Raw genomic sequence first — 57,671 nt, forward strand, 5'->3', positions numbered from 1 at the left:
TCCTCGCCGCCCATCGGAATGGGCACCAACATCGCAGGTGCTGCACCCGTGACAACGGCTCCGGTAGTGGCCGCGCCGACAGCCTCAGTGGCTCCTTGCGCGGCAAGCATCGGTGCATCGACCAAAAACATGTGAACTCACCTTCCCCATCGGTGCTTAATCTGAGCAGAGCGTAATCCGCCAGCAAAATATGGGGCAACAAGCCAGTCCAAGATTGATCTTAATTCAACCGTTTTCAACATGCCCTGTTGAACCCCCGACAGTTCGCCTTTCAGCAACCACTCCCCAACGCCATATGCGCTCGGTCGCACTCTCATTGTGCGCCCTGCTGGCTAGTCCCGCAGACAGGAATTGCACCGCCACCGCGCAACGCCAGCTCGGCGGCCGCGCGTGCACTGTCACCGATCTCGCGCCATCGTTTCGCCAGTCGGTCAGAATCTGCCGCCGCAGCGTCTGCCTCAGCCGCGATCTCACGTAACCGTTCAGCCAGCAGCAGCGACGCCCGGGCCGTCGCGCGCAACGTAGGTTCTCCTCCGGCGAGCACCGCATCGCAACTGCCTGGCTCCCAACCCAACGCCGCACCGAGAGCATCGCGGACACTGCGATTTGCAGGCACCTCTGCGTGATTGATCAGCCGGGACACCACCGGCCTCGACACCCCGGCCAGCCGACTTAGATCCAGCTTGCTCAGACCAATCCCGTTGCGCGCATCATCGATCGTAGAAGCCAGACGTTTGGCTGCCGCGATGTCGACATCGGCGATGGGGGACCCGCCGGCGTGAGTGTCTTCACCTCCTGCGCGGGCAGCAACGGTCACCTGAGCACCGGCCAAGACCGCATCAAATGTTCCGGGCTCCCATCCCAGCGCCGCGGCGATCGCATCACGCTTCACCCGTCGGCCCGGAATCTCGGCATGGTTAATCAGCCGCGACACCATCGCGCGTGACACACCTGCCTTCTCGGCGACGTCCTGCACCAGCAGTAGTTGATCGACCCGTTCCTGATCGACGAGTTTGGCCAGCCTCTTGGCTGCGTGCGCGTTAAAGGTCACCGGGGCTCGCCTCCGAGATAGCGATCTGCATCGGTGCGGTAAAGCGATCCCCGACGTAGATACCGCGACCGGCCGGCATCTTGCTGGCCTTCACCCCCCCGAGGATCTCCCCCTCACCCTTGCTGCCGCTCATGACCACACCAGGTGCCTTCATCCTCAGCAGTTCACTGATGACCGGTGATCCGGTGGCCCGCATCCAATCGGTGATCCGGCGGCCAACGATCACGTGCAGGCCTACCTCGCGCGCAATCGGCAAGTAGGGAACCAGCGGCTGCAAGGGGTGCCCAGCCATCGAGAGGTTTCCGCCGCCCCAGCCGTGAACCAGTTCTTCACGATCGATAATCACGAACGTCTGGCGGCCCTTCCATTCGATACCCGCGGCGATCTGAGCCTGCGTCATCTTTTCGGAGGGTTTGCGCTTCTCGAGTTCTGCGGCCAAATGAGCTGCCATACTGCGGACCTGGTCTTGGCGATGGACATAACCTTCGTGCCGTTCCCCCGGAACCTCGAGTGCAGCTTCGACGGGCGGAGCCGTGGCCGCCCCAAAGTTGGTGGGAATGCTCAAATAATCCGGCTGGCTCGCAGCGGGCAGATCTTCATACGAACCCAAGTGCGGCCCATCGACCACCCCCGCCAGCTTGGTCTGCGGATCGACAACGAAAATCTCGACCTCGGCGGGATCGAACAGCCGCATCAATGCCCGAGCCAACGTGCGCAACGCCGTCGTGGTGCCGCTCTCCGGGTCTCCCGCGATCAGCAGGTGCGACGCACGCAGGAAATCGATCACAGCCGGGCGCAGCCCGACCTCGGAAATGCCGAACGGAACAAGCTGACCAGAAAGCTGCCCATTCTTTTCAGCCTGAGCGAACACCGCATCGAGTGTGACCCGGCTGGGCAGCAGCCGCAGCTTCGCCTCCGAACCGGCCGCGCCCATATAGCCCGACACCGCCTCGATCGCCTCGTCGATCTCCACTACACGACCATCAATCGTGACCTGCGGCAGTGCTGTCTGAAAGTGGTAGCCCGCCATGGACGTACCGCGGCCGACAATCATCACCTTCTCCGACTCGGCGGCCTCACCGAGTTCGCCGGCACCCCCCAGCGAGGCGACCCCGGATTCGTCCTCGACCTCATCGGGATCCCGCTTGCGCTCAACCTCCCCCTTGGGGACCTGCTTGGCCACCTCCAACTTGTTGTGGGTGAGCTGATCGGATTCTTGGTCCAACTTCAGCTCCACGTTCGAACTGAACAAATTCGACATACCCGACAGCAGCTTTCCGTTGATCCACCCTCCGGCCGACAGGATCACGTGAACGCCGTACGAGCGGCCCTTGGTCATAATCGACACAACCCGGGTCAAGGGCGTTACGACACCGTTGTCTTCAAACTGCTCCCGGAACGTCGCCCAGCCGTCGAGCACCAGGAATACATCGCCGTACGGATCGTCGGGCACCTCGCCCTGCTTGCCGCCGAACTTGCGGTCCCGCCATTCACGAAGCCCAATCCCCAGCTCCCCGAAGGCGCGTTCCCGGTCATCGATCAACGCTTCCAATTCACCGAGCGTGCGCAGCACACGCTCGCGTTCATTGGCCCGCGCGAACGAGGCCACATGCGGAAGCCGCTCAACAACATTGATGTCCGAACCGCTGAACGCCAGCACGAAGAACTGGACCCGCTGTGGCGTATACATCATCGCCGCCCCAGCGAGCATGGTGGCGATCGCCACCGTCTTTCCAGCCCCGCCCACCCCGAGCACACCACAGTTGTCGTTGAGCAGGTTCAGCGCATAGACCCGCTGTGCATGCTGAAAGGGCCTGTCCTCGATGCCAACCGGGAACAGCAGATCGGGATTCTGACCGTAGTCGACATGCCAGGGCTTGCCCCGCAACCGGTTGACCAACTCCTCCACCGGCAGCGGCGCTAGCGGAGGAAGCCAGCGGCGCCGCTGCGGCGGCATGCCGGCGGTCTGCTCCTGCAGCGCCTTCGTGGCCACTTGAACGTCGCGCAGCTCACGGCCATCCGACCCGACGATCACATCCGGCTCGTCGTCGCGCACCTTGCTTGCGACATTGGCTGGTACGGGCGCTGCAATCGGCTCCATCCCGGTCAGCAGGAATTCACGGGGCGGCGCGTAGCCGGACTTCGTGCGGACTTCCTCGGTGGCCACCACGCGCCGCGGCCGGTGGTAGGTGCCGGAAACATAGGCTGTCTGATACTTGATCAGGTCCTTGCCGGGCACGAGCAGGTATCCCGCCCCGCCCGGCTTCTTCGGCAGGTACTTGGCCTCCTCGACGCCGATGACCTTGCGGGAATCAGCGGCATCCAATGTGCGCAGCGCCGAACGGATCGGGACGTTGACCATGATGCCGCGATCCATCTCGTGACCCAGGCGCTGCGAACCCATCAGCAGGCGCACCCCGAGCGCGCGGCCCTGCCGGCCGATCTCGTCACAAACCTCCAGTGCCGGAGGGCATTCCAAGAACATCTGGGTGAACTCGTCGATGATGAGTAGCAGCGTCGGCATCGGCGGCAGCGGTTCGCCTTTGTGGATACGGCGGTACTCGTACTCGGCGGCGTTACCGACCCGGGCACGACTGAGCAAGCTCTTGCGGATCTCCAACTCGCCGTAGAGCACATCGCACATACGATCCATCCACAGCGAATCGTCACGCAGATTGTTCTGCGCAGCGACCACATGCGGCAGATGCTCAATGGCCTGCGCTGTGGTGGCGCCCTTGAAGTCGAAAAACATAATGTTGAGCATTTCGGGCGAATGCGTCAGGCAGGCCGACAAGATCAACGTCGTCCAGAACTCCGACTTGCCCGACCCGGTGGTGCCCACCAACACCATCGCGGTTCCGTCACCACCGTCGCTGTCTTCCTTCATGTCGATCGCGACGACGTTGCCGAAATCATCACGGCCGATCGGGAAGCGAAGCCACTGATCGCCCCACGGACTGTCCTCAAAGCGCGGACCAGATCGGGTTGGGCTCCACAGTCGTTGCGTATCCAGCCGAGCGAAGTCCTCAATGCCCAACAGGTCGTCCAGCCCCAGCGTTTTGGCTGTGCTCTCAACCGTCGTGCGAACGGTCGCATCCGGACGCCACCGAGCCATCCGACGGGCGATCGTGCGTGCCGCACTCTCACTCATCTGGTCGGGCACCGCGAACCGGGAGTCTCCGTAACGAATCAGTTCAGGACTGACCACATACGTTGCGCGGAACTCCAACCCCTCTCCGCGCTCAGCAGCCAGGCGCATAAACGTCACTCCCGCAACGCCGTCGGCACGCGTAACCGTCTGCCATTCCCCCTGGTCGATGCTCTTTTGGTCGTTGATGACCAACCAGTGCGGCATCGCCGTCGAATCCTTGGCGAACTTCTCACGCTGATTGTGTAACTCTTCACCCATCGCCGCGTTGAACGCAGCGACCGAAGTCCACACCAAGCGCTGCGACCCACCGGTGTCCAACAACGTCGAATGCTGGCAGTGCGGCAACCATTTCAACCACGACTCCCAACGCGAGACATCGTCGGTGATGACCATCACCTTCAAATCGCTGGGGGCATGAAACATCGTGGCCTGCAGAACAATCGACCGGACCAACGCATATACCGCGTCCATGTGACCGTTCTCGCCGACCAGCGCCAGGCCAGGCGTAGAACGCAACGCCACCGGCTTGGCGATTCCGCGCACTTTGCGTTGAGTCCCCAAAAATCCGCTGATCGCCTGATAGGTGGTCGGCTCGTAGTCCGACGACCGACCCAAGGTCGGCAGCCCTTCAAACTTGCGCGACAGATCGCTGTTGCCGACTCCGAACCGCACAACACCGAACGTCGGATCCAACGAGGAGGGACGCCTCTGCTCCATTTGAGTTGCCACTTCTCAGCTCTTCCTGCTTCGTTCCCACATCCGGTCTGAACCCACCAAACCCAACAGCTGGTTGGGCTCTGGATGCAGATACTTGAACTGGTTGAACTGGGCCTCGGCCGCCGCATGTACTTCGTCACGCAACTCGTCGAGCTCGTGAAAATACTCGCGCCGTCGGTCCTCCATCTGGGCCGGCGTCAGCTGCTGGTTTTCTCCCACCCCACCAAACCGGTTACCCGCGAACATGTACACCATCGAGCCGATCATCATGATCGGAAACAGCAGCGAGAACACCGCCATCGGACCCTGTCTCAGTCCTGGCTGCGACATCATCAAAGCGATCATCCCGATCACCGCCAGCCCCACAACCGCCGGAAGAATGATCTGAATCTTCGTCCGCGGTATCGGCCGGGGAGCCACCAACGGCTCCAACGACGTCGGTACATGGATGGCTGCGCTACTGACCCCACGAGGCAGCTTAGGCTTCGGCCCAGGATTAAACCGCAACGTAGACACCGATCTACCCTCCCTGATTCGCTTGAGCCGACTGCGGCTTGAGTGGCGCCATCGCCCCGTCGAGCGAATCGTGTGCTGTAGTGGCCGCCCGCTGCGACAGCTCCGGACCTGAAGGCCATACCTGAAGCATCGCCCACGGCGCCGAACGCACGCCCAGAAGTTCGGTACCACTACCCGGGCCCCCACCGCGAGCAAGGCCCAGTGCCTTGAGGCTGTCGCCGTCGAACGGCACGCCGAACCGCGTACCCGAATCCGATATGAGCCAAATCGTCTGCCTACGCGTCGAATCCAGCGCCGACCCCGTCGCAGTGACAAAGGTCGCTGGATCATCGCTCAACAGAACCTGGTTGGCCTGAACACCATCACTGCCACCACCGGCCAACGGCACCAACTGACCTTGTTGATCGCTACGGATCGGCAACCTGCGACCCCTGATCACATGCGACTGAGCCTGCCGATCTCCCACCTTGAACTCCCATGCCACACACGCAACCGGCAGTGCCGACCCATCAACGAGCTGTACCGGTCGGGACGGATAGAAGTCCACGTCGAGCACCTGGCGGACCGGTGCCTCCCCCAACTGATCCGGCGAGACCTTCGGAGGCGTAGCCGCACCATAGGAATCCTTCTGCCGCAACATCGCCGCGACCACCGGTGAGATCCGCTGGACGCCGTCACCCAACACCACAAAGAAGCTGTCCTCACCCCCGGTCACGTCCTGACTCGACACCACAGAACCGGTCACCAGACCAGGCGCCCACTGGAAGCGCGTCGGCGCGCCGGCGTTCGGAACTGGCGGCACCACCACCGGACCAGCCGCAGGCAGCGCATCAAACAATGCCCGCGACATGACCTGGACAGACGCGCCAGGTTCGATCCCAAGGGCCGAAGTCACCGCCCGATCGCCCAGATCGATCGGCATCCGCATGTCGTTATGAACCAGATACGTCACACCATCGAACGACAGCAGCAGCGCCTCATCCGCACCCAGCAGATCGGCGCCATCACCCAGCGTCAGTCGACCATTGATCCCAGTCACCACCGGTGCACCCGCCATCGTGTTCGATGCGGTATCGCACACAGCCCATCGCGAAGTCTCCGGCGATACTATCCTCGGCCGGTCGACGGGAGCGCCGACAATTCCGACCGTGGGACCCTTGGGCCACTTCGCCAGCTCCGCAGGATTGACGTACTTGGGTTGCGCTGGCTCACCGGCAATCAATTGCGCCGACACCAAATTCAGCGCGGGATGCAGTCGACCATTAATGAACACGTATAACGCCGTCGACTTGCGATCGGCCACGATCTTCGTCGAGTCGTCGATCTGACCGGCTGGCCGGAACCAACCGACCACCAATCCGCCGATCACCAACACGACACCGATAATCACCGACAACATCAGCAGGACGCGCTGCAACCGCATCTGATCAACTTCCATCTTGACCGAGCGCCGAAGAAACGCGAATGCGAGGCGCCGCCGCAAGAACCAATGCCCGCTTACCTGCGTCCGTGTCGCCAGGCCCATGCCGCGTCCGGCGCGGCTCGACTCTTGGGCCGGCGGAACCCACGGACCCCCGGACGGGCGCTGTTCAGATCCTTGATTCCCCACCACGGTCCGGACGCTACCGCTACGGCGGACGCGAGCGCTACAAGTGTGTCCAAACTTGACGCGCAGTTTTTTCGAACGCCGCCAATATCGGCTCCGAACACCGCTCGGCACTACTCACAGCGCTCATCAATCCATGTCTTCTTCAACAGCGCGCAGCGGCTCGCTCAGGATCTCGCGCACATCAAGGCCTCCAGCCGCCGCTGCGTAGACCATGTCCGCCAAGGGAAGCGGTGCCCTCGACCATCCATGCATCACTTCCATCGCCCTTGCTGCAGTCCACTCGACGCGGTACTGCTGGTGAGTCGACGCCGGAACGTCCTCAGGTCGGAAGTCATCGTCCATGCCGCCGGGGCATTTCGCGCCCACCAGCATGTAAAAGTTCCTGCACGCCGTCCCATACGACTCCCACATGGGGGAATCTTTCTCCCGGTTAGCCCGCACCACAGCCCACGCTTCACGCAGCTCCTGCGGGTACTCACCAACCTGTTGCATTACTGACATCACCGCTTGGGTGAACGGAAACATCACACGCTCCTGCAGTGTCGATGAACCGGTACCGCTCACCTTCTCAAGTCGGTCATAGAGGTCGGGATACTCCAAAGCAAGACGATGCACATGCATGTCATCGAGACCGGGCGGCGCCCAGCCCGTCGGCACACCCACCGGTCGATAGCCCTCATACGGATTGGCCGCGACATACTCAACCCCGTGACTACGGAACGCATCAACGCGTCCCGTCGTGGCTGCCGCCACCAAGGTCCAGTCATCCCCACGCCGCAGCGCCGCATACTCAACTAGAACCCGTGCCGGGTCAGACCATCCGAACCACAACGCTCGGAAGCTACTGTCCACCAAGGGATCAGCTACAAGCAACCGCACCGACCGAGGTAGATACACGCCCTCTGGAATGTAACCAGACCCCTCACTGCTGATCACAACGGTCTCCGAGCCAGTCGACGAGCGGAAAATACCGACCGCCCAGGCCAGCGGATACTGCCGAACACCACAGGCACTCGCCAACTCCCACGCCAGCGCGCCTGCCTCAAGCGCATCACGCGACAGCGAGGGCCCGCGTTTCGCCGCACCAGCCGCAGGAGTAGCCATAGTCGCAGGGACCAGAGTCGGCGCTGCCGCCGAACCAGAACCACCAGCGGCCGCCGGACCAGATCCACCCGCACCCGAGGCTGAAGCCGGAATCGTCGCTGGAGTCGAACCTCCAGGCGACACCACACCACCCGGCGCTGCCGGCGCACCCATCCCTGGCGCGGGCATCATCATGCCGCCACCAGGCGAGCCAGCACCCACGCCGCCTGGTGCGCCCCCCACCGGCGGCACCACCGGCGCCGGTGCGTGAGCCCCAGACCCTGCCAACCCAGCAGGAGACGCCGGCGGTGCAGGACTTGTCCCAGCAATCGCAGCGCCACCAGTCCCGGGACTGGCAGAGGGAGTGGCCGCTCCCATCATCGACGGCGGCGACGACATCGGCGACACAGCATTGGCAACACCCGACCCGGCCCCCATACCCCGAGCGAGAGCCGCCGACGGATCACCAATCCCCGACCCGGACAACCCTGCCGCCGACGGTCCGCCGCCAGGAACCCCAGTCAACCCAGAAGCCGGCGACGCCCCAGACAACCCGCCAGCTCCAGAGGACAACGACGACAACGGATTACCACTACCCAATCCAGACAGACCACCAGGGAGACCGCCCCCACCGCCTCCACCGCTCGGCAGGCTCCCGAGCCCACCCGGCATACCAGCGCCGCCCATCTTCGATGAAGACGAACCCGGTGTTCGACCCATGACACCGGCCGGACCGGGCGCCATCGGCACAGCCGGGGAACCCTGCGCGTCCGGTCCCCCATCTCCGAGCGCGTCCGGTGTCCGTGGGCCGTTTCCCGCGCCGCGATCCGGCGCGACACCACTGCCGCCGCGATCACTCGCGCTCGTCGAGCCCGTTCCTTTGTCTCCCGGTCCATTCTGCTGCGGCTCGTCCGCGCGGCCTCCTCGATCCCAAGTGTTCTGGGGTTTCGGGATGCCGGGCTGGTCCAGAGGTTTCGGTCCAGAACCAGGCGTTTCTGCAGGCAGATTTGCCAACCGTCCGGACAGTGCGGCGAAGTCCGATCCGTATTTGGTCTGATTGTATGTGCGGTGAGCCTCCACTGTGGCCAGCCCATTTGCGTACGAAGCACGTGCGTCGCCATGCCAGCGCGCAATGATGGTCTCTCGGTCCAATGTTGTTTTCGCAGAGGAAAGCTCGTTGTGTGCGCTGGTGTCGTAGTTCTCATAGGCACTCGCGACGTCACGCAGCACACGTGCCACGTTCTTGTGCAGTTCCTGCTGTCCGCGGACCCACGCCGCACCGCGTTGGTAGTCGGCGGCCAGCTCCTGATTTCGCTCGTGGCCCTCGTTGAAGCCCGGCGAATCCGCCGCGTCTTCTCGCTGGGCGTTGGCGACGGCAAGCTGTCGGCGCGCCGCGTCGAGCTGGTCAGCGATCTGGCCATACCGCGCGGCTGCGGCCTCAATGGGCTCGGCCGGCGGCGCCTGGATATCTGGCGTAATGATCCGATGGGAGAATGGACGTAGGTTGTTTGTGCTTGCCACGGACTGCTCCCCCCCTCAACTTGTGTGGATCCCGAGACTGATTTACCCGAGGCCGCAGAGTCTGTTCACGGATACAACTGCTGCGTTTATCCTGTCGGTCGCAGCATCAGCTTCGGAGCCCATCCGCCGCATGGTGGCTTCCTCGTAATCGTTGTGAGCCACAAGGAAATCATGAATCGAGGCCTTGATTTCGGCCGGTGTGGCAACGTCCACTTGGCTCATCAGATGTGCTTTTTGCACGAGCGCGCTACGTGCCTCAATGCCTATCGCGTCCCTGGTCTCTGGCTCGTCCCAACCGAGCGGAGCGTTTGCAACCGCATTTCCGTTCTTAGCCATAGCTTCTGAGGCCGATACCCAGGCCATGCATGCTGCATCCTTGGCTGCAGCGGTCTCCGCTGCGGTGTAGACAGAGGGTGGCGCGGGCACGATCACGGTGTGTTGAGCGGGTTTGTCAGCGACAACTAGCCCGACCGCGCTGACAACCGTGGCGAGAGCTGAAATGGCGAGCGCACTGCCAGCGAGGACTGTCGCTCCACCGAATCTCGCACGTCGAGGGCGGTTCGCGACTGCTGCCCCAGAATCGCCATCTGAGGGCACCGGAGCGAGGTTGGTCGGACGTTCAGGGGCATGGATACTCATGTGGCCACCGGGATTACTGTCAGGGACTGCCGATTCGACTCATCGGTCTCAACCGCGGCTGTGACCGCCTCGCAGTTCTTGCGGGAGATACGGGCGCCTCGACTGCTGAGGGCGAGAAAGACGGTCTGAAGACCGGCTTCGGCGGCGGCCGACGCCTCGGCGACTGGAGCCCATCCGGGGAACGCTGCAGTGGTGGCAGCGGTGGAGCCGGTCGTAGCAGCACCGGTTGCGCCTGCGGCTGCGGACATGGCGCCGGTCGCAACAACCACGCCTGTCGTTGTTGCGTTTGCGGCGGCTGCGGGTTCTGGCTGCAGTTCGAGATGGCGTTGAACGGAAGGCATTAGCGGCAGACCTCATCAAGTCGATCGCCCCAGCGGACAACTTCGCCCCGGAGCTTGTCGAGCTGGTCGTTGGGGAGCTCACGGGTGTAGGCGTCCCCCAACGCAATCCAGGCGTCGATGTAGTGAGACGTTGCCTCTTGGACATCGGCCGGGGTGGCTGGCGGGGCGTGATTACGCATGTACTCGATCTCGATCATCAACACCGTTGAAAAGGTCGAGAGCGCCCCGGCATGTTCGGGTGAAACCCGGTTGCCCAACGTCGCCATCAGTTCCCTGTGTACGCCGCCGAGAGGTTGATCCACACTTACGCTCGCGTCGCAGGCTTCCTTCTTCGCCGCGGCGATCTGTTCTGGGGTGTAGGTCGGTGGCGGCGCGACCATCGTGGTTGTGGTCGCCGGCGGCGCAGGCCTCGTCAAGTTGATTGCGGTCATGATGATCGCCGCGATGCCGAGAAGGCACGCCGCCGCGCTCATGGCGAACACCCAGCGACCCCCGCCTCGTCCGCTGCTCTTGCCTGGTTCAGGCAGGGGTGTTGGAACGGTCTGGGGCGAACCGGTTGGAGGTGGCGGCGGTTGCGGTGCCGCTGAGGCCGGCTGGGTGAGGGTTGCGCCGGGCCTCGCCCATGCCGCATCGGGACCGGGCGCAAATGCCTGTCCGTGCTGCTGCGGGTGCGGCTCACTCACCTTCTCAGCCTAAACCGCAGCGCAGACATGCGGCTACAAGTAAGTCCGCATCCGAGTAGACATGCCTTCCGCAAATGCCCTACAAACCCATCGCCAGCTAATCGGGCAGATCACCGTGCCGGTAATGTTCGCGCCGATATTCCGCACCAATTCGAGCACTCAGCAAATGGCCTTGACCGTAGGCGTTCACACCAGTGTCAGCCACATCCAGCGCTCAGGTGAACGGCGCCGCATGGCGTGCACAAATCCGTTGAGTCCTCCGTTGAATCTGGCGATCACCGGCAATCGATCGCCTCCCTGGTGTAGCGCAGCGTCCAAGATATTTTGCTTTGACAGGCGTTCGCTGGTGCTCCCGAACTGTGCCCCGCACTCTTGGCATACAAACGGCCCGAAGACGACGGGAGTGTCTGGAGCGTCAACGTCAACAAAGTGCGCTCGCTTGAGATGCTCGTTGGTGATGACATGTGGACCGGTGTCGAGGCCAACGTGGTCGAGGATCTCGAGCACTTCATCGGCAGAGGCGTACCAACCCGGCAGCCCTGGCTTCCACAACGCACCGTCGTTGCTGTACTCGCTCAGATCCATCCATTTCGGCAACAGAGCGACGTAATCGTCGGTGACTCCGAGCCCACGCATCTCCTCCGAGACCAGGACGGTGCCGTCGGCGGCGTGCGTTTCTTCCCACAGCCCGTAGTAGCGGTAGGGCCAGCATTCTTGGTTCTGCTGGCGCCGGTCGAGCACTACTGCGCGGTCGATGACGGCGGTGATAATCAGCGGGTGTGCGCTGGCGGTGTAGACGCTGCCGATTTTCGGATGGTTGAAGTCCGGATCCGGTTCGAGCTGGCCTTGCGGCTCGACGCTATACACGTCGCCGGGAATCTCATGTCCGTCTTCGTTGACGTAACGAGCGGCATAGCCTCTCGCTGAACCCAGATGGGTGGTGCAGTACACCAGGTCCGGGCGATATTTGGGTTTGGTCATCGCGCGCAGTCCCGGAGAGTGTGCGTAGGCGCTGGTGTAGTCGAAGCCCAGATGGGCTGCGGGATAGATGATGTCGCCGGGTTGCTTGCCGGGAATTCCGCCGTGGTACAGGCGAGTTTCGGACATCGCGTCAAACCTCGTCAAGCTCGTCGTCGTACTCCTCGGCGATCGTGATGGGCACTGCGGCATGTTCCTCGGCAGCTGCTGTCACAGCCGATTTCAGGGCGGTGTTCAGCAGTTCCTCAAGTCCCTCGTGGGTGTATCGAACCGTGCAGCCCTCAGCCAGCGACAGTGAAACCAGTCGTCCTCTGGCGTCCACGGACAGCTCAACATCGCCGTCCCCTGCGGTCACGTCAATGCCGATACTGTCCCATTCGGCGCGAAGCTTGCTCAGCACGTTGCTGATGCGCTCGACCCGCTGAATCATCTGTCTGCTGAACTCGGCGTCGGCTTCGTAGCCTGGGTATTCGTAGACGGTCACGATTCGTCGCCCTTCGGCAGATCAATGCGTCGGCGACGGGTGACGGTGACCGCGGTCGTCGGAGTGGCTTTGACTTCTGCTGCCCTCTTCTGTTCGCCAGTGGGGTCATCAGCTTGCTCGGTATGACGGCGCGGCACCTGGCCCTTGACCATCTCCGAGTTTGGCTCGGTGGGCAGGTGAATGGACTTGTCAGGTTCCTTGACCGGCCGCGCTCCCCCGCCGCCACCACCCATGCCAGCGCCCGCCATCGGCGGCATCATCATCGGCATGCCGCCCGCTGCGGGTCCGGCGGCCGTCGCGCCGACCGCAGGCGCCGCGGCGCTGTTGATCGTCGGTGTAGGACCGGCAGGTCCGCCCATCGCGAGCATGTTGCCGCTTGCGGGCGACAGGGGGCCAGGTGCTCCACCGGCGGGTTCGGTCCCTCCACCGCCTCCACCGCCGCCTCCAGAGGACAAGCCGCCGAACGAGTCGGGTTCCAGTCCAGATGTGTCGAGTTCGCCGAGTTCGGGTTCGGCCAGTCCTTCAGTCAATCCCTGCACCGCTTGGGTCGCTTGGGAGGCAGCCGACTGGACCTGCTGTCCGATGGCCGACGGGATGCTCGTCACTGCGCCGAGCGCACCACCCAACGCGCCGGCCAGCATCGTGGGCAGCATCGCAGCCATCGGTGCCATCTGGCTCACCATGTCGCCCTGTCCTTGTCCAGCCAGGGCGGGATCGCTCGTCGGCAGACCGTCTGATCCCAGCTCTGCACCCGCGAGCGCAACGTCGTCACCGGGCACGGCGGCGGCAGCTGCGTCGTCGACATGTTCGCCGACCGCGGGTGATTGGCCGACTGATGCGGGGTCGCCGTTGCGGGCACCGGGATCGGTTTGACCGACCACCGGCTTCACCGGTGGCGGGGGTGGCGGCGCGGCGGGCAGTTCCCCCAGGTGGTAATTCGCCGAGGCGATCCCCGCTCCGGTGTTGAGCGCCGCCAACTCGGTCTTGAGCTGTGTCACCACGCCCGAATATGCACCTGCGAAGCGGGCGTTGAGCGTGGTCGCGTTGGAGAGCTCGCGTTCCTTGTTGGTGAACGCCGCAGTGCGAGGGGTGTCCTTTTGAGCTGTACTGAACCGCTCCCGATGCCCGCTGGCGGCCTGAGCGACCGTCGTCGCGTGGTCTCCCATTCGGTCTGCCCAGTTAGCGAATCGCGTCAGTGCTGCCGCCAGCTCAGGACCTGTCTGGCCGTGAAGTGATTGCTCGACTGCGTTGACCGCCGATCGGGCGGCGCTGGCCGTTTGACGGAAACCCGCACTGTAGCGGCCGCACGCAGCCACGAACGATGTTCCAGCTTCGCTTTGGCCGCTTTCCATGATCGCGGCCTGGACCTTGCCGGGCCGGGCCGCTGTCGGAACGATCGGCACATCCGGCGCGACGGCATTCGCTGTGGCGGCGGGATTCATTGCCGCAGTGACCCCGCCGTGGGCTCCAGATTGAAGGCTAGACAGGGACGCGGCGTTCTCCCGGTCCATATCGGTGAACACGCGCGCTACTTCGTTGACTGCCTGGACAGCTGATTGCAGCACCTGAGCCCCGTCGGCTGCGCGGGACGCCATCACAGCGCCATGCTCGGATAACCGTGCGGCCGCTGAGGCCGAAACTTCATCGCCGGCCAGAGCAGCATGTGCCGGCGGTGTGGCCGCTAGGGCAACCAAGGTTGATGCCGCTGCGGCGAGCTGACTCGACGCACCGGCCAGGCCTGCATCGTTGGCATATAAGGCCACCATCGGGCGTGTCCCCCTCTCCCTGGTTGGTTTCGGCTAGAAGTCGATCGTCTGCTGATACTGGCGCACCTGCTGCTCAGTTGGGAGCTGCGGAAGAATTCCCTCCACATGATTGGCGGCCATCTCCTGCCGGAGTGCCAACTGCGAGCGCAGGTAGGCCAACGTGTTGAGTCGCACGATACGGTTGGCGAGCTCATCGTCGGTCAAGTCCAGAGCCGGGGCTTCCAGCTGAACAGCGAGGGTGTTCCCGGAGCGGCCCACACGCACAATCACCGATTCGTCTCGGCTGGCCGCCTCAAAAGACTCCACTCGGGTGGTTGCATCAAGCACTGCGCATAACCTCAATCAGTGCGGATGGTCAGATTGCTGACGTTCTCGGCGGTCATGTTGTCGAATGCGGTAGCCGCATTGCGCAGCGCCGACGCCAGCTCGCGGTTCTTGTTCTCCTCGGTTTGCAGCGCCTGCTCCCGCTTATTGATCGCTTCCACAGCGGCACGCCGTGATTCGTGGAATAGCGGGCCCCAGCTTTCGGTTTCGGTGACCGCACGCGAATGCTCGGCGCGGGCATCCGCGCACTGTTGGGCTACTTTGTCGTAGTAGATCGCGGCCTGTCGCAAATCGTCCGCAGAAAACTGCAGGTTCACACTCATGAACTTACTCCTGACGGGTGGGGGTTGGATTCACTCACTTTGGTGGGCTGGGTGATGTAGCGGACGCGGCGACCACCGGCTGAGCCTGGGCGGTGGCCTGTGGTCGCTCCCAGCCCAGGAACGTCGACCCGAAGTCGATGTCCTCCAGCGGCACCGCTCTACCGTTGGACCACACCTTGTCGTTGCCCAGCGCCATGATGCGGTGATCAGTGAATTGCCCAACGTCGCCGAGAATCAGCCGGGACTGACTCACCGCGTTCGTGGTCACCGGGGCGCCGGCCGGGGACAGCGTCAGATTGGCGTCGCGGTAGGCCTGTTCGAACGGAGTGCCGCCCACCACCGCCCGGCTGGCTTGGGCTACCGCTGCAGTTTCTGCGGTCACCGGATTCTCAAAGCCGGGCACCTTGACGCTGAGATCGTCGGGTGCGGGTTGGCTCGTGCCAGCCGGAGTGACCTGCCCGCTCTGGGCCTCCGGCGCGTTCGGGTTCGTCGCTGCCTGTGGCCCAGCGGGATTGGGTTGGTTTCCTTCGCCGACCGGCGGGTCCTTCAACTCGCCGTGCTCGTCCTTGTCGCCCTTCTCATCGCCGGGGGCCTCGGCCTTGTCGCCAACTGGTGGATCGGTGAGCGGATCCGTGGACTCCGCCCCTGCAGCCTTCGCATCGCGGATAGCCGATCCGATCCCAGATCCGATGTCACCCAACGGAAGTCCGCCACCCATCGCGCCGCCACCACCACCGAACGGCATCATGCCCCCAAGCATGCCCGGCAGTGATCCCAGCGCACCCATGCCAGGTCCGAGCATCGAACCCAAGCCCGACATCAGCGGATCCGATGCCAGCCCATCCAACAGCGGATCCTGCTCCAGACCGGCAGCTCCTGCGCCCGATTCACCGGCGGCCGGAGCGCCGGCAGGTCCAGCTCCCGACGCGGGCTGGCCGGTGCCGCTGCCAGTTTGGTTTTCCCCGCTGGGCTTATCGCTTGACAGCGCCTCGTAGCGAGCAGCCAATCCGTCCAGGACCGCGCCGTGAGACGCCGAATCCAGACCCTTGGACTTCAAGACGCCGTTGATCTCATCGGTCTTTCCCTGCAGGAAGCTCGCCAGCTGCTCCTGGCCAGCCGGCGTATCCAGTGTCGGACCGAGCTTTTGGACTTGATCGATGATCGACTTCTGCAGCTCGCCGAGTTTGGCCTTGCCTTCGGCGCTGGAGTCCTGCGCCTTCAGCAGTGCGTCGATGAGTTTCTCATCGGCCTCGTTGAGAGCTGTCCGGTTCTTGGCCAGCGCCTCGTCGAGACGTTTGGCGACCTCGGCCGCGGCACCGGTGAGCTCAGGGTTGCTGGCCGGGCCGGCCTGAGGAGTGGTCTCCGCCGGCGGGGTGATCGGCGGCTTGCCCGACGGTGCCGGTTGGTCCCCGCCAGGTGGCGGGGCATCAGCACCGGTTTTCAGCGGTGGCTGCCCCATCCCCTCCAACGCCTTGTTGATCACCGTGATCGACGACGTATCGGGGTCAATCCCCATGTATTTCAACTGCGCTCGCTGCTCGGGGGTCAGTTCAGTGGCCAGCGGCATGTCGAACCGCGGCGACTGGGGGGCTGCGCCAAGTACCTGGGAGATGCTCCCCACGAGATCACCGACGATGAGATCAGGCCAAGCGGTCATAGGCGGGACGATATGGCGTGGCCACTGCCGATTTCCAACAGTAGCTCCACATTCGCCGCAAAATTGGCCGCTGGACGGCCCACTGGCGTTGTGCGCGGCGCATCGTCGAGCTACCAGGCAGTCTGTGCGGCCTCGGCGTCGATGGCGTCGATCGCGGCGGTGATGATGTCCCAGAGCGGACTGTTCGTACGCACGTAGTACACGCGGCGGGAATCTTCCGGATGCTCGATATCGAGCATCCCCAACTGCACCAACCGATTCAGCTCTTGGGTCACATTGCTCGACGACGCATGCTCGATGTCGCGCGGCTCGGACTGGAAGAACCGGCCCTTGGGATGGCGCAATACCCACGCCGCGACCGCGAGTCGGCACTTGCGGCCGAACAGCAGTTCGCTGACGTGTGTCGTATCCACGGCTTCCAGTATCTACCCTCTACTATCTAGAATCTAGGTAGTAGATACTGGATGTTCGGGAACGGAGCGAGGATGACCACGGCCACCCCAGCCCCACAGCGGCGGTCGCGTGCCGGCTCAGAGACCCGGCAACGCGCAGCCAAGATCGACGTGCGGTTTGACGACGACGAACGCGCCCTCATCGACCGGGCTGCGGCCGCTTCTGGCCTCAAACCATCCACCTACCTGCGCATTTCGGCCCTAGAACGGGCCGCGGCCACACTCGCCAGCTAGCGCCACCGCACGTTCGCGCTAGCTGGATGCGCGGTCGGACCGCGTGTCGGTGCGGTCAGACCGCGCATCTGCGTGTCACCATGCCAGCATGAGCGAGTCACACGACGCGGACGTTGACGATAACGATCCGATTGCGACATCCCGGCGTGTCACTGGCTTTTCCAGAAAACCTGCGGGCAAGATCAGCCGCATGGCTGGATCAAATCGGGGGCGGCCGTCCCTTGGCGAACGCGCCACTGTGACCGCCACCTTGCCCATGACTGTTCGCAAAGCAGCCGAAACCGCTGCCCACGACCACCACATCGACCTATCGCCGTACTTGGCCGATCTCGTCTGCTTTCACTACGGCCACCCTGAACTGATGCGGCACCTGTCTCAGGCCATTCTGTCCGACAGCCCAAGTCGCATCAGCGATCTCACCGTGGACACCTTCGGCCGCCATGTGACGATCCGGCTCCCCCTGCCGGTGGCCGAGCTCGTCGAATTCGAGGCCAGCGACCGCGCCGTCGAACGCTCAACCCTGCTCGCCGACATCGTCTGTCTGCGAATGGGTTTCCCCGGATTGATCCGCGCTCTCGACAAGGAGGTTATGCCACTGGCGATCTGACGCCCGGCGCGCACTGCCCGACAAATATGAGTCTTGGTGGACGACGGTGGTGTGCCTACAACTTCATAGCGCGGATCTAACCCCATAACGACGAAAACCCCCGGAAAAACCCGAGGGTTTTGTCTGAACCGAGTTGGCGCTCGGTTCGGGGTGCATCCGCACCTACATCCCCGAAGGGACTGTCCTTGTCCGACAGGTCTCACGGTAGCGCATTGCCGTCCTTCGGTCTACTGCGCACGCACCGTGTTCAACACTTTTCAACACGGGGTGTCGACGTTTTCGACGTCGCTGCTTCCGTGTCCGCTGAGGTCGATCGCTCCCGGCCGATCTCTCCCCGACCAGCCACTTATCGTGGCTGCAGTCCGACGCGCCGTCGCCGCGGCATCGTCCGGACCACACGCACAGCCGACGTTGTGCGGATTCGACGGGCACATCGCGCGCTCAAGCGTGCGCTGCCGCCCCCGAGCTCCTTCGTCAACCTGGAGCTGGAGGCCGACGCCTACGCCGGCGTCGCGTGCTGGAGCGGTGGACATTCCAGATGGGCTCACCTGACCGTCCCCATCGCCTACGAGCTGCGCTATGCCGCCATCCGGCCGCAGATGTGCAACGGTGGGATCGACAAGCAGAAGCTGGTATTGGTGGCCGCGGCCATGGCGCGGTTCGCCGACTTCGACACAGGCCGCAACTGCCGGCCGAGCAACACTCAACTCGCCTTGTGCACATGCCTGCCCGTACGCACGATCCAGCGGGCCCGTGAATGTCTGCGGCTCCTCGGCGTGGCCACCGAGGTCCTGCGCGGCCGCCAGCGCACGTACACCGAGCGCATGGCGTCCTGGCGGATGGGCGACCGACACCGTGGCTGGGCATCGGTATGGGCGCTCCACGATTTTGCGCTGGTCAACAAGGTTATCCACAGCTTGTCATCCCACCTGGAACGGTCTCACCTAAGCACCACAGTCCCTTCTAGTAAGAGAACACTCACTACCCACGGGCGCGCAGAGCGCACCCGGCAGGCGGGCGCTTCGCGCCGCCGAGCTCCAGACAAGGAAGGTCTGCGCCTTGCCACGCTATGGAGAGCATCTCCCGGTGCCCCACGGTGGTGCCAGCGCTACTCAGCCGACAGTTGGGCCGCGATGCTGGCCGCCCCCGCAGCCGCCGGATGGAACGCCCGAGATCTCACACAGCTGGTGCGGGACTGGCTCGGCTCCGGCCGGCGCATATCCGACAGGCCAACCCGCCCCATCGCCCTTCTGGGAACGCTGCTTGCATGGCATCTCAGCCATAACACGCTGTTAGACCGACCCGCCGCGCTCGATGAAGCACGTGAGGCCGCTGAACTGGCGGCCGCGGCCGCGCGCAAGGCGAATCAAGCAGCCTCACACGCTGCCTTCCTCGCTGACCGTGAGCAGGCCCGTGCTGCTTTGTCCGGTGAAGGTCGGGCGTGGGCACGCAGGGAAGCCGCGCGGCTGGCACACCAAAGCGCAGCCCGCCGCACGGATGCCGCCCGACGCGAGGTGGAGCAGCGCACAGCACTACTCGACCAAGCGAAACTTCCGCGTCAGTGCGACCGCCCGTCATGAGTTTTCTGGAAACGGCCCGGCTCGCGGCCAATTTCCGGGACAGCGCGCGTACTTCGCCACCCCGCTCCCCCACCACCAACCGTCCTCTTCTGAGGTTGGGGGCCACTGGGAGGCGGCCCCCAACCTCAGAAGAGGAGAGCGGGAGAGCAAGCCTCGTTACGGCGCGGTGTCCTTCCTGCCGGGCAGAAACGCGTTGAGTACCGGCGCAATCCAGGTTGACCTCGTGTCGAAGCCCAATTCTGCTCCGATCCGGTCGATGACCTCTTCCTGCTGAGGTGTTGGGCTGAACGCGATCTGCGCACTGCCGCCACCGAGATAGCGCACCGCGGAGGGGTCCGCTGGGAACAGATCATTCGTTGGAGCGGTGCTGTACCGCGACTCCTTGATGATGTCGGCGAGCTTTCCGTCCTTGTGGTGCTGGCTGATCGCCTCCAACACCACGTGCAAGTTGGTCGACTTCGCAGAGTGCCGGTAGTTCTCGAACCGCTTTTTGACTCCAGGACTGACATAGACCGCGCTGGTTGGCTTTGTCCGGGTACGCGGCCGGCCTGGCTTCCGCGCAGCAGGTTTCGGCTCCGGTGTGGGTTCCGGTACTGCCCTCACCGAGGGCTCGTCCAGGTCCGGCACGCGCGGTGCTGCCGGTCGATCCGGCACAGGGGTCAACGGAGCAGCAGGCGGATCACCCACGAGGCCGGCCAGACCAGAGCCGCGGCTCTTTGTTGGTTTGGTGATGTCGCCGAGATTCTCTGCGGGCAGCTGTTGCGGGGTCAAGCTCATGGCCATACTCCTTCTTCGATCATGTCGGCACGGGTCTGCGATCCACGTCTGAGAATCTCGCCTGTCAGTTCTGCGAAGTCCTCGGCAACTCCGGCAGATGTCTTGCTGACGACGGCATTGGCGTCGGCCTTCCCCTTTCGGATCGCCGACCGCGAGGGATTGTTCGCGATTTGCAACTCGAGTTCGTGGGCCAACCGACCGAACTTGGGCACGTCTCTGCCAACTGCTTCCGAATGGCGAATGAAGGACTTGAACATCACGTCCTCGTTCTGGCCCAGGTCCGCTGCAACATTCTTACCGTGCTCCTCGCGGATCTTCCGCGACGAGCCACCTGACGCAAACACAAAGCAGCCCAGCAGCATCACGTACGGATTGAGCTCTCGCATCGCCCTCAGATCGCCGGCCAACTCTCGCAGCCCAGTCCTCGACAGGTCATCAGTCTTCATCGGAACAACCACGAACCGTGCCGCGCACAGGGCTGCCTGAAGCAGCAACTGGTTCTCCGGCGGCGAGTCAATGAAGATCACCCCGTACTGATGACTGATCTGCTGAAGTGCCACCGCCAGCGACATCAACACCTGTTTGGCCGCTTGCGGATTCCCCATTTCGGCTGCCAACACCGGTGCGATACGGCGGACATACGGACCACCAGGCACCACATCAAGCCCTGGCCGCACATCACGAACCGGACTCAGCGCAGCCCCAGCGGTGATCGCGCTGTACAGGTTCCTGCCTTTGTCGTCGGCCTCCGAATTGGCGAAGCCCAACATGTTCGCGACGTTGCCCTGACCGTTCAGATCGACCAGGAGAACGCGAGCACCATCAGAGGCGACAAGAGCGGCGCCGTGCGTCGAACACGTCGTCTTCCCCACCCCGCCCTTGCCGTTCGCGTACAGATAAACATTGCCGAGCTTGCTCCAATTGACCGCGGGTTCTACCAGCCCAGATTCACCCCAAGCGGCTACGCTACTAGTCATGCGGGCGCCTCACTCTGCGTTGATCGGGAGTCCATTGCGTGCGCCGCACTGCAACCCATCGGGTGCTGTCCGCCACGCGTTTCCGTGCGGATCAAAGTCTATGGCTCTGGACGCGACGCGCCATTCGACACCACGCCGCGCGCATCGCCCATCAGTAAGTGCTGGGCACGCTATGGCGCACCGTTGCGGCAGGCATTGCGGAGGCCACAGCAAACAGCACTCGGTCCCGGGCATCGTTCGTGACCCCGCTCGCGATAGCGACTGGCGTCCGGCCCGGAGCTGTGGTCCGGACGCCGCATCGAGCACCTGTCTGCGCCTGTCTTCCGGTGTCGTAACGGGTGTGGCGCACCGCCAATTGTGCGATCGGTGCACACGCGCGATGTCTCGCACTCTGCCTAATGCGTCCAATAACTGCATGTCAGATGCTGCGCCGTGCACGTTCCCGCATCTCCTCCGGTATGGGCCGCAATACCTGACCGGATACCTGCCTCAATACCTGGAAGGAAACCATGCTCTCAATTGTGCGCGGTATTGATCGCGATGCTTCCTGTGTGGCACTGGTTGCCACTCTGCCGCAACCGGTGCACCTTGTTGTCGCGGTTGACAGCAACCATGTACGCGCCACCGTGGCGCACGCAGTGGCTCGATTCGTTGCGCACGAAACCTGGTCGAAAATTCGTTTCATCGTTGGGCGTGTCGCGCGTTGCGTTGTCTGCACCGAGCCGTGCAGCGGCGTTATGACGCCGACCTCGGTCGATACACGTGTCTCAACGCCGTGCGTCGCAACACACGAAATGCATTGCACGGCATCACCACTTATGACGCCTTCTGCACGCCGACATATGCGCATACCGATCAATCGCTCGGCTCTGCCTAGAACACGTCCGCATGTGACCAGTGCAATCCACAACCATGCATCGAAACCCGTTGTTCGACATACGTCCAGCACTGTCAACAGTGGTATCTGGCTCACAGCGCCGAAGCGCACTAGATCGGACACGGGTGAATCAACTGCGCCCGCAACGCGATACAAGACGGGCGCCGAAGCTGTGTACACGACACGGCGCCAAACTGCGTAATCGACCCAGTTGTCAATCCGTGCCCGTGCCGGTGCATTCACCCCAGCCAACGTGGGGAGTGCACCGGGCCATCCATATCCGCTGGCCAGCGATCGCTCTCACTTGCTGCCGCCCTGACCTGGGCATTTGCAGGCGAACCAGCAGCGAAACCACCAAGCGACACACGTTCCTACCCCCTAGCTGCCCGTCTGGCTGAAGAACCCCGTCCATAGGCGGCATCTATCCGGGGAGGTCAAGTTCGGGGCTCAGGAGGCAGCGCAGCGGCTTCTCCCAGGTCGCAGACAGCGTCTCACCGCAAACGCGCGCTATGGCCCAGCAGCGGGCGGTCGGCCGGAGCATTCAAGAGTGAGGGCGGACGGCTTCCCAAATCTGAGTTCGGTGGAGTTGGGGTGGGTGTTGGAGGTTGGTGGTGGTGTTCGTTCATACTGCGGGGCATGTCACTTGATGCGCTTGTGGCCGAGGCCGGTCAGGTGCTCGGTGACGCGCGCAAGATGTTTGGGCCTGCGCCGGCGGCCGGCGGATGGTCGAGCACACCGGCGCTGAGCGCTGGTAAGGACAGTTTGGCCCAGGCCGGGGGAGTGCTGGCGGGGTGGGGCGGAGCGAGCGCGACGACGCATCTGTCGGCCAGCGGCGGTCGTGTGGTGGCTCTGGACAATGTGATCGGCGCTGATCGAGGAACTGCGCCGGGTTTCACGGGGGCGGCCCAGACCTCTCAGTCTGGTGGTGGCGGGATGGACGACGTCAACGCCGACACGCGTAGGGGAGTGGCTGCGATTGCTCCGAGCACCGACACCCCGGCCGGTAAGACGCAGCTGGTCAATCATCTGCAGTCCCAGCTCGACCGTGCCAAAGCGTTGCTCAAGGTTTCCGAGTCGCGCAACGTGATGCTGGCCAATGCGATTCGCAGCGCTGCAGGAGGCTATGGCGGCGGTATGCCGATGGGTGGCGGTATGGGTGGCCCGATGGGCGGCGGGATGCCCATGGGTGGCGGGGGAATGGGCGGTGGTGGACTACCCGGCCTCGGCGGCGCCGGCCTGATCCCCAACCTCTCCGCCTTCACCCGCAACAGCTCGTCCCGGCGCGGGACTTCATCCTCGTCGGCCTCTGGTTTGAATCTTCGAACGCCGGTGCCGTCAGGCCCGGGCGCCGAAGCGTTCCGCGCCGCGGTACGACACGCCCTCGACATCAAGGGCATCACCAACCCGCGAGCGCGCGCCTACTGGGAAAACGGCATGATGGTCGTCGCCGACCGCGAGTCGGACTTCAACAACCGCGCGGTCAACAACACTGACTCGAACGCCCAGAACGGCGATCCCTCCGCAGGCACTCTGCAGTTCATCAAGGCCACATTCGACGCCTACCACGAACCAGGTACCTCAACCGACCGTAGCGACAACGTCGCTCAAGCTGCGGCCTTCATCAACTACGCGATGGGCCGCTATGGCGTTAATCCCGACGGGCATGACCTGGCCGCCAAGATCCAACAGGCCGACCCGACGAGACCGCCGAAAGGCTACTGACACAACCGATTCATTGTGGTGGTGGTGTTGGTGTTGTTGTGCTGCCGGTTGGGATGCCGTATCGGTCAGTCCACACCAGCCAGCCCCATCCGCGGCTGTGCGCGAAACTGCGTCCGGCGTCGAACTTGTTCTGATTCACCGCGTACCCGACCTCGTAGATCGGCTTCACCTCAATCAGCACCGTGCGGCCATCGCGCAGTTGTGCCACGACATCGGGGTAGTACGGCCTTGCCTGACCGCCCCACTGGTAACGGACACGTACGGGTTGTTCTTGAAATGTTTCCACCAAGGAGCTGTCGTTCAAGATGCGCAACAGCCGCGCCTCGAACCGGCTATCCCAGGCGGCCTCGCGGCCCAGCTTGTCGAGAAATGTTGCGCCGCGTCCTTCTTCATCGATATCTACGCGGCGAGCCGCGCGGCTGGGAATCGGGAAGGGGGACATGGTGGTGTCGGCCGGCCACTCGACGTGACTGAGCCAGCGTTGCAGGTGTGAGGTGGCGTAGGTGTCGGCTACGACCGCTTTGCGCTCAATGCGCTCTAGCTCTCGCAGCCGATGGCGGACTCTCCCGACTCGGGAGCGGACCTCGTTGGCAAGCTGTTTGGTGTCGGACACCCGATGCCCGGCGAGGCGTAATTTCATGACTGCGAAACTCTTTGTCAACGGGCCGGTCTCGGTCGCGCATGCCTCCAGAGCGAGCCGCCGAACAACTGGCTCAACATCTGCGGCGGGACCGTACCGCTCAGTCAACGTATCGCGGGCATTTCTATCCTCCACAGACTTGAGAGCCCGGCCGGCCACTCGCATCACGGAACGGTCGACGAGTTGGCGGACCCGCTCGCGTGAAATCCCATGTTGGTCGCCGATCTCCTGCAAGGTGGCGCGATCCTGGCCGTCTAGGCCGAATCGGGCCGTCAAGATGCTGCGCTCGTAGTCATCGCGGGAGTAGCGGCTCAGCATCGAGGACACCAGCTCGTGGACCGGTGCGACGTCGCAGCCCAGCTCATCGAGCCAGACGCAGAAAGGATCGACGTCACCGGGATGTACCAGCGGCGGTGGAGACAACGGCTGACGGCAGGCCATGGGATCAAACGCTAGCGGTGACTTCCGACATGCGGTGGCCGGTAGAGGTGGTTGGGCGGCAACGGGTCATCCGCGCCTGCATCAACAATCTCGGGTTCGGCTCCACCACCGTCGCACACGGGGCGTGCGCGAGGGCAACTCAGTAACCGGCCGCGTTTCCTGCTCGACGGCGGGTTTGCCAGGCTGTGGGGGAGCGACTCCGAGCACAGCGGTGCGTATGGCTTCGAAATCGCGCCGACGCCATGCGTCGAAAAGTGCAATGGTCGTGACGACCGGGATCGTCAAAGACTGCACGAATTCCGGTCTCGTGTACGCCTGGTGGGCGCGGTCGCCGGGATAGGTCTTGATCTGATGGTTGATGACGAGCGAAACGCCCTCAATCGCAACGTCTGGCCGTAGGGCTGACCAGGTGTCGAGGTGTCTCCGTGCATCTCCAACAAGTTTCTCTGAGGCATTGCCCGACTCGCTTTTGACCTCGACCAGGCGCTGTCGAGCTTGGTAGGTGACGAGTAGGTCAGCGCTTGCAGTGTTCTTGAGGTCGCTGTCGAGGGGAACAGCCGTCATCCCGGCGTCCGTCAGCACTGCCGCGACAGCATCCTCGAGAGATGTGGACCTGCCGTACAACAGGTTGAAACGCACCTCGTCTGCAGCGGAACGGGCTTCCTCGAGTATCTCGTCGAGCTGCTCGCACTGCACCCGGTATTGCTCGTCGAGTTCCGCCCGGGCCGCAGCCGCGGACGTTTCGGCAACAGTCTGCAGGGCAGGATCTTCGCCGAGATTGGCGTGGATTCGGCGTACCGCCGACGGCACGAACTCTGGAATGGCATGCTGCGCCAGCCATTCCAGAACGGTCTTCCAGGACGACAACCAAGGAATGATGTAATGACGGAGCTGCTCATCCGGGGAGATCCACACCGCGGCGACCACTTCCCCGGTTGTCGAGACGAGCAGGGGCTGCAAGGAGCCGTCGGGTTCCACCTTCTGCCCCGGTCCACCGCTTCCGGAGAAGATCATCGTTGCGCTGCGGTCCAGCGTCCACCAGTCCATGGCGAGATCACGTGTGTTGATCAGCCGTAATGCCAGGTCACGATCGGCACGTCCCAAACCTTCGACGATTGCGGGAACGACAACAAGTGGCGTGCGAAAGCCGCCCACTGAACCAAAACCATTCGCAGAGCCTGGAAGGTCGACACGTTCGTCAGCTCCGCCGAAGATGTCCCGGACATTCATCTCCGATGGTGGTCTGGGATGCCCGATCATCGACACCGCCAGTGCGACCTCGTTTCGATGACGTGACCCGGTGATGAACCGTGTCCACTCGGCCGCGCCGCGGTTGAAAACCTGGCTGGGTTCGATCGCGGCAAGCGCTCCGCTGCTGTCCTCACCGATCCACCGTGGTGTCAAACCGAGAGTGCGCCAGTCGAATTGCTCCGAGGTGAGCGTTGGGCGGACCCCTGTGCCGCCGAGGGATTTGTATCGCTTCACGGAGCCGTTGGGTACCTTGTCCCACAGTGCCGGCGGCGGGTAGCCGATATGTATGTCGTACGCCTCAGCCACACGACGAGGGTAACCGCCAGTTCAGACATGCCAGCATGCTTTGCCGCCTACAACGTCGCCGCCGGGCCAAACATCATCGACAGTTCCCAGCGCACCAGGTCGATCCCGTTGCGCACCCGCGGATCGTCGGGATCTAGGCCTTCGGCTACCGCGGCGAGCCGCTCGTCAGCATCCATAACAGGTTCGACGCAGCGTTGGCGCGTTTGGTTCCACTGACCCGGAGCGCTTCCTCAACCCGCCTTCCCCAGCCTGATGCTGCACGCCACCGCATCGAGTTTTCGGTGGAGTTGGGGTGGGTGTTGGAGGTTGGTGGTGGTGTTCGTTCATACTGCGGGGCATGTCACTTGATGCGCTTGTGGCCGAGGCCGGTCAGGTGCTCGGTGACGCGCGCAAGATGTTTGGGCCTGCGCCGGCGGCCGGCGGATGGTCGAGCACACCGGCGCTGAGCGCTGGTAAGGACAGTTTGGCCCAGGCCGGGGGAGTGCTGGCGGGGTGGGGCGGAGCGAGCGCGACGACGCATCTGTCGGCCAGCGGCGGTCGTGTGGTGGCTCTGGACAATGTGATCGGCGCTGATCGAGGAACTGCGCCGGGTTTCACGGGGGCGGCCCAGACCTCTCAGTCTGGTGGTGGCGGGATGGACGACGTCAACGCCGACACGCGTAGGGGAGTGGCTGCGATTGCTCCGAGCACCGACACCCCGGCCGGTAAGACGCAGCTGGTCAATCATCTGCAGTCCCAGCTCGACCGTGCCAAAGCGTTGCTCAAGGTTTCCGAGTCGCGCAACGTGATGCTGGCCAATGCGATTCGCAGCGCTGCAGGAGGCTATGGCGGCGGTATGCCGATGGGTGGCGGTATGGGTGGCCCGATGGGCGGCGGGATGCCCATGGGTGGCGGGGGAATGGGCGGTGGTGGACTACCCGGCCTCGGCGGCGCCGGCCTGATCCCCAACCTCTCCGCCTTCACCCGCGGCGCTGGCTTCAAGAGAAGCGGACCCGGCGGAACATTGGGAGGGCCGGGCACGGCGGCGCTGGCCGGTTCCGGCGGCGGACCTCTGGCCCAGTCAGCGGTCAAAGCAGCGCTGTCCAAACGCGGAACCCCCTACGTATGGGGCGCTAAGGGTCCCAACGTGTTCGACTGCTCCGGGCTCACCCAGTGGGCATGGCGGCAAGCCGGCGTCACACTCGGCCCCGACACCTATAGCCAGGTAAAACAGGGTCTACCCGTGGCCCCCGGTGATGCGCAGGAAGGCGACATCATTTTTCCGAAAGGGTCATGGGGTGACAGGGGGCCAGGCCACGTCATGCTGGCCATTTCGCCTACCCAGGTGGTGCACGCGCCTCAAACCGGCGACGTCGTCAAGGTCGCGCCGATGCCCGCCGATTTCGTTGCTCGTCGTCCCGTCGCTGCCTGAGCCTGGAAGCGGCCCCAACTCAGCTCACCTGACGAGCAGCATCCCTGAGAACCTCGCGCTGGCGGTGAACATCGGCTAGCGCCGACATCGTCTCGTCGAACGCATCGGCCGCGTGCGGAAGGCTCGCGGCAATCACCTTTTCCAACTCCAGCAACATGCGGTCGAGCTCACGCAACGCCGGACCGGTCTCTGGATCATCGTGGCGCAGCATCACCGCGATCGACTTCGTCGCGATGGCTGCTACCGCACTGGCGATCGCCATGGTGTGCACCGTGGTCGACGCAGCACCCGTTGGCGACTGCGCCCCGACATGGGTGTGCACGACCGGCTCAGCCGCGGCTGGTCGCTCTCGACCGGTGTGGCCGGCGGGCGGTTCGTCACGCAGCATCGAGCGCAGGGTGCCGGGCGGCCAGTTCAGGGCAGTTTCCAGTTTGCGTTGGTTGCCCTCGCGGGGAAAGGTGCGCCCCCGTTCCAAGAACGCGGCGGTGTTCAGAGCGACACCTGCTGCCTCAGCCAGATCGCGTTGCGTGGCCATACCCATTTCGAGACGCCGGTCAGCCACAGCCCGGCCCACACGTGCGATCGCCGGGTCAACGCCGTCCGCCTCGTGTTCCGCCTTCGCCATCGCCACTTCCCGCTCGAATGCCTCACAAACTGCTGCTCGCACACTTGTGTCTTGTGAACCACAACTATAGGGCCTGATCAACCATAGAAGGCCAAACACGACCTGGTTTGTAGACATCCGCCCGTAATAGTCAACTAAACTCAACTAATGTTGAGTCAACTCACCCGCAAGGGGCATCCCGCCGCGACGGTCGCACCATCACCGCAGGTCACAGCCCGGACCGCGGCCATGGTCCTCATCGCTGCTGACACACTTGCCCGCGTCCGGCAGCGCTACCAACAATTCGTGGGCGATCCACGCTCAGCGCTGGACCGCCCAACACTGGCCGACAGTGCCGACCGCTTCGCACGAGCACTCGCCAAGGCATTCGACGACGCAGCCGAACAGCTCACGAAGTGCCCGCCCGCAGACCCGGCGGGGGCGGCATCCGCCCTCGCCGCGGCGCACGCCGCCGAATACGCATTTGACCTGGCAGACCAACACGCCCGACGCTCAGCTCGCCGCGGACTATATCCAGGCGGAACCCCGCCGCTCGATGCCCGAGCACTCGACCTCATCGAGGAGGCGCGGGCCAGCCTGGAACTCGCTGCCGAATCGACCGATGCTCACATTCGGCGCAATCACCGCCTCCGCGCACAGGCACTCGTGGCATCCGCCGGAGTCGTGATCCCCGAATTGCTGGAACCGGCCTGGACCGCGATCAGCGACGACCCGGGCCACGTCGAAAGCCGTGCGCAGTTTTGCTCAACAAAGAGCATGTAGAAAATCAACTAAAGGCGTGATATAACAACCATAGTTGACTACACAGGGTCGTCTTTACGCAGAAGGGGTCGACAATGGCGGACACACCGAGCGGCACTCCTCAGACACGCGGCCTGTGCCGCTACGACAATCCCGACAAGTGGTTCCCACGGCACCCCGTGCCACGCGCCCGCGTCATCCGGATCTGCAACAACTGCCCGTTTCAGCCTCAATGCGCCCAGGCCGCCCTCGATCTCGCAGAAACCGACGGCGTCTGGGCAGGCGTCCAGCTCCCGGGTGACCGCGCCGAAGACGGCGACATGGATGAGGCGCGCGAGAAGCTTCGCAAGGTCGCCGCGCGACAGCTCCATCCTCAGGAGTTCAACCGCCGCAACGACATCGCAGCCGCAATGCGCTTCGTCGCCACCGAACAACGCAAGTTCGACCAGGCATGGACCAACGCCCACGCCGAACACACGCGCCGTCGCGCCATTACTGCCGTCGCCGCCGCCCGCAAGGAGCAGATCGGTGCCTGATCGAAAGTTTGAGCAGCACCTCAACACCATGCTGCGCGATGACATCCTGGCTCAACTTCGCACCGCGGCGCAGCCGCGCAGTACCAGCGAGCTGCGAGCCAACGCACCAGCTCAGCCGCTACAGCCTGGTGGAACCGAACACTATCCGCCATTGCAAGAGCGCGTGTACCGAGCTCTGCTCAAACTCCACGCCGACGGAAAGATCATCAAGCATCCCGCCCGTGGCCGCATCGTCACCTGGTCGGCAGCGCGCAGCTGCGACGACGACGAAATCGACCGCCTCGAGGACGCCTTCAACGCTCCCTGCAGCGCCTACGCGCTTCAACTCCTGCTGGGGCGAAAGGGATCACCGTCATGACGTCACGCATGGCTCCCAACGTCGGCGACGAATTGAACGATGAGTACGCAGCCCCCCACGACTCCGCCGCTGGCCCATTGAGCTGGTCCGAAATTGCCTCTACAGGGACCATGACCGCCACCGCGCGTTCCTGCGCGGCTATCGAAGCAAGCGCAGCCGACAGCGCATCCACCTCAGCAGCAAGGGCGCACCGCTCCGCAATGTCAGCGTTGGATGCCGAGGGCAGGGCGAGCCAATCAGCTGCCAGCGGGGTGAACAGCCAGGTGAACCAGGTGAACTCGTGGTCCATCTGGTTCTTCGTACTCGGCATCCTCCTCGGTGTCATCCTCTGCCTTGCAGGGATCTTGACCACCATCCGCCTCCTTGAGGACAGCCGGCCGCCAGTCAGTGGTCAGCAACCGATAGTGGTCACCGAATACCCGCTGCCTCAGCCATTTTCGCCTTCTGACCTACCTGGTCTGATCCGAGGCTGACATGAGCGCCACCATCAGTACACCGAACCCAGGGTCCTGGCTGGGGGTGCTACTGCGCAGGCAACCACACCAAATCATCTACAACCATGGTGCGCCGTACCTGCAGCGGTGGTATCTCATTCCGCGAAACCCGCTGTGCAACATCTATCTGCACCGCTTCGTGGCATCCGACGACCCGACGTGCCACGACCATCCATGGTGGTTCGCATCGCTGATCCTCACTGGCGGCTACACCGAGGTCCAACCCAGTCGGATCACCTCCCGCCGCCCCGGCAGCCTAGCGCTGCACCAGGCCCAGCACCGCCACAGCGTGCGGCTGCCTCGCACTCCTGAGGGAAACGAAATCCCTTGCCTAACTCTCGTCGTCACCGGCCCTCGCGTGCGTGACTGGGGCTTCTGGTGCCCGCTGCGCAACGGCAGCTACCGATTCGTGCCCTGGAGGCAATTCGGCCCCGGCGGTTGTGGAGAAAGCGAGAGTGAGGCACAGCCATGATCCGGCCCTCAGCGAGCATCCAACGCCTCCATGCCATTCCAGCACCCGCCGCTCGAACCGGGCCACACCGTCACACGGTCCACAGCAGTGACGGTGTGAGGCTGTGCGTCTGCGATCACATCCCCGACGGGAATATCGAACACACCGTCGTGCTCCTCCACGGACTGTGCCTGCGAAGGCAGTCCTGGTACCGCCCAGCCCGAGCCCGACGCCGCCCAGGCATCCGCATCATCCAGCCCGACCACCGAGGACACGGCCGGTCCGAGCAGGCGCCGCTACACACCTATACACCAGACCGGCTCGCCCAAGATCTCGCTGAGGTCCTCACCGCTTTGCACGTCACCGGCCCGCTCACCCTCGCCGGGCACTCCATGGGCGGAATGACCGCGTTGAGCTACCTTGCCCGCCCGGTCAGCCAACAACCCGTACGCCCGCAGGGACTCGTCCTTATCGCGACCTCGGCCGGCAGGCTCACCGATCACGGCCTCGGCCGCATGCTCGCTCTGCCCGGCCTCGACACCGCCATCAACCTGGCCCAGCACTTTCCCCAGGCACTCACTGAGCGAGTCATGCGCGCCCTGGCGCAACCACTGTGCGATCTGGTCACCCACGACAAGACGGTTTCCGCGTCACTGGCCGATGCGTTCAGATCCACTCCGACATCAACCACACTGGGGTTCTTGCAATCCCTTAAGACCTACGACCGCCACCACGTGCTGCCCAACATCTGCGCAGCCACCACCGTGATCAGCGGGGGGACAGACCTTCTCACTCCACCCGTCCACTCCGACGCCATGGCCGCGGCTATTCCCGATGTCACGCGCATACACCTGCCCCACGCCGGCCACATGCTGCTGGGTGAGGCCGCCACCACCGTCAGCGACGCAATCCTGCGCACCGCCACCAACCCAGACGTCCAGCTGTACTCGTCCGACCAGGATCAACGAACGGCCATCTCGGCGCCTGCATGACCGGCCCCTCGGTGAAAGGAATCCCATCATGGCCACGACACTCTGCACCGATCAACGTCCGGTCGCGGCTCGACCGCCCGCACCTGCGCCCGACCTCGCCGACAATCTCACTCTCATGCTGACCGCGCGGCGCCGCCGCCACCTGCGCCGCTCCGCCTGGACGACACGATGACCCGGGCACACAAGTATCGCGTGTCCACACTCGATCGCGCCCAGCACAGCGCGCCCCGTCCCACCCTGTCACCGTACTTCCGCGACGACCAGGTGACGCTGTACCACGGCAAGGCGCTCGACGTCGCACGCGAACTGCCCAGTGGCTCAGTGGATTGCATCGTCACCAGCCCGCCATATTTCAACCTCCGCGACTACGGTGCCGAAGGACAGTACGGGCTGGAGTCAACACCAGCGGAATACGTTGCCAACCTTCGAGACCTCTTCAGCGAGCTGCGCCGCGTCCTCACCGACGACGGCACCCTATGGCTCAACCTCGGCGACACCTACAGCACCCGTGCTGACGCTTCAGCTGGGCCAACCTCAGGACGCAGCCGACCCGACGTCATGCCCGGGCGAATCAACACCACCGGCACCATCGGCCGGAAGCAGCTCCTCGGAATCCCCTGGAGGGTGGCCTTCGCGCTCCAGGATGACGGCTGGATCCTGCGCCGAGACATCGTCTGGGAAAAGCCCTGTGCCAAACCCGAAAGTGTCACCGATCGACCGTCATCACGACACGAATATGTCTTCCTGCTCACGAAATCACCGAACTACTGGTTCGACCTCGACGCCATCCGCGAATCTCACGCTGAGACCAGCATTAAAAGGGTAGCCGCCCACCGCTCACCAACAGGACGCGCTGCCCGTGAAGGCAAACCCTATGTCGGAGAAGGGAAGCGGGAAACGATGCGCCTCGACCAAATGAACCACCCCCGAGGTCGCAACCCCGGCGACGTCTGGTCGATCAGCACCATCCCATTCCCACACGCTCATTTCGCCGTCATGCCACCCACACTGGCCCAAAAGTGCGTCATCGCCGGATACAAACCCGGAGGGATCGTCCTCGATCCGTGCAACGGTGCAGGAACAACCGGCCTGGCAGCCCAACGCACCGGGCGCCGATACATCGGCATTGATATCAACGCCGACTACCTCGACCTCTCACTACGCACACGTCTGCGCGACGCCACATTGGACTTCTGCGTCGTCGACTCCGCCGCCGACATGCCCGAACCCAACGGCGATGGCCACGACACAGCCCCCACTCTCTACAGCATCGCAAGCGAAGACGCATCGTGACCAAACCGCCCGACGACGCTCACCACCACTGCCACCGAGCGAATGGACTGACCCTTTCATGCCCCTGACCGCGCTGATACCGCCTCCGTCGCAATGCCGCACATGCGGGCATCCGATCCGCTGGACCTACGCCTATGTGGCCGCACCGGATACCCAACAGGGCATGTCCGCGTCCCGACTCGAAAAGACAGTCCTACCAAGGTGCCCCGGCGGCTGCGGACAGACCGTCAGCGACCACCACGATCCGTGCGACTCCTGCTGGGACCGGTTGCCGACCGAGCTGAAACGCGGCCTACTGCTCTCCCTCACAGGTCTCGACATCAACGCTGCCCGCATCAACGTCGCCGCCTACTTGCATGCCAATCCAGGGCAGACAAGGAACCTAACCGAAAGGACGAATGAATCATGAGCACTCACACCCTCTCTCGACACATCCGTCCACCCCGCACTGTGGGGCGACGTCTTCGGCTCTTCCTGCGACACGACCCTCTCGCGCGCATCTCAAGCCCCAACGACGCGATCACGCTGGCTGATCAAACGCTGACCGGCATCGGCATCACCTACAGGGACACCATCTGGTGGTCGGGCATCGCGCGTACCCCGCTGGCCGCCCTCATCCACACGGCATCCGGGGCCGGTCACGGGCACGGAATCCAATGGGTACTCGACACGGCCCGCCAGCTGCACCTGGCTGACGTGACAGACCCGCTGTGGAACCAGGCTCAGGCATGCTGCAACCGGCCCACCACCACGATGACGCTGCGAACCGCACTTGCTCAGCTGCGGACTCTGCCGGTCGAGCATCGTCGCCACATCACCGCGTTGTTGGTCGAGGCCGCGGCCTGCCTACAGCAGAGCCGATGACCTCATCTCGCGCCGGATGCCGACATCTGTCACCTCGACCGGCGGCAAGGAGGCCGCGATGAGCGCCGTCAACCCTCGCGCGGCGGCGGCCCGAGCTCGCCGTAAAGCCCTTGCCGAGCAGGGATGGCGGAACTTCTGCGCCGCGCTGGGCTACCCAGATCCCGACACCATCACCCAGGAGAGGACAATATGGCAGGAAAGCGACGCACAGGTCCGGGCCAAGATCAGCCCGATCTGTTCAGCATCCTCGACGGGGAAGGTGGCAGTGACCAGCCCGGAGATACGCCAGATCGTGGACAACATCTACAGCCAGCACCTCCAACTACCCCAGAACTGGACCGCCGGCCAGCGCGAGAAGTTCCTGGAGAACGAGGCTTCGCGGATCAGCCTGCAGATCGCGGACCTAGCAGCCCAAATGGGGGAGCAGGCCGTTCAACACTGGCAGAACCAGAACGGTCACCCGCCGGACTATCTGACCAAAGTCGGGCTGCTGAACAACGCCCGGTCGCAGGCGATGGAAACAGTGCTCAACAACGAACTCTACGAACAGATTCCCCAGACCGAGGACCCCAACGATCTCGAAGCACCGACGACCGAGACACTGGCTCGCAGCCAGGTGCCCTGGGATCAGCGCTGGACGAGCCCCCGGTATCGCAGCGAGCCCAGCGAGCAGATCGAGGACCTGGCCGCGGCGATTTGGCCGGCCCCGGATTTCTCGGCGGTGTTTCGGATCAAGGCGCAGTATCTGCTGGCGGCCCGCGCCGAGGACCAGCTTCCGCTGCCCACCCATCAGCACGACCCGCTGGCCGCGACACTGGCCGACCTGGTCTACAACGATCTGCGCCACGACGGCCTGCCAGAGCGCTAGCCCAACCCTCACTTTTCGACGAGGTCGTCGACCAACCCACCGACCCACGCACGATCGACCCCGGCGGCCACGAACTTCCGCCACCGCAACAACCGGCCGAGCCCGTCCCCACGCCAACGGTCTCGGCCGACCCCGACCAGCCGCAGCAGGATGTCGACCAGACCGCGCCCGGGCCGACAGCCCCCACCACACCGACGGCGGCATACCGAACCCCGACCGACTTTCCCGCCAGCACCGACACGCTAGTCCCCTCCGGAGCGAAGGCACGCGTCCGCGCCAACATCACCGCGATCGAGCTGCTCGAGAAGCTGCGCGAAGCCGACCGACCCGCAACCACCGACGAGCAGGCAGTCCTTGCCGCATGGTCGGGATGGGGAGCGGTGCCAGCAGTGTTCGACCACCGCAACGACACCTTCGCCGACCAACGTCAACGCCTCCACGACCTACTCACCCCCGATCAGTACCGCCAGGCCGAAGCCTCGGTACTCAACGCCCACTACACCGATCCCGCTCTGGCTCAGATCATCTGGCAAGCAGTGCGGCGTGCCGGATTCTCCGGTGGCCGGGTCCTCGAACCCGGATGCGGCAGCGGCACATTCATCAGCCACGCACCCGAAGACGCGGTCATGGTCGGAGTCGAGAACGACGCGATCACCGCGGCGATCGCTGCCCATCTGTATCCCTCGGCCCAGATCCGACATGAAGGGTTCGAAGCCACACGCGTCCCCGAGAACAGCTTCGCCGCGGTCATCGGCAACGTCCCCTTCGGCCAGTACGTCATCGCGGACCCCAGCCACAATCCTCAACGCCTGACCGTCCATAACCACTTCATCGTGAAATCGTTGGCCCTGACCGCCCCTGGTGGATACGTCGCGGTCCTCACCAGCCGCTACACCCTCGATGCCACCAAAGACACCGCCCGCAGCGCCATCGCCGGATACGGCGACCTCATCGGAGCAGTTCGACTGCCGTCCAAGGCATTTAGCCGAGTCGCCGGAACCGACGTGGTCACCGATCTGCTCATCTTGCGCCGCCGCGACCCGCAACAGCCCGTGCCCGATGTGGTCCCAGAGTGGGTTACCACCACCGCACCCATGCTCGACGACGAAGGCGAGCCCACCGACCTGTTCATCAACAGCTACTACGCCGCCCACCCCGGTCACGTACTGGGCAGTATGCGGATCGGTCGAGGCCTCAACGGCTCACCCAGCCTCGCCGTCGGCGGCGAAACCGGGCCCGCGCTGGCGCAGCAGCTTGACCAATGCCTGACCGAAATCATCGATGACGCCATCGACAGCAGCCGCGGCCTCACCGCCACCGTCGGCGACCTCACCGTCGTCTCTGCCGAAACCTTCGACCCGGGCCTGATCACCGCCGCCGACCGTGGCGACGAGACGCCCCTCTACACCCTGCGCTACAACCCCGAGACCAAGAGAATCGACTACTGGTCAGGCCACGCCTGGGAGCCAAACAAGACCCCGAAGTCTCGACTGGGCGAGACCCGTGAACTGATCGCCCTCCGCGACGTCGCCACCAGCCTCATTCACTCCCAACGCGACGGCCGCCCGCAAGCCGAGCGTGACCAACTGCGCGGCCACCTCAACACGCTCTACGACAACTACGTGCGCCGGCACGGTCCGATCAACCGATTCACGTGGGTCCACCCGAAAGAGATCACCCAGGCGCGTCACGATGAAAAACTCGCCGCCACCGAGGCCCGATGGCGGGAAAAGGAAGGACAACCCGGCGCCCCGTACCGTGGCCCAATCCCCGACGAGCTACTCGCACAATGGGACAGCGCCGCCTGGGAAGCCCCCGCTCCCTACAAGAAACGGTCCCATCTAGACGGAGGCATGCGCCACGACCCCGGGTGGGCCATCGTGTGCGCGCTGGAGGACTTCGACGAAGACACCGGGCTGGCCCGCAAATCCCCGATCTTCTCCACGGACCTGCTCACCCCAGCCCCCGAACGAATCCATGCTGATACGCCCGAAGATGCACTGGCGATGAGCCTGGACCGCAACCTGCGGGTCGATCTCGACTACATCGCCGAGCTGCTCGAAGTTCCCGTCGATGACGCCCGCGACCTGCTCGACGGACTGGTATATCCCAGCCTCGACGACCCCGACGAGTTGATCCCCGCTGTCACCGCCCTATCCGGCAACGTGCGTCGCAAGCACACCGAAGCTGCGCTCGCGGCTGAGCACAACCCGGTGTATCGCCGCTATGCAGAGGTGCTGCGCGATCTGGTCCCACCCGACCGCACGGCCGACCAGATCAAGGTACGACCCGGAGCACCGTGGGTCGACGCACGTTACATCGCTCAGTTCGCCGAGGAAACCTTCGGGATAACCGATGTGATCGCCGAGCACCTCGGCGGCCGCTGGACCGTCGATGTCGCCAAGTACAAGCGCCACGGCCGGCTCATGACCGAGACCTGGGGACTGGACCGTGATCGCTGCGACGCGGTGAGTCTGCTCGAAGCCCTCTGCAACTCCCGCAGCATCGTTCTGCACACCGATGAAGGTGTGCTCGACACCCAGGCGACCTTCGCCGCACAGGCCAAGTGCGACAAGATCACCGAAGAGTTCCAAAAGTGGATCTTCAACGACCCACAACGCACCGAGGTTCTCGTCGCCGAATACAACGAGCGATTCAACTCGTTGCGAGCGCCCAGCTACGACGGCTCCAAACTGCAGCTACCCGGATTGTCGGATCACTTCACGCCGCACTTCTACCAGCGCAACGCTGTCGCGCGCATCATCGCCGAGCCCGCCACTCTTCTCGATCACGTTGTGGGGGCCGGGAAAACAGGCACCATGCTGATGGCTGCGATGGAGCTGCGCCGGCTCGGCTTGGTCCGTCAACCATGGATCGTGGTGCCCAACCACATCGTCGAGCAGGTCGGCCGGGAAGCCAACCAGTGGTACCCCGCAGCGCGGGTGCTTCTCGGGTCGGCCGCCACCACCGCAGAAGGACGTCGCCGGTTCATCGCCCAATCAGCTTCCAGCGATTGGGATCTGGTCATCATTCCGCAATCCGCGTTCACGGCGATCCGCGTGAACGCGGGTGTAGTGCGAGACTACGTAGAAGAGCAACTCGACGATCTTCGCGCGCAACTGGCCACCGCAGATTCTGACCGGACCGTCAAGCGCATCGAGCTCGCCATCAAACAGACCCAGGAGCGGCTGCAACGGCTCGTTGATCAGGCCCGCAAAGATCAAGGTCTGGGCTTTGAGAACTGCGGATGCGACTACCTGTTCATCGACGAAGCCCACATGTACAAAAACAAGGCCCGCGTCTGCAACATCGAAGAGTTGTCCTGCCCCACGTCCAGCCAACGTGCAGAGGACCTCACCCTCAAACTGAGGATACTTCGGCAACGGCGGCGCGACGAGGCCCGCGCTGCCGGCATCCCCGAGGACAAGGTCGTCGAGCGAGTCGCCACCTTGCCAACCGGAACGCCGATCGCCAACTCACTGGGGGAGTTGTGGGTGATGCAGAGCTACCTGCGCCCCGACCTCATGCGCGACGCAGGTGTTGAAGACTTGGGCGACTGGGGCGCGGCCTTTACCACCACCGTCACGACCGTCGAAGTCAACGCCACCGGAACCAAGCTGCGGCCCGTCACCCGGGTCGGCAAGTTCACCAATCTGCCCGAACTTCTGGCATTGTCGTCGGCCTACACCGACGTCGTCACCCGCGACATGGTGCCGGTGAGATTGCCGGCCCTGCGCACCGGGCAGCGCCAAATCGTCAGCCTGCAACCCGACATCCAGGTCAGCGACTTCATCGCCGATCTGGGTTACCGAGCCGACCACCTCGACGCCCGGCAGGCTCACCGCGACAACACCCTCAAGATCGCCAACGATGGCCGAAATGTGTCGCTCGATCCACGGCTGGCGCACCTTCCCAAGCCCGCCTACAGCCGCGCCGAAGCCGTGTCCGACCGCATCATGGGCGTCCACACCCGGCTGGCCGACCGCGTCTACCACGACATGGACACCGGAGAACCACTCGACCGCACCGGCCCGTTGCAGATCGTGTTCTGCGACCGTGGCACACCGTCTAAAGACCCCAACCAGTTCACCATCTACCAGGCCATCAAAGACGAACTCATCGCACGCGGGATGCCGGCCTCAGCGATCAGATTCGTTCATGAAGCACGCAAACCCAGCGAACTGAAAGCGCTTTTCGCCCAATGCAATCGCGGCGAGGTGTCGGTCTTGATAGGAAGCACTGAGAAGATGGGCACGGGCACCAACGTGCAAGCACGAGCTGCGGCTCTGCACCACGTCGACGTTCCCTGGCGGCCATGCGACCTCGAACAACGCGAGGGGCGAATCATCCGCCAAGGCAACCAGAACGAAGAAGTGGACATCTTCAACTACGTCACCGAGGGAACTTACGACACCGTGATGTGGCAGAAAGTACAAGCCAAATCGCTGTTCATCGAACAGATGCGCCGCAAAGAGGTCGTCGACCTCGAAATCGAAGACCTCAGCGGCGGCGACATCGGCTCGGCTGCCGCCGAGACCAAGGCGATCGCCACCGGCGACCCCCGCTACATCCGGCAGGTCGAACTCGACGACGAGGTGCGCCGCCTTAGCTCCCTCGAACGCGCACATCACGATTCAGTACGGCAACGCGACTGGAGAGTCAGAGAACTGGAACGCTCAATTCCCCATCAGCACAACCAGATCGAAAAGCTCGACCCACACGTCGCCGACGTCGAACAGCATATCGCCAACGAAACGCCACTCAAGATTGCGATCGACGGGAAGACGTACAGCGACCGAGCCAACCAGGCCGGCGCCGTGTCGTCAGCGTGCCGCCAGGCCTACCACCGGCTCAAAGAGGGCGCCTCCCGCTTCGAGCCGATCGGCATCACGATCAACGGTGTGGAGGTGCTTGGTTCGCGCTCGCTCATGCACGACATGCTGATCCTGCGGCTGGCGGTACCCTCACGCACGTCCGACATCAAGAGCCACGATCTATTGGACACTGCCTCATCGGGGGAGACCGGCGCCGCCAAGGCACGCGGACTGGTCAAGCGTATCGAGAACCTCTACAGCGGACTGCCCGCCCATCGCGCCAACCTGCAGGCCAACCTCGACAGCGACCAACGCCAACTCGATGATCTGCAGGCCAACCCACCCGCACCGTTCGAACACGGCGACCAACTCGACGCCAAAAAAGCCGAACTCGCGGCACTCACACTGGAGCTACGACTGGCAGCCGACAGCCCCGAAGGCAGGGAGAAGGCCCGCGCCGCCGACGAACGCATGATGATGCGCGGCCGCAAACCGGGATGGAGCCTGCTGCTGAACCCGACGCCGGCGGTACTGGAGGAAACCGGCTGCCCCACCGCCGATGTGCTGCGCCGCAAGATTGCCGTACGTGAGCGAATGGCGATCGCTGACCACCATCGTGATCTCGACGACGGCACACCCGGCCACGAACACGAGCTCTAACCACAGGATGCCAATGCGGCGCTACTTGTAGCGCCGCGGCACCAGCACCGCCTACCTTCTATCGCATGCACCCCCACGTCGGGCACCGCGCCGCAGACCGCGACCAACGCGGAGCTCGGGTAGGGGAGGAGGGCCACCTGGCTACCGTGACGCTGCTGGCCGATGTGCGGCACCGTCGCGCCCGAACGCGTCACCCTCAGCGCACTCCGCGCCGAGGGCCAAATGTGCTCTCAGCGTGGCTGTTACAGTTCCTGGCGTCCACGATGGACCACGGATGCATCGTGCGCACCAGCATGGCATCACTATCAACGTGGGCTGAACTCATGAGCGCGGTAGACGAGTCCGACGACATCGCCGACCGCGACGGTGGCCCCCGAATTGACGTAACTCCCGTCGAGAGCGCCCAGTTCGCGGCGATCGAGCACACCCACCAGTTACTGACTGACCTGAATGCCCGTCCCCGCCTCGATATCGAAGTCGCGTGCAACACCGACAGCCTTACCCTGACGCTGCGCGGCATCCTTGCTGACCCGGTGATGACGCCGCACATCGCCGACTCCATCACCGGCACGCTGCAGGCCAATGCCGGCCAACACCACTGGTATCTCGACGCGACCGACTCGGGAAGCCTGCGCTGGGAACTCGCTGCCGCCTACAGCGCGATGCTCCCGTAGCCGGCGGTCGCCGCGCCCATGACGGCCGCGGCCTGCGCCGCCGCCGCTTGCGCCTGCTCGATCACATCGCGTGCCTCAGATGCCTTGGCGTCCAAGAAACTGGCCAACTGTTGACGGCCCGCTGGGGTGTCCAGAGACGGTTGCAAGGCCGCCATACCCGCTTCAACATCAGCCTGGATAGTGCGCAGGCGCTCCTGGGCGGTTCGAGCGAACTGCCCAGCATCCCGCATCCCCCTGCCTAACTGCTTGTCCAGTTCGCCTCGATGGCGCGCCGTCTGCACCAGCGCAGCGTCGGCAGCCTTCGCCTCATCAGCGGCGTTGCCCGACCACCCCATGGTATGCGTCTGCCACGGAGGCGACTGGGGTTCCCGCGCACTACCGGGCGGCATCCAGATCCCCGGTGCGATCTCCGTCCAATGCAAGCCCGGTCCGAGGGCTTCGGGGTCCTGCACGACCGGCATCGGATGTGGAGCGTCCCCGGTGCCGTGAAGGTTGTCCAGCGTGCTGCGGGGCATCGATCCGCCACCCGAGGGCGGAGCTACCGACTGCGGTGGGGGAGGCCGATACGGTTCGGCGGGTGGCTGTAAGCCCCCGTTGTCCGGCCCATCTGGTAGCAACGGGGCAGGCTGGCCCGGCCCCGACTGCCGAACACCGGTCAACGTGGCCAACGTCGCCGTTAGGTCCTGAGCCAAGCGATCCAGAACGCTCACAACTCAACGATAACGGCACGCGGCCGCGCCGCCGAGACCGTTTCACCATCCCGGGCCAGGCGCCGTAGACGACGTTCCCGAACGCACACCACCTGCAAATGCTCAACAGGCTGGTATCGCCGCCAGTACATTGACGATTCACCGCAACGCAGCACCCAGAAGGAGTCCCCGTGTCGCTGAAAGAAGACCTGGAGAAATATGTTGCGGAAACCCACAAGAACCAGTGGAAAACCCGCGACGGAACCCAGGTCCCAGACACCGACGACCTATCGCTGTCCAACGATGCCGTGAAACTCGAAGCCACCGTGCTATATGCCGACCTCGGCGGATCGACCCAGATGGTGAAGAACTACGACGACTGGTTCGCGGCCGAAATCTACAAGAACTACCTTTACTGCGCCGCCCGGATCATCCGATACCAAGGCGGTGTCATCACGGCCTACGACGGGGACCGCATCATGGCCGTCTTCATCGGGGATTCCAAGAACACGAACGCGGCCAAATGTGGCCTCAGAATCAACTACGCGGTTATCGAAATACTCCGGCCGGCCATCAAGAAGCAATACCCCAACAGCACCTTCAACCTCAAACAACGGGTCGGGATCGACACCTCAGACTTGTTCATAGCTCGCACCGGAATCAGGGGGAGCAACGATCTCGTATGGGTCGGGAATGCCGCCAACAATGCCGCCAAGATGGCCGCGCTGTCCACGGACTACCCGACGTACATCAGCGCGGACGTCTACTCCATGCTCAACGACTCATCCAAGTACGGTGGCGACCCCAAGCAGAACATGTGGACCCCTCTCGGCTCACGTGCACTCGGATACGACATCTACGGATCGACCTATTGGTGGAGCTTCTGACGCCGGCTGAGCAGCGGTCCGGTGCCTTGGTTGGAACGCTGATGCATGAAACGGCGATTGATCGTGCTGGTATGACCCGAATGCCCATCCGGGTCAGAGGGCACTGTCGCCCGATCGGTTGGGCGGATTGATCCGGTATTGCAGCCAGTTGGCGGCGTTGTCGATGGCCGATCCGTAGCGTGCGTCGACAGTAGTAAGTCTCTCGGCGATCAAGGCCGGGTCTACGAGCCGTTCTTGGAGGAGGGCGTCGACAAAGTCGCGGTCTTTTGGCCGGAATGCGCAGAGCTTGGCGACACACAGATCCTCTTTGTCCAGGCACCAGCCGATGTATTGGGGCTGTCCAGACGGCGCGGCGGTGTTGGCGTTTTGGACCTTGACCAGTCGTTCGCGCCAGCGGTCGGGGAGTGCCGCGGTGGTGAGGTCAACGCCGTCGATGCTGAACCCGTGGAGCTGCTCGAACGGCGAGAGCTCACCGGCAACGCCAACGATCAGATCGGCCAGTTCCATGGTGACGTTGTTGTCATCGGTGATGGGCAGTATGTCGACTTTCATTGAGCGAGTGGCCAGTTCTGGCAGTTCGTATTCCGGGTAGGTGCCGAGGATCGCCTGGGACCCGATCACAATGACCTCGTCCTGATTGGTGATCTGGCAGGCGGTGCGAATCGCGTGCTCCAACTGATCGCGACGCATCAAACGACCTTCCGGAGGGCTTCACGACGTTCCTCGTCGGGAAGAAGACCGCCCATGGGTGTGACCTCACGCATCTCGATGTCCTGGCGGTCGAGGCCAGTCAGTGCGCGACGCAATGCGGGCACATCGTTGGTTTCAACGATGCGTTCCCAGCGGTCAAGGTTGGCCAGGTGAGGCTGCCCGCGGACCCCGGTTCGCAGCCGTGTGATATTCGCAAGAATCGTTGGCCCCCAATTGGTTAGCGACACTGGGGTCAGGTGTGTGGCGAGCTGCCGGTGCACTGCCCAGGAGCGATGCTCCGAGCGCGTGAGGTTGGGGTTGACGGCTCGGCGGGTGATTTCGAGGCGGTAGCCCATGCAGGCGAGGAGGCGAGCCAGTTGGTCATCGCTGCAGTCGATCTTGCCGGCCAGGATCTGGCTGATGCTGGGTTGACGGACTCCGCTGAGCCGGGCGAGTTCGGATTGGGTCATGCCTGTATCCCTCATGACCTCGTCGAGGACCTCACGCGCTCGCATACTGCGATTATAGCACCCCATGCTATATGCCAGGGCGCTGTGGGGCTCGTCCGATTCAAGTGGATGAGCACCAACATATGGTGATCCGGCGGAACTGGCCGGTTCAGGATTGCTCGACCAGGATCGTGCTCGACGCGTTTCGGGAATGACCATCCGGACGACGTAATGCGCTGTATCGCTAGCCATTCGAGGCGTAGTCGATCATCCTCAACGACCCGATTTGTCGCGGGGCAAGGGCGTACGTAAAACGTCACTTGACGGTTTCGTCGATCTGGGCCTGGTTCGACATGCGCGCTCACGCTGTGAATACTTCGAACATATGAGCGAGTGGAAGCTGAGGCATACCCGCCGGGGCTGGGTGGAGCCCGGGCCGCCGGAATATTGCCGCAACGGCCATCCGCTGAGGCCCGGTGCCTATCAGGTCGGAAGCCAGGCGTGCCAGTGCGGGACTATCCATCGGGTATTCCACTGCGACGTATGCGCCGATCGGATGTACCGCAATCGGTGTCCGATCCGGGAAATGGTGAGAGTGGACCGGCGCTGTGAACTGGGAACTCTCATCTAGTCGCGGAAGACTCGACGCCATTTTTCCGTGAAGACATGAGAGTGCCGGAGATAATCCGGAGAAACATGAGAGTGTCGGACACCCGAGCGCAGCCGCTACGGACCGCAGTGGTGGCGGCCTCGTTGAGCGCAGCCATCGTGCGAACGGCCCATCCCCGCCCGATTGGTGCCCATCTCGTCGACGATCTCTAGTTCCGGACTCAATCCACGCCTGGTGTTGTTGCGCGGGCCGTTAGGGCTACACGACGCTGAACTCTAGATGAGTTATCTGTAGGTCAGAGCGGGGGTGTACTCCACTGTCGCTGACGGTGGATTCTTGGTTGGTGCGGTCCGGGGGGGTACAGGCTTATCTGTAGGCATGTACTTGATGGTGTTTCAGTGATCGAACTTGGGCTGATCGTTTTCGCGCGTTGCCTCGGCGGGTGCGGCAGTAACAGACGGTCCACGGAGTGCAGGGAACGATCGAAGGGTGGGGGCGGCCATCGTCTTGTCGTTGGCCTGCCGGGCATCGCGAACTACCGAAACTTCGGTGCTGATGATCGACCCGGCGTCCCCGCTGCACGCTCAGGAGTGGTCAGCTTCGGAGCCGAGGAACCCTGCGAGGGCAGTCCGTAGCCGGGTTAGCTTGCGGCCGGTGTCGAACTCGATCAGGGCTGCCTCCGCCACCATGCCGACCCACAGTTGAGCGCTCTGGTGGGGATGTGGCCAACTCATCGCCTGAAAGTCCGGTTCGCACAGCGTCGCATTGGCAGCGTTGCGCGCGCGCACCTCATCGGCAATCGCCGGTTCGGCTCGAGCCTCAAGGAGCAGTGCTCGAACGCCACGCTCGCGCAGGCAGACGTTGAGGTAGGTGCTGGCGCTCAGCAGAAGGCGATCCACACCAGGTCTGTGGGTCTCGGTAGCGCTGATCGTGTCAGCCAAGATGCGGTCATGGAAGCCACGGTGAAGTGCAACCAAGTAGCTTGCGCGGTCGCCGAAATGGTGGAAGAACGTTCCTTTCGATACACCGGCCTCGTCCACTACGCGGTTCACGCTCAGGCCCGACAGCCCTGACTGCTCGGCAATGCGCAACCCAGCATCAACCAGTGACTGTCGGGTTCGCGCAGCGGTTTCTTGGCGCAGGGTCATCGCCGTGACATTACCGGTTGAGGGCGACATGGTTCAGTCGGAACCGTGACGTTCGATCAGGTTGCCGGTGCCGATTCGGCGATGACGCTCGGCACGCTGGTCGAGATCGCTGGAGCAAGAGGGTGCGGGGGGTGAGCCAACGGCAGGTCCCCGCTGACGGTCCTTCGCCGCCCGGCGCGCCGTTGGCTGCGGCGTGCCAACATCTCGCCGTACATTTCCGATACGTGAATCAGCCCGGTCAACTGATATGTGAGCCAACCTTTTGGCGTCGACGGCAGGTTTTTCTCGAATGCGATGTGGCCCAGGATGTTCACCGCCCAACCGGCGACGAACATCGACAACCCCGCCTTCGGTTTAGCGAATATGAGCGGCATCCCGAAGATGATCGTCGGGGCACCGATCAGGTGGGTGGCTTGCACACCTCGGCTCGTGTGCTGGGTGCGGTAGAAGGCGAGCTTTTCAGCAAATGGGGCCTCTGGTGGCGGAGCGTCCATGAAAGTTCCTTCTCGTTGGCAATAATCTCAACCTTACCAATTGACCGACCAGTCGGTCAATAGAGTTTTCGTATCGTCGTGCCTATGAGGCGAGCACCGCGCGGTGAACAAAGTCCTCGATCAGATCTGCGATCATCGTCGCGCCGCGAGTGTTCTGATGGATGAAATCGGCGGTGAGGACGAGGCCTCGGCTCCGGCCGATGCTGTCATAGGAACGACGCAGAATCCGGTGCTGGAGGACTGAGGTGTACCGATATCTCTAGGTGGTGCAAAGGTATCCACGACATACACGACGACTGCTGGTTCGGAGCGCAAGCGCCTGTCGTGAACGAGTTATCTACAGCTGATCCGTGACGACGGCGGCCTGCGTCATTGGTGCGCGCCAGCGAGGATGCGAAGTACTCGCCGTTGTCGACGCCGACTGGGTCAACGATCACATTCGACGGCTCCACGAGGGCGAGGCAATGTAACCAGAGCGATCAGGTCTGGACGTTCTCCGAGGCCGCCGCGCTGCTCGGCGTGGTCAGGCCGAGCTCGTGAGCACGTTGCCAGGCTGCGGCTAGATTGGCTGCCCGGCTGTCGGCGGACACCTCGCACAGGAACTGGCTGCATTCTTTCTTGTTGATCTGCCACCGTAGTTCGGCGTATAGACGCAGGTAGCGGCGTCGGAGGATCACTCGCCCGAGGGCACCGCAGTCCTGGATGACGCGACAAGCTCGACCACCTGCGGCCTGGTCTTGTTCGAGTGCTTGGGATTGTTTGGTCCAGTAGGGGTGGACCCGCCACTGGGTGTCGCGGACGGGAGTCTTGTTCCAGCCCACGTTCGAACCTCGGCGTCTTTACACCATGGTGAGGTGTCGGGTGACGGGTTGATCGCTGGCGGTGCGAAATAGGTCAGCGCGTTGTGTGCTTGTGAGCAGGGTGATTTCGTCGAGTTCGGCGTTGGTGTATCCGGCCGCCAGGAGTTGTTCGAGCACTGAGCTGGTGAGTTTGGGTTGTTCGGCGGCGACGCCGGCCCGGTTCCCGTACATGCGGCCGGTCTCGTTGAGTAGCCGGAACATGGATCGGTACTGATAGTCGGAGAGGATGCCGCGTTCGCGGGCACGCATGACCAGTGACGACACGCTCACACCCCAGGTCAGGCGCAGCTCGTCGAGTTCGTGGACGGTGCGAATGGAGACCCGGTCCAGGTCGAACGCGATGTCATCGATGGGCGCCAGGAATTCGGCGGCGAAGGCGGTGGCTCGGCGTTCGGTCTCTGTTGGGCTGACCAGGGTCATCGCGTCCATCACGAGGTGGCCGAGTTCGTGGGCGAGGGTCATCCGCATGCGGTCGGGAGGCAGGGCTGCGTTGACGTACACCAGATGCGGATGGTGCTGGTTTGCCCGCAGGGTTACGGCGTCGATCTCGCGGTCGGCGAAGTCTTCGAGGATAACGAAAACTCCTGCGGCTTCCAGTAATTCGGCCATGGAACGGATCGGGCCGGCCACCCGCCAGAGGCGCCGCAGTACCTGCGCGGCGGTGATTTCGCCGTGCTCGGCGGCGTAGTCAGCGGGGTCGAGTTCGGGGAGCGCGAGCAGAGGTTCGATGTCCGCACGCGCTTCGATGCGCCCGAGCCGCATCGCGATGAGGTTCGCTCGCGCCCACACGCGGTCACGTTTCCACTCCGCGGTGCTGGCATTGGCGCGGAAGTGGGTGCCTTCGGCCGGCGACCGGGTGAACGGGACGCACAACGCCTCGGGTGGGCACTGCAGGACTCGCGCGTAATCGAGCAGGGCTTTCCCGGCCAGAGGCAGGACACCGGATTCGACCTTGCTTACGTGTGACGCCGATACACCGACCTGGTCGGCCAACTTCTTCTTCGACCATCCGCAGGCGAGTCTGGTCAGCTGCACCATCACGTTGTTCGCCTCAGCGTAGGGCTCCGGTGCCGTCACAGATCAACTCCCCATCCGTCTCGGTGCTCGTGTCTGGACACTAACCCTCCGTCGAGCCGGAGCTCTGCAGAAACACCGTGTGATCTGCGTCTTTCTCGATTCTGTGGCTGTCCGGCCTGCGACAAGAGTGGCTGGTGTGACTCAGAACTCACCGTAGCGGTGATCTCGCCACCGATATGCACGTGTGCTGGTACGGCGTGGCGCACGCGACAAACCTTACCACGGTCAGCACGATTCTGGGCAAGATTTTCAATCGAAAGGTGCAGTCGTGACGGCGCTCTTTGAGGATTCCGAGCCGCGGGACCGCGCGGTGTCGCGTAAGGAGGCGACCCGCTTGCTGCGGCAGGTCACTACCGGGGTCGCAGCGCTGCTCCTTGCCGCTGTCGATGACTGGAATGCCCTGTCCGAGCGGCACGCTGCGCACCTGCGCACCGAGTTGCACGGGCTGCTCCGGGGTTCGCATGTCGCCGGTCTCACTGCGGCAAGCACTGCGGTGTGGCTGGGCACGCAGGGCATGCACCCGCCTGGTCATATCGTGTCGAAACCGCATCGGTGGCCGATGATCAGCAGCCACGGCAAGACCTACATGGCCATCCACCACTACGAGATGGAACCGACCAATGCGCGACGCACCGCGTTCTGCAACCAGGACTCCGAAACCTTGCGGCTCATCGATGCCGAAACCTCGTCTCTGATAGGCAATCCCACGCATTGCGAATTGACGTGGGACTACGACCCTTACACCGATGCGCACATCCGCCGGATCTGGGTCAGCGCCCCCAGCGTCGACTGGGCCAGATTCGAAGTTCCCATGGCCAAAGCCCAAGCCCAGCTCGCGTCCTGGCGCAAGCGCAAGATGAAGTGGCTGCCAGGAGAGCTGCCCGCCGACATGCACGCGGTGGCACCGTTGCCGGCCCGCGACGCACAGGAGCGCCTCCAGCCAGGCATCGAGATTCAGCCGCCGCAGCGCTCGAAGGACGCCGGGGACGCCCAGTGAGGGCGGCGCCGGTGACCGTGCACGGGCAACCGTCGTGGACGGTGGTCGACGATCATGGGTTGCCGATCGCAGAGGTCGAGCAGTTCCTGCACTGGTTGCGGGCGGTGGGACGCTCACAGAACACCGTCCGGTCCTATGCACGGCATCTGAGCTTGTTCTACCGGTGGCTCTCGGCACGCGGAATCGCTTGGGATGCCGTCGTCTTCGACGGGTTGTGCGACTTTGTCGGGGCGCTGTCAGTGGGATTGCCGCCGCTGCAAACCTGGCGTAACGGCCGATCACCAGCAACGGTGAAAGCAGTCAGCGCGGGCATCCGAGAGTTCTACGAGTTCCACCGGGTCGAAGGCCGGGGACCGCTCGACTTGGTGCTGACCCGCAACCCGTCGAGGCTGCCGCGCCGATCGCACAGCTTCCTCGCACACGTCGAGCGGCGCCGCCCCAGCGAGGTGTCACGCTTGACGAGACCGGGCAAGGCTGCAGCGGAGACGGTGCAGGTGATCGACTTCGAGACCGACTTCACGCGGCTACTGGAGTCAGCGTCCACTGACCGGGACAGGCTGCTGCTCTCTGCCCTGTATGACCTGGGGCTGCGGGTGGGGCAAGCGTTGGGGCTGCGCCACGGTGACCTGGACCCGATGCGCCGACGAGTGCGGGTCTGCCGCCGGGAAGACAACCAGAACGGGGCCTTGTCCAAGCAGCGGGCGCAGTTCACCGTGGAGGCACCGCGGCGCTTTTTCGACCTGTACGCCGCATACCTGCTCGGCGAACTCGCCGATGTGGACAGCGATTACGTGTTCGTGAACCTGTCCCGGCGCCCGCGGGGTGGTCCGTTGTCGTACTCGAACGCCTACCAGCTGGTGGAGCGCATCGGCACCTCCGCCGGCGTCGACGACCTGCATCCCCACATGCTGCGTCACACCCACGCCACGGCGCTGGCGCGGGCCGGATGGACGGCCGCCGAGATCGCCGCCCGACTCGGCCAATCGCACGCCGCCAGCGCCGACGTGTACATCCACCTTGCCGGCGATGATCTGGCCGAGCGGCTGCGCCGTACCGAGCATCTGGTGTGGCGGGCACCGCAGAACAGGGCTGGCAATGACACGCGGTGAGTCCCGGACCGAATCCCGCGGCGTGCGCTCCCATCCGACACTGCGGGTCCCCGACGGCCCATGGTGCCAGCCGACCTGGCAGGTGGTCGAGGTGGCAGGGGATCGCCGCAGGCAGGCCGTCGACCCATGCGCGGTCGACGGCTGCGACGGCCCCCAATACTGGCTGGGCGGCCCCCGCAGCAACTCCGCCGCCACGTCAGGACTGTGCTACGCGCACTACTTCCAATGGTTCCGCGCCGGCCAGCCGGCCGACTTCACGGCCTGGGCCCAGACCGGGTCGACACCGGTAGGGCCGCCACGCGGCCGCACTTGCACCCAAGTAGTCGACTTCCGTCGGTTCCCGCCGACGGCTGCCGACGAGGTCCGGTTCGTCGTGGCCACCAAGGTCGGGAGAGGCGACTGGACGCCCAACGCCAGCCTCCGCCGCGTCCTCATGGTGCTCGTCGATGCGGCCGACGGCCGGGTCACGGATTCGCTGACCGAACGGCCCGTGCACGATTGGCTTCTGCTCTGCCGACAGCACTGGCCGCATGCCAGCTCGTTCGACACGCTGTGCGCACCGTACATCCGGAGCTTCTTCCGCCTGCTCGACGGCGCCACCAACCCCGACGCGTGGACCAGCGATCATTGGCACTGGCGCGATCAATTCGAGTTCGTCCTCGACGCCACCCAATCGGGATCCACGCACACCGCCGTCGACTGGTCATCGGTACCGGTGCCCTGGCTTAAGGTAGCCGTCAAAAAGCTTGCACGACAACAGCTCACCACCGCCACCCTGTCCTGGGGAACCCTCACCCAATGGGTGCGCGCCACCCGCCAGCTGGCCCGATTCCTCACCACCGACGGCACGGTTCCCGATCCACCCTCGGTGACCCGTTCGCTGTTCCTTGACTACCTGGCCTGGACCCGCCGTAGCGACACCGACGCGGACGCCCGGTTGGCCAACACCGGCGCATACCTGCTGGAGTCGTTGCACGAGACCGGGCTCGTCTGCGACCTGGGCTCGGCGATGTTTCTGCGCCGCGGCGAGAACGTCCACCGCAAGACTCGCAACCCTCGCCCGTTCCCGCCGGACGTCGTCGAGCGCATCGACACCCTGATCGTCGACAACCCCGAAACCGACCCGACACTGCGGGCGATGATTGCCACGACGCGATGGGCGGGCTGCCGAATCTCCGAACTGGTCGCCCTCCCGCTCGACTGCCTGCACCACTGCGACGGGGGCTACTGGATCGAGTACTGGATGACCAAAACCAACGCATGGCGCCGGTTTCCCATCCCAGACACCTTGGCCACCGTCATCTTGGCGCAGCAGACCCGCGTTCGAGACACCTACGGCCCCGAGGCCACGCACCTGTTCCCCGGGGCGCGATCGAGCGCCGCCGTCGGACGCACACAGCCCTGGTCCACCAGCGGTCTGCGGCACCGTCTCTCAGTCCTTTTTCGCGAACATGGAATCATCTCGTCGGCGATCACCGGTGAGCCGATCTCCGGAGGGGACGTCCACCGATTCCGGCACACCGTCGGGATGACCCTGCTCAACAACGGATGGACCCAACAGGAAGTGCGCGACTTCCTCGGGCATCAGAGCGACACCATGACCTCGACGTACGCTCGGATAACCGACGACACGCTGGCCCGCAAGGCACGCGAATTCTGGGACAACAAGCCCGAGAACCGGTCTGGGGGCGACGCGGGTGTTGAGCGGCTCCGCGCACGATTCGCCGCGGCCCTGCCCAACGGGTTCTGCACGCTGCCGTCGGCGCAACGCTGCGAGTTTCGGCCCAACCCCTGCCTGGACTGCTCCTTCCACGACCCGGGCGGCCGGGTCTTCCTCGGCGCTCATATCGTTCACCGAGACCAACTGCAGCGCCTCACCGACGATGCTCGTGAACGCGGTGACACCGAAGCGGTCGAGCTGAACACGACCATGCTCGCCAAAGTCACCAAGCTGATCGCCGAACTCGACCCCGACAGCCCGGAACGCCCGTGACCACCGACGACCGCCAACAGCGGACTGCCCGCCTTACCGAAGCCGCCGCGGCCCGCACGGCTGACGCGACCGCCCGCGCCCGCCGGGCCATCACCAAACTGCACGCCGCCGGGCAGCCGATCACATTCGTTTCCATCGCACGCACCGCGGGAGTATCGACCAGCTTCCTGTATCAGCACACCGACCTTCGGCGCGATATCAGCGAGCACCGTCGCCGAGCGACCGGCGACCTGCACACACCGAACCCTGCTGCGGCCACAGTCGAGTCGCTGCGCACCAAACTCCAAGTAGCCCTGCACCGCAACCGCGACCTCGCCGAAGAAGTTGCGGTGCTGCGTACCGAGAACGAGGCCCTCCGCAGCCGTGTCCTCGACCTCAACCACCGTCATACCTCCGCTCCCCGAGCGCGGCCCGCTACCGATGGCTGAGCGGGTGCTGACCGATAGAGCGTGACAGCCCCGCTACGGCTTAGCGCTCATGCAGATGGCACCACGGAATCTGGTTGCCCAGGCGGTTGCCGCCATCTGCGGCGGACCTGGCCACGCGGCACGGACTACCGCAGGTGGCCTGTCCGAACCGACCGGTGCTTGTTCGGAATCCGATGCCACAGATTCAACGAGAACGCCCCGGACCAAGCAACTCGTCGTTGACCACCGGGTCGACCTCCGGTTGACCATAGCCAGTCCTCGGCGAGGAGTGACTCTCACAAACGCAATCAGCCCCCTGCATCGCAGGGGGCTGATCGGCCGTTGGGCTACTTGTCGCTGTCGCCGCCCGAGCCTGCGGCGCCGGCGCCGTCAGAGCCCGCGCTCTTCTTAGTTCCTGCAACACTATTCTTCTTGGCTGGCTTGCTGAACCCGCTCTTCAACCCGTCACGAACCTTCTTGACCGTCGAATTCACCTTGCCACCAACGGAATCAATGGACTCCTTGAGCTTCGCCGACGGCTTCACCCGTGCAGTGCCGATCTTCCCGGGCTCAGCCTTGGGGCTTTCACGCACAACCTGACCGGTAGCGCCCTCAGCGGAGTTCTCAATGCCGGACTCGGTACTCACCTCAACCGCTTTCGCTGCATCAGCCTCCGTGTCGTTGTCCACCGCCGGCGCCTCTGCCAGGCTCAGGCTCTTGACTTCCGGTGCGCCATCCGAAGACACATTGAGCGCCGCCAACTTACGCGGCGCGGACGGCAGTGCCGCCGGGCCATCCTCGGCCTTGGCAGCCACAGCAGTCGTCGTGCCACTTGCCGGCTCGGACAGCTCGTCCAGCGGGTTGCCAGTCCCGTCCCAGCCTGTTGTCTTCGCGATGATCTGAGAGAGGTTCGCCAAGGCCGCGATCGGCCCGAGCCGATGGCCGGCAAAGGTCAGGTCCGAGTTACCTCGATCGAGGACAAGGGTTACCGCGTTGAAGATGGAGCCGCCGGGGGCCGCGTCATTTCCCACCGATCCCGTGCTGAATAGGCCGCCGAGCTCGATGCTCAGCGATTTGATGTCCATGCCCGGCGGCAAAGATCCGGAGATCAGAGGCAACGCCGCGTCAAGGTTGAGGGTGGCGCCGTTAAAGAAACCGTCGACGACATTGGCGGGAAGGTTGAGCAGGTCCCCGGCAAGAACGCTGTTGAGGGCCGCCACACCTGGGCTGAGCATCGGCCCTACCACCCCGATCAGCGCGCCGCTTAGTGGGGAGGCCGCGAAATTGAGGAGAGAAGCAACGGCTGCGGGGATCTCGGGGAGCTCCATGGGAATCGGCCAGCCGTTGATTGCCAGCAGCATGAGCATGTGCTGGGGGTCCAGGGTTTGCTCCAACGCTTCGAAGGCAGGTGAAAGAACCGGTGGGTATCCAAATGGGTCGCCGGAGAAGGTGGTGGCCTGGATAACGTCCTGCAGCAGGGCGGCATTGGCCGAGATCACGTCGCCGATGCTGGCCGGGTCGTTGATGATGGCGCGGAGGTCGTCGATCTGGTTGACGATCGCCTGCTGCAGCGCCGCGGCGGGCGCCTTGGAATAGAACTCGGAAACCTTGGTGGCGTTGGCTGCGGTGTCGTTGAAAACCTCTGCCCATCGGGTGAGGAAGTCGGCGGCCGCAGTCAGCTCAACGGAGGCAGTAACCGGTTGGTTTGCGGCTATCTGGACGTCCGGGGGGGGCATGGTTAGGGGCGTAAACGCGACCGCACCGGCGGCGGCCATCGCCACACCGGCGGTCACGAAGGGACGAATTGTGGGCTGCAAGATTATGTCCTTTTGACGGGGTCGTTAACACCTACCCGCCGAACCGTAGCTGAGAGCAACCTGAAAATCAGCAGATTTCTAGAACTCGTTTCAATTCGTATGCCGCCCGCACCGCTACGATGGGGCGTGAGGCCGCATGATGACCTGACCCGCTTTTACGATCCCCCGTGCGGATTTCGGGCGCACACGAGAACCTCAGTACGCTGGAGAAGCACCGAAAGCGGTGACGACCTCTGGTCAAACTGAAACGTGTTACCGACAGTCTCGGGGTGTCAGTAACACTTTGTTGCGGCCCCCGCCCACTCCCGAACCGCCGCAGGACAGCCTTTAATGCCTGTCACTCGGAAAGTCTGTGAACCTGATCTGGGCGATGCACGTATTTCTGACCTGGGCGTCGACCAGATTAGGTATGCCGGTGATCGAGCGGGACACAGCTGGGTGGCCGCGTCAGGTCGTGGCGCTGTCGCCAAAAGTGGAGCCACGGGGAATCGAACCCCGATCTGAGCCTTGCAAAGGCCCCGTTCTACCGTTGAACTATGGCCCCGTCACGGACATGACCATGACGGCATCACCGCTGGTCATATCCACTTCTATCTCCGTCTCCTACAGATAAGATTCGTTCGAGGGTGCCAGGCGGCAGCGGCACTGTTGGGGCGTTGCTTACGGCCAGGTATCCGCACTGACGTTCATGGAGCGGCAGGTACGAAACATCGTGCGCCGCAGCGACCTCCTCAACGGCAACGCTGAATCGTTGACCAGTATGACCGGCCCGTGAGGCGATGTCCTGCCCCAGCACGGGTGGTGACATCAGTGCAATCCGCGCATCTGTCTGGGCACGCAGCCGTCTCGTGATGGCTGCGAGGTTTTCCCGGAACACGCCAAGGGTGGGCGCTGCGGGCAACTGCTTGCGTCGGACCATCCTGCCTGCGTTCTTCTCACTGAGCGTGCTCCATATATCGTTTGTGCCGATCAGGATGACAACAGCGCTGGGCCGCTGTTTGATGATCGAATCGAGGCGCTGCAGCACATTCGCCGAGCAGTCACCGTTGACTCCAGCGCCGGTCACGGTGACGTCGTGGGAGCGCAGCCGTGCGGCAAGCGGCGCCACATAATCGACGCCGTATTGGCCGCGGGTGTTGCTGTCGCCGACACACAAGATTGTTCGCGAAGCCATAGTCATTCCAATCTGTTTGGCGAAAAAGACTTGAGTAGCGGTAAGGGCCCGCCATACCGGTGGGGCCTGTAGTCAAAGGCAGAGTCCCAAAGCCCGGCCCGCTGCCACGGACGTGGCAAGTCGACACCCGAGCACGTGTGCGATGGATCCATGCATCGTTCTATGGTGCTGAATTGTCGACCTGTTCGGTCTGAACCAGGCGCTGGCGGATGAAGCTCAGAACCTGATGCAACGCAGCATGTGTCGCTGTCCCGGGGGAGTCGATGAGGTGCTCGGTGAGTACCGAGTGTGGCGGCAGCGCAGCGGCGGGATTTGCGTCCTGATCATCGAGTTCTACGGCGATGAATGAGTCACCGAGTTGTTCGCGGAGGAAGGCAAACCGTTCGTCGGGCACAAAAATGTCGCTGCGGAACCGCAAGCCCAGAACTGATAATCCATGCGCGCAACGCTGTTTGACGCGAGCGAGGTCGTCAGGGCCGATGTCCATGGAACGCCTCTGCTGCCGGGTCAAAGGGAGCGGCAACGAGGGCTGGGAAAGCACAGGCGCGATGAGCCGGTCGTCAACCGCCATGGCCAGCGCAAAACCGCCAGTCAAACACATGCCGACCGCCGCGACGCCTGGCCCACCACACTGTTGGTGTTCATCGGCGGCCAAGGCGCGCAACCAGTCGACAATCGGTGATGTCCTCCCGGACGCCAGCGTGAGGAACTCCTTGCTGACACAAACCCGAACGGCCGAACCGAGAAAGTTCGTGGCAGCGGCCAACTTTCCGTGCGCGTTCGGGTTGGGGTCAAGGCCCGGGACCCCGAAGAGGTGTGGCACGACCGCAGTGCACCCGAGTTCTGGCAACCTGCGGGCGAATTCGAGCACCCGCGGGGTAATTCCGGGCATCTCTGCCATCACGATGACGGCGGGTCCAGAGCCCAGCCGGAACACCGTTCGTGTGCTACCTGCGTGAGTGAACGCACCACAGCTGAAATCGTCGAGACGATCGTCGGCCATCGCCGGCGTCCTTCCTTGTCGAGGTTGGTCTGAACCGCGGCAGTGCGTCGGGACGGCTCATACACATCAGCGGTCGACGATGCCACTGGGGTACATTAAACTTATGACCGACCAGTCGGTCAATCAAATCGTTCCAATACGGATGAGGCGACCATGAACAGATTTGTCGTGAAGTTGTGGGGATTGTCGCGCCGCCTGGCAGTCGCAGCCACCGCAGGGGGAGCCCTGCTCGGATTGTTGGGAGTGTTTGCAGAAGTGCCTACGGCGCAGGCATTTTCGCGACCAGGTCTTCCGGTGGAGTATCTGGATGTGCCCTCGCCGTCGATGGGGCGAGACATCCGGATTCAGTTTCAGTACGGAGGGCCGCATGCGGTCTATCTGCTCGACGGATTGCGGGCACAGGACGACTTCAACGGATGGGACATCAACACCGAGGCGTTCGACTGGTACGACGGATCCGGGTTGTCACTGATCATGCCGGTCGGCGGGCAGTCGAGTTTCTATGCCGATTGGTACCAGCCCGCCAAGGGCAAGGCCGGAATCTTCACTTACAAGTGGGAGACCTTCCTGACCGCGGAGCTGCCGGCCTGGCTTCAGGCCAACAGGGCAGTGTCGGCCACCGGCCACGCTGTGGTGGGCCTTTCGATGGCGGGGTCGTCCTCCCTGAATCTGGCGATCTGGCACCCCGACCAATTCGTCTACGCAGCCTCGCTTTCCGGTGCGCTGAATCCCTCGGAGGGCTGGTGGCCAACGCTGATCGGTATCGCCATGGGAGATGC

At 63.8% G+C, this 57,671-nt stretch carries 56 protein-coding genes, 1 tRNA gene and 1 pseudogene (2 of these 58 only partly in view); 25 read left to right on the forward strand and 33 right to left on the reverse strand.

Annotated elements, in window-relative coordinates; all coding sequences use genetic code 11:
* The 6 genes from K6L26_RS30565 to K6L26_RS30590 all read right to left on the reverse strand — a co-directional run.
* A protein-coding gene (locus K6L26_RS30565; protein WP_066904190.1) for a PE domain-containing protein crosses the window boundary here: on the reverse strand, positions 1-131 show its beginning. Its footprint begins 166 nt before the window's first position; only the first 131 of its 297 coding nucleotides appear in the window; it begins with the start codon at positions 129-131; the stop codon falls past the left edge of the window.
* Positions 132-313: 182 nt separating this feature from the next.
* Positions 314-1,051 (reverse strand): helix-turn-helix domain-containing protein, encoded by a 738-nt coding sequence (locus K6L26_RS30570; protein WP_221853595.1) that lies wholly within the window; start codon positions 1,049-1,051, stop codon positions 314-316.
* Complete coding sequence (locus K6L26_RS30575) at positions 1,041-4,595, reverse strand: FtsK/SpoIIIE domain-containing protein (protein ID WP_221853596.1); 3,555 nt, start codon at positions 4,593-4,595, stop codon at positions 1,041-1,043. The genes K6L26_RS30570 and K6L26_RS30575 overlap by 11 nt, the downstream gene beginning before the upstream one ends.
* Positions 4,596-4,934: 339 nt before the next feature.
* The gene (locus tag K6L26_RS30580; protein ID WP_221853597.1) at positions 4,935-5,285 is read right to left on the reverse strand and encodes a hypothetical protein; all 351 of its coding nucleotides are present in this window, start codon (positions 5,283-5,285) and stop codon (positions 4,935-4,937) included.
* Positions 5,286-5,439: 154 nt separating this feature from the next.
* The gene (gene eccB / locus K6L26_RS30585; protein WP_221853598.1) at positions 5,440-6,960 is read right to left on the reverse strand and encodes a type VII secretion protein EccB; all 1,521 of its coding nucleotides are present in this window, start codon (positions 6,958-6,960) and stop codon (positions 5,440-5,442) included.
* A 210-nt stretch (positions 6,961-7,170) separates the two neighbouring features.
* Complete coding sequence (locus tag K6L26_RS30590; protein ID WP_221853599.1) at positions 7,171-8,148, reverse strand: EspK C-terminal domain-containing protein; 978 nt, start codon at positions 8,146-8,148, stop codon at positions 7,171-7,173.
* 1,224 nt (positions 8,149-9,372) lie between these two features.
* Between K6L26_RS30590 and K6L26_RS30595 the strand changes: the two genes are divergently transcribed.
* Positions 9,373-9,630, forward strand: coding sequence for a hypothetical protein (locus tag K6L26_RS30595; protein WP_221853600.1), 258 nt, complete (start codon positions 9,373-9,375; stop codon positions 9,628-9,630).
* Between the two features lie 60 nt (positions 9,631-9,690).
* On the opposite strand, the gene K6L26_RS30600 is transcribed toward K6L26_RS30595, so the two are convergent.
* From K6L26_RS30600 to K6L26_RS30640, 10 genes and pseudogenes are all read right to left on the reverse strand, one after another.
* Complete coding sequence (locus K6L26_RS30600; protein WP_221853601.1) at positions 9,691-10,011, reverse strand: hypothetical protein; 321 nt, start codon at positions 10,009-10,011, stop codon at positions 9,691-9,693.
* A 616-nt stretch (positions 10,012-10,627) separates the two neighbouring features.
* Positions 10,628-11,101: a hypothetical protein gene (locus K6L26_RS30605; RefSeq protein WP_221853602.1), complete on the reverse strand. Its 474-nt coding sequence runs from the start codon at positions 11,099-11,101 to the stop codon at positions 10,628-10,630.
* A gap of 396 nt (positions 11,102-11,497) precedes the next feature.
* A complete protein-coding gene (locus K6L26_RS30610) occupies positions 11,498-12,418 on the reverse strand; it encodes a hypothetical protein (RefSeq protein WP_221853603.1) in 921 nt (306 codons plus the stop codon).
* Between the two features lie 4 nt (positions 12,419-12,422).
* Positions 12,423-12,773 carry a YbaB/EbfC family nucleoid-associated protein gene (locus tag K6L26_RS30615; RefSeq protein ID WP_066904220.1) on the reverse strand — a complete coding sequence of 117 codons (351 nt, stop codon included), beginning with the start codon at positions 12,771-12,773 and terminating at the stop codon, positions 12,423-12,425.
* Positions 12,770-13,939, reverse strand: coding sequence for a hypothetical protein (locus K6L26_RS30620; RefSeq protein WP_245008807.1), 1,170 nt, complete (start codon positions 13,937-13,939; stop codon positions 12,770-12,772). The genes K6L26_RS30615 and K6L26_RS30620 overlap by 4 nt, the downstream gene beginning before the upstream one ends.
* Before the next feature lie 342 nt (positions 13,940-14,281).
* Positions 14,282-14,539 (reverse strand): annotated as a pseudogene (locus K6L26_RS32050) (PE domain-containing protein); the annotation flags it as partial.
* Positions 14,540-14,572: 33 nt separating this feature from the next.
* Entirely contained in the window at positions 14,573-14,866 is a 294-nt protein-coding gene (locus tag K6L26_RS30625) for a DUF2694 family protein (RefSeq protein ID WP_066904226.1), read from the reverse strand.
* An 11-nt stretch (positions 14,867-14,877) separates the two neighbouring features.
* Positions 14,878-15,186: a type VII secretion target gene (locus K6L26_RS30630; RefSeq protein WP_066904229.1), complete on the reverse strand. Its 309-nt coding sequence runs from the start codon at positions 15,184-15,186 to the stop codon at positions 14,878-14,880.
* Positions 15,187-15,220: 34 nt separating this feature from the next.
* Positions 15,221-16,843 carry a DUF4226 domain-containing protein gene (locus tag K6L26_RS30635; RefSeq protein WP_221853605.1) on the reverse strand — a complete coding sequence of 541 codons (1,623 nt, stop codon included), beginning with the start codon at positions 16,841-16,843 and terminating at the stop codon, positions 15,221-15,223.
* Positions 16,844-16,953: 110 nt separating this feature from the next.
* Positions 16,954-17,256, reverse strand: coding sequence for a hypothetical protein (locus tag K6L26_RS30640; protein ID WP_221853501.1), 303 nt, complete (start codon positions 17,254-17,256; stop codon positions 16,954-16,956).
* A gap of 72 nt (positions 17,257-17,328) precedes the next feature.
* Between K6L26_RS30640 and K6L26_RS30645 the strand changes: the two genes are divergently transcribed.
* From K6L26_RS30645 to K6L26_RS30655, 3 genes are all read left to right on the forward strand, one after another.
* Entirely contained in the window at positions 17,329-17,529 is a 201-nt protein-coding gene (locus tag K6L26_RS30645; protein WP_160110987.1) for a plasmid mobilization protein, read from the forward strand.
* 88 nt (positions 17,530-17,617) lie between these two features.
* Positions 17,618-18,136, forward strand: a complete 519-nt coding sequence (locus tag K6L26_RS30650; protein WP_245008788.1) for a hypothetical protein — start codon at positions 17,618-17,620, stop codon at positions 18,134-18,136.
* 413 nt (positions 18,137-18,549) lie between these two features.
* A complete protein-coding gene (locus K6L26_RS30655; RefSeq protein WP_245008789.1) occupies positions 18,550-19,716 on the forward strand; it encodes a helix-turn-helix domain-containing protein in 1,167 nt (388 codons plus the stop codon).
* A 156-nt stretch (positions 19,717-19,872) separates the two neighbouring features.
* On the opposite strand, the gene K6L26_RS30660 is transcribed toward K6L26_RS30655, so the two are convergent.
* Together K6L26_RS30660 and K6L26_RS30665 are read right to left on the reverse strand one after the other, a co-directional pair.
* The gene (locus tag K6L26_RS30660) at positions 19,873-20,493 is read right to left on the reverse strand and encodes a hypothetical protein (protein WP_245008790.1); all 621 of its coding nucleotides are present in this window, start codon (positions 20,491-20,493) and stop codon (positions 19,873-19,875) included.
* Complete coding sequence (locus tag K6L26_RS30665; RefSeq protein WP_066904247.1) at positions 20,490-21,470, reverse strand: ParA family protein; 981 nt, start codon at positions 21,468-21,470, stop codon at positions 20,490-20,492. The genes K6L26_RS30660 and K6L26_RS30665 overlap by 4 nt, the downstream gene beginning before the upstream one ends.
* Before the next feature lie 1,513 nt (positions 21,471-22,983).
* On the opposite strand from K6L26_RS30665, the gene K6L26_RS31825 reads away from it, so the two are divergent.
* A complete protein-coding gene (locus tag K6L26_RS31825; RefSeq protein ID WP_245008791.1) occupies positions 22,984-24,069 on the forward strand; it encodes a transglycosylase SLT domain-containing protein in 1,086 nt (361 codons plus the stop codon).
* A gap of 10 nt (positions 24,070-24,079) precedes the next feature.
* On the opposite strand, the gene K6L26_RS30675 is transcribed toward K6L26_RS31825, so the two are convergent.
* From K6L26_RS30675 to K6L26_RS31940, 3 genes are all read right to left on the reverse strand, one after another.
* The gene (locus K6L26_RS30675; protein WP_221853503.1) at positions 24,080-25,027 is read right to left on the reverse strand and encodes a TnsA endonuclease N-terminal domain-containing protein; all 948 of its coding nucleotides are present in this window, start codon (positions 25,025-25,027) and stop codon (positions 24,080-24,082) included.
* Positions 25,028-25,231: 204 nt separating this feature from the next.
* Positions 25,232-26,380, reverse strand: a complete 1,149-nt coding sequence (locus K6L26_RS30680) for a hypothetical protein (RefSeq protein WP_221853504.1) — start codon at positions 26,378-26,380, stop codon at positions 25,232-25,234.
* A gap of 374 nt (positions 26,381-26,754) precedes the next feature.
* Complete coding sequence (locus K6L26_RS31940; RefSeq protein ID WP_264077646.1) at positions 26,755-26,883, reverse strand: hypothetical protein; 129 nt, start codon at positions 26,881-26,883, stop codon at positions 26,755-26,757.
* A gap of 161 nt (positions 26,884-27,044) precedes the next feature.
* Between K6L26_RS31940 and K6L26_RS30685 the strand changes: the two genes are divergently transcribed.
* Positions 27,045-28,118 (forward strand): C40 family peptidase, encoded by a 1,074-nt coding sequence (locus tag K6L26_RS30685; RefSeq protein ID WP_245008792.1) that lies wholly within the window; start codon positions 27,045-27,047, stop codon positions 28,116-28,118.
* 19 nt (positions 28,119-28,137) lie between these two features.
* Here K6L26_RS30685 and K6L26_RS30690 read toward each other — a convergent pair whose 3' ends face one another.
* Complete coding sequence (locus tag K6L26_RS30690) at positions 28,138-28,743, reverse strand: helix-turn-helix domain-containing protein (protein ID WP_221853505.1); 606 nt, start codon at positions 28,741-28,743, stop codon at positions 28,138-28,140.
* Between the two features lie 147 nt (positions 28,744-28,890).
* Between K6L26_RS30690 and K6L26_RS30695 the strand changes: the two genes are divergently transcribed.
* The 12 genes from K6L26_RS30695 to K6L26_RS30750 all read left to right on the forward strand — a co-directional run bounded on the left by K6L26_RS30695 (position 28,891) and on the right by K6L26_RS30750 (position 41,488).
* Positions 28,891-29,505 carry a hypothetical protein gene (locus tag K6L26_RS30695; RefSeq protein ID WP_221853506.1) on the forward strand — a complete coding sequence of 205 codons (615 nt, stop codon included), beginning with the start codon at positions 28,891-28,893 and terminating at the stop codon, positions 29,503-29,505.
* 74 nt (positions 29,506-29,579) lie between these two features.
* Positions 29,580-30,020, forward strand: a complete 441-nt coding sequence (locus K6L26_RS30700; RefSeq protein ID WP_221853507.1) for a WhiB family transcriptional regulator — start codon at positions 29,580-29,582, stop codon at positions 30,018-30,020.
* Positions 30,013-30,378 carry a hypothetical protein gene (locus tag K6L26_RS30705; protein WP_221853508.1) on the forward strand — a complete coding sequence of 122 codons (366 nt, stop codon included), beginning with the start codon at positions 30,013-30,015 and terminating at the stop codon, positions 30,376-30,378. Before K6L26_RS30700 ends, K6L26_RS30705 begins: the two co-directional genes overlap by 8 nt.
* The gene (locus K6L26_RS30710; RefSeq protein ID WP_221853509.1) at positions 30,375-30,851 is read left to right on the forward strand and encodes a hypothetical protein; all 477 of its coding nucleotides are present in this window, start codon (positions 30,375-30,377) and stop codon (positions 30,849-30,851) included. The genes K6L26_RS30705 and K6L26_RS30710 overlap by 4 nt, the downstream gene beginning before the upstream one ends.
* A gap of 1 nt (position 30,852) precedes the next feature.
* Positions 30,853-31,344, forward strand: coding sequence for a hypothetical protein (locus K6L26_RS30715; RefSeq protein WP_221853510.1), 492 nt, complete (start codon positions 30,853-30,855; stop codon positions 31,342-31,344).
* Between the two features lie 95 nt (positions 31,345-31,439).
* Positions 31,440-32,315, forward strand: coding sequence for an alpha/beta fold hydrolase (locus tag K6L26_RS30720; RefSeq protein WP_221853511.1), 876 nt, complete (start codon positions 31,440-31,442; stop codon positions 32,313-32,315).
* A gap of 28 nt (positions 32,316-32,343) precedes the next feature.
* The gene (locus tag K6L26_RS30725; RefSeq protein WP_221853512.1) at positions 32,344-32,487 is read left to right on the forward strand and encodes a hypothetical protein; all 144 of its coding nucleotides are present in this window, start codon (positions 32,344-32,346) and stop codon (positions 32,485-32,487) included.
* 65 nt (positions 32,488-32,552) lie between these two features.
* Entirely contained in the window at positions 32,553-33,608 is a 1,056-nt protein-coding gene (locus K6L26_RS30730; protein ID WP_435405377.1) for a DNA-methyltransferase, read from the forward strand.
* Between the two features lie 405 nt (positions 33,609-34,013).
* Complete coding sequence (locus K6L26_RS30735) at positions 34,014-34,472, forward strand: hypothetical protein (protein ID WP_221853514.1); 459 nt, start codon at positions 34,014-34,016, stop codon at positions 34,470-34,472.
* A gap of 16 nt (positions 34,473-34,488) precedes the next feature.
* Complete coding sequence (locus K6L26_RS30740) at positions 34,489-35,340, forward strand: hypothetical protein (RefSeq protein ID WP_245008794.1); 852 nt, start codon at positions 34,489-34,491, stop codon at positions 35,338-35,340.
* A gap of 380 nt (positions 35,341-35,720) precedes the next feature.
* A complete protein-coding gene (locus tag K6L26_RS30745; RefSeq protein WP_245008795.1) occupies positions 35,721-40,814 on the forward strand; it encodes a helicase-like domain-containing protein in 5,094 nt (1,697 codons plus the stop codon).
* A 323-nt stretch (positions 40,815-41,137) separates the two neighbouring features.
* Positions 41,138-41,488 (forward strand): hypothetical protein, encoded by a 351-nt coding sequence (locus K6L26_RS30750; RefSeq protein ID WP_221853515.1) that lies wholly within the window; start codon positions 41,138-41,140, stop codon positions 41,486-41,488.
* Here K6L26_RS30750 and K6L26_RS30755 read toward each other — a convergent pair.
* Positions 41,467-42,003 (reverse strand): DUF4226 domain-containing protein, encoded by a 537-nt coding sequence (locus K6L26_RS30755; protein ID WP_066904292.1) that lies wholly within the window; start codon positions 42,001-42,003, stop codon positions 41,467-41,469. The two genes, K6L26_RS30750 and K6L26_RS30755, sit on opposite strands and share 22 nt — an antisense overlap.
* 365 nt (positions 42,004-42,368) lie before the next feature.
* Between K6L26_RS30755 and K6L26_RS30760 the strand changes: the two genes are divergently transcribed.
* Complete coding sequence (locus K6L26_RS30760; protein WP_066904296.1) at positions 42,369-43,064, forward strand: adenylate/guanylate cyclase domain-containing protein; 696 nt, start codon at positions 42,369-42,371, stop codon at positions 43,062-43,064.
* Positions 43,065-43,157: 93 nt separating this feature from the next.
* Here the strand turns inward: K6L26_RS30760 and K6L26_RS30765 are convergent, their stop codons facing one another.
* The 4 genes from K6L26_RS30765 to K6L26_RS30780 form a co-directional block, all read right to left on the reverse strand.
* Positions 43,158-43,754 (reverse strand): DUF6036 family nucleotidyltransferase, encoded by a 597-nt coding sequence (locus K6L26_RS30765; protein ID WP_221853516.1) that lies wholly within the window; start codon positions 43,752-43,754, stop codon positions 43,158-43,160.
* The gene (locus tag K6L26_RS30770) at positions 43,754-44,290 is read right to left on the reverse strand and encodes an XRE family transcriptional regulator (protein WP_342394422.1); all 537 of its coding nucleotides are present in this window, start codon (positions 44,288-44,290) and stop codon (positions 43,754-43,756) included. The genes K6L26_RS30765 and K6L26_RS30770 overlap by 1 nt, the downstream gene beginning before the upstream one ends.
* 1,107 nt (positions 44,291-45,397) lie before the next feature.
* Complete coding sequence (locus K6L26_RS30775; RefSeq protein WP_221853517.1) at positions 45,398-45,961, reverse strand: TetR/AcrR family transcriptional regulator; 564 nt, start codon at positions 45,959-45,961, stop codon at positions 45,398-45,400.
* A 56-nt stretch (positions 45,962-46,017) separates the two neighbouring features.
* A complete protein-coding gene (locus K6L26_RS30780; RefSeq protein WP_221853518.1) occupies positions 46,018-46,455 on the reverse strand; it encodes a DUF962 domain-containing protein in 438 nt (145 codons plus the stop codon).
* Between the two features lie 103 nt (positions 46,456-46,558).
* On the opposite strand from K6L26_RS30780, the gene K6L26_RS30785 reads away from it, so the two are divergent.
* Positions 46,559-46,699: a hypothetical protein gene (locus K6L26_RS30785; protein ID WP_221853519.1), complete on the forward strand. Its 141-nt coding sequence runs from the start codon at positions 46,559-46,561 to the stop codon at positions 46,697-46,699.
* 235 nt (positions 46,700-46,934) lie between these two features.
* Here the strand turns inward: K6L26_RS30785 and K6L26_RS30790 are convergent, their stop codons facing one another.
* Positions 46,935-47,276 carry a hypothetical protein gene (locus K6L26_RS30790; RefSeq protein ID WP_221852462.1) on the reverse strand — a complete coding sequence of 114 codons (342 nt, stop codon included), beginning with the start codon at positions 47,274-47,276 and terminating at the stop codon, positions 46,935-46,937.
* 18 nt (positions 47,277-47,294) lie between these two features.
* Positions 47,295-48,392 carry an ImmA/IrrE family metallo-endopeptidase gene (locus K6L26_RS30795; protein WP_221852464.1) on the reverse strand — a complete coding sequence of 366 codons (1,098 nt, stop codon included), beginning with the start codon at positions 48,390-48,392 and terminating at the stop codon, positions 47,295-47,297.
* Positions 48,393-48,660: 268 nt separating this feature from the next.
* Between K6L26_RS30795 and K6L26_RS30800 the strand changes: the two genes are divergently transcribed.
* The 4 genes from K6L26_RS30800 to K6L26_RS30815 are packed head-to-tail and all read left to right on the forward strand — an operon-like array spanning position 48,661 to position 52,919.
* Positions 48,661-49,389 (forward strand): hypothetical protein, encoded by a 729-nt coding sequence (locus K6L26_RS30800; RefSeq protein ID WP_221852465.1) that lies wholly within the window; start codon positions 48,661-48,663, stop codon positions 49,387-49,389.
* On the forward strand, positions 49,386-50,498 hold the full coding sequence (locus tag K6L26_RS30805) for a tyrosine-type recombinase/integrase (protein WP_221852467.1): 1,113 nt from the start codon (positions 49,386-49,388) through the stop codon (positions 50,496-50,498). Before K6L26_RS30800 ends, K6L26_RS30805 begins: the two co-directional genes overlap by 4 nt.
* On the forward strand, positions 50,485-52,491 hold the full coding sequence (locus K6L26_RS30810; RefSeq protein ID WP_245008666.1) for a tyrosine-type recombinase/integrase: 2,007 nt from the start codon (positions 50,485-50,487) through the stop codon (positions 52,489-52,491). The genes K6L26_RS30805 and K6L26_RS30810 overlap by 14 nt, the downstream gene beginning before the upstream one ends.
* Positions 52,488-52,919: a DUF6262 family protein gene (locus K6L26_RS30815; RefSeq protein ID WP_221852469.1), complete on the forward strand. Its 432-nt coding sequence runs from the start codon at positions 52,488-52,490 to the stop codon at positions 52,917-52,919. Before K6L26_RS30810 ends, K6L26_RS30815 begins: the two co-directional genes overlap by 4 nt.
* A 326-nt stretch (positions 52,920-53,245) precedes the next feature.
* Here K6L26_RS30815 and gjpA read toward each other — a convergent pair whose 3' ends face one another.
* The 4 genes from gjpA to K6L26_RS30835 all read right to left on the reverse strand — a co-directional run bounded on the left by gjpA (position 53,246) and on the right by K6L26_RS30835 (position 56,892).
* Complete coding sequence (gjpA, locus tag K6L26_RS30820) at positions 53,246-54,691, reverse strand: outer membrane porin GjpA (RefSeq protein WP_221852471.1); 1,446 nt, start codon at positions 54,689-54,691, stop codon at positions 53,246-53,248.
* Positions 54,692-55,188: 497 nt separating this feature from the next.
* Positions 55,189-55,259, reverse strand: a tRNA-Ala gene (locus K6L26_RS30825).
* Between the two features lie 24 nt (positions 55,260-55,283).
* Entirely contained in the window at positions 55,284-55,889 is a 606-nt protein-coding gene (locus K6L26_RS30830; RefSeq protein ID WP_221853520.1) for an SGNH/GDSL hydrolase family protein, read from the reverse strand.
* A gap of 160 nt (positions 55,890-56,049) precedes the next feature.
* The gene (locus tag K6L26_RS30835) at positions 56,050-56,892 is read right to left on the reverse strand and encodes a dienelactone hydrolase family protein (protein WP_221853521.1); all 843 of its coding nucleotides are present in this window, start codon (positions 56,890-56,892) and stop codon (positions 56,050-56,052) included.
* Positions 56,893-57,045: 153 nt separating this feature from the next.
* Here K6L26_RS30835 and K6L26_RS30840 point away from each other — a divergent pair, with 153 nt between their 5' ends.
* On the forward strand, positions 57,046-57,671 hold the 5' portion of the coding sequence (locus tag K6L26_RS30840; RefSeq protein WP_221853522.1) for an esterase family protein. It continues 370 nt past the right edge of the window; the window shows 626 of its 996 coding nt (coding positions 1-626); it begins with the start codon at positions 57,046-57,048; the stop codon falls past the right edge of the window.

The organism is Mycobacterium farcinogenes (genome assembly GCF_019739075.1).
Taxonomy (GTDB): Bacteria; Actinomycetota; Actinomycetes; order Mycobacteriales; family Mycobacteriaceae; genus Mycobacterium; species Mycobacterium senegalense.

What these genes read in the sequence shown, in the direction of transcription:
- K6L26_RS30695 (WP_221853506.1), top strand. Translation starts at nt 28,891, where the DNA reads ATGTTGAGTCAACTCACCCGCAAGGGGCATCCCGCCGCGACGGTCGCA.
- K6L26_RS31825 (WP_245008791.1), top strand. Translation starts at nt 22,984, where the DNA reads ATGTCACTTGATGCGCTTGTGGCCGAGGCCGGTCAGGTGCTCGGTGAC.
- K6L26_RS30635 (WP_221853605.1), bottom strand. Translation starts at nt 16,843, where the DNA reads ATGACCGCTTGGCCTGATCTCATCGTCGGTGATCTCGTGGGGAGCATC.
- K6L26_RS30740 (WP_245008794.1), top strand. Translation starts at nt 34,489, where the DNA reads ATGCCGACATCTGTCACCTCGACCGGCGGCAAGGAGGCCGCGATGAGC.
- K6L26_RS30675 (WP_221853503.1), bottom strand. Translation starts at nt 25,027, where the DNA reads ATGCTGAGCCGCTACTCCCGCGATGACTACGAGCGCAGCATCTTGACG.
- K6L26_RS30645 (WP_160110987.1), top strand. Translation starts at nt 17,329, where the DNA reads ATGACCACGGCCACCCCAGCCCCACAGCGGCGGTCGCGTGCCGGCTCA.
- K6L26_RS30725 (WP_221853512.1), top strand. Translation starts at nt 32,344, where the DNA reads ATGGCCACGACACTCTGCACCGATCAACGTCCGGTCGCGGCTCGACCG.
- K6L26_RS30690 (WP_221853505.1), bottom strand. Translation starts at nt 28,743, where the DNA reads ATGGCGAAGGCGGAACACGAGGCGGACGGCGTTGACCCGGCGATCGCA.
- K6L26_RS30715 (WP_221853510.1), top strand. Translation starts at nt 30,853, where the DNA reads ATGAGCGCCACCATCAGTACACCGAACCCAGGGTCCTGGCTGGGGGTG.
- K6L26_RS31940 (WP_264077646.1), bottom strand. Translation starts at nt 26,883, where the DNA reads ATGGATGCTGACGAGCGGCTCGCCGCGGTAGCCGAAGGCCTAGATCCC.
- K6L26_RS30750 (WP_221853515.1), top strand. Translation starts at nt 41,138, where the DNA reads ATGAGCGCGGTAGACGAGTCCGACGACATCGCCGACCGCGACGGTGGC.
- K6L26_RS30755 (WP_066904292.1), bottom strand. Translation starts at nt 42,003, where the DNA reads ATGCCCCGCAGCACGCTGGACAACCTTCACGGCACCGGGGACGCTCCA.
- K6L26_RS30775 (WP_221853517.1), bottom strand. Translation starts at nt 45,961, where the DNA reads ATGACCCTGCGCCAAGAAACCGCTGCGCGAACCCGACAGTCACTGGTT.
- K6L26_RS30710 (WP_221853509.1), top strand. Translation starts at nt 30,375, where the DNA reads ATGACGTCACGCATGGCTCCCAACGTCGGCGACGAATTGAACGATGAG.
- K6L26_RS30620 (WP_245008807.1), bottom strand. Translation starts at nt 13,939, where the DNA reads ATGGGAGACCACGCGACGACGGTCGCTCAGGCCGCCAGCGGGCATCGG.
- K6L26_RS30660 (WP_245008790.1), bottom strand. Translation starts at nt 20,493, where the DNA reads ATGAGCTTGACCCCGCAACAGCTGCCCGCAGAGAATCTCGGCGACATC.
- K6L26_RS30810 (WP_245008666.1), top strand. Translation starts at nt 50,485, where the DNA reads ATGACACGCGGTGAGTCCCGGACCGAATCCCGCGGCGTGCGCTCCCAT.
- K6L26_RS30605 (WP_221853602.1), bottom strand. Translation starts at nt 11,101, where the DNA reads ATGAGCGCGGCGGCGTGCCTTCTCGGCATCGCGGCGATCATCATGACC.
- K6L26_RS30590 (WP_221853599.1), bottom strand. Translation starts at nt 8,148, where the DNA reads ATGGCTACTCCTGCGGCTGGTGCGGCGAAACGCGGGCCCTCGCTGTCG.
- K6L26_RS30700 (WP_221853507.1), top strand. Translation starts at nt 29,580, where the DNA reads ATGGCGGACACACCGAGCGGCACTCCTCAGACACGCGGCCTGTGCCGC.
- K6L26_RS30685 (WP_245008792.1), top strand. Translation starts at nt 27,045, where the DNA reads ATGTCACTTGATGCGCTTGTGGCCGAGGCCGGTCAGGTGCTCGGTGAC.
- K6L26_RS30780 (WP_221853518.1), bottom strand. Translation starts at nt 46,455, where the DNA reads ATGGACGCTCCGCCACCAGAGGCCCCATTTGCTGAAAAGCTCGCCTTC.
- K6L26_RS30830 (WP_221853520.1), bottom strand. Translation starts at nt 55,889, where the DNA reads ATGGCTTCGCGAACAATCTTGTGTGTCGGCGACAGCAACACCCGCGGC.
- K6L26_RS30575 (WP_221853596.1), bottom strand. Translation starts at nt 4,595, where the DNA reads ATGGTCATCACCGACGATGTCTCGCGTTGGGAGTCGTGGTTGAAATGG.
- K6L26_RS30665 (WP_066904247.1), bottom strand. Translation starts at nt 21,470, where the DNA reads ATGACTAGTAGCGTAGCCGCTTGGGGTGAATCTGGGCTGGTAGAACCC.
- K6L26_RS30765 (WP_221853516.1), bottom strand. Translation starts at nt 43,754, where the DNA reads ATGCGTCGCGATCAGTTGGAGCACGCGATTCGCACCGCCTGCCAGATC.
- K6L26_RS30610 (WP_221853603.1), bottom strand. Translation starts at nt 12,418, where the DNA reads ATGTCCGAAACTCGCCTGTACCACGGCGGAATTCCCGGCAAGCAACCC.
- K6L26_RS30735 (WP_221853514.1), top strand. Translation starts at nt 34,014, where the DNA reads ATGAGCACTCACACCCTCTCTCGACACATCCGTCCACCCCGCACTGTG.
- K6L26_RS30835 (WP_221853521.1), bottom strand. Translation starts at nt 56,892, where the DNA reads ATGGCCGACGATCGTCTCGACGATTTCAGCTGTGGTGCGTTCACTCAC.
- K6L26_RS30630 (WP_066904229.1), bottom strand. Translation starts at nt 15,186, where the DNA reads ATGAGTGTGAACCTGCAGTTTTCTGCGGACGATTTGCGACAGGCCGCG.
- K6L26_RS30600 (WP_221853601.1), bottom strand. Translation starts at nt 10,011, where the DNA reads ATGGCCTGGGTATCGGCCTCAGAAGCTATGGCTAAGAACGGAAATGCG.
- eccB (WP_221853598.1), bottom strand. Translation starts at nt 6,960, where the DNA reads ATGGGCCTGGCGACACGGACGCAGGTAAGCGGGCATTGGTTCTTGCGG.
- K6L26_RS30680 (WP_221853504.1), bottom strand. Translation starts at nt 26,380, where the DNA reads ATGAATGTCCGGGACATCTTCGGCGGAGCTGACGAACGTGTCGACCTT.
- K6L26_RS30770 (WP_342394422.1), bottom strand. Translation starts at nt 44,290, where the DNA reads ATGGGGTGCTATAATCGCAGTATGCGAGCGCGTGAGGTCCTCGACGAG.
- K6L26_RS30650 (WP_245008788.1), top strand. Translation starts at nt 17,618, where the DNA reads ATGAGCGAGTCACACGACGCGGACGTTGACGATAACGATCCGATTGCG.